Raw genomic sequence first — 49,692 nt, forward strand, 5'->3', positions numbered from 1 at the left:
GGGCTTCAACCCAACTAGGGTTCGTCTGTAACATCAACAGGTCGGTGCGTGACTGGAGCCACCGCGTGGCTTCAACCCAACTAGGGTTCGTCTGTAACGGTACGTGCGACAACTGCGATGCAATCTACTTCGAGTGGCAGGCTTCAACCCAACTAGGGTTCGTCTGTAACGGGCCGCGAAGGGTGGCATCGTCGGCGATTATCCGCTTCAACCCAACTAGGGTTCGTCTGTAACCGTTGCTATCCGGCACTCCGACCATACCGCCCGGCTTCAACCCAACTAGGGTTCGTCTGTAACCTCGTACTCGAGTGGCTCCTCTACCTCCGGGTCGAGGCTTCAACCCAACTAGGGTTCGTCTGTAACGATTAGGGATATCGTTGACTCGGCGGTTGTGCGAATCGCTTCAACCCAACTAGGGTTCGTCTGTAACGGTGTCGCTTTCACCGCCATATTAACATCAAGATTGGTGCTTCAACCCAACTAGGGTTCGTCTGTAACCCGCCTCGCCCGCCCGGGCCGCCTGCGGGACTTGGCTTCAACCCAACTAGGGTTCGTCTGTAACCATGGCCGATTTAAGTGCCACAAGTACTCTACAGGCGGTTCCCACTCAAGTGTTTCCGTCGACCTCCAATACCCCCCAAACCCCCGGGGGTCGACATAGATGACACTGGAAAATCCTGCACGCTGTTCTATCGTCCGAATCGTTATCACCCCCTGACGAAAAATCGACAGACATGATCCACGACCCCCGAGTACTCGATGACGAGGTCGTCCCCGACCACGAGCTCATCCTCCACCGCCGCGACGAGATGGATGCCCTCCTCTCGGCGCTCCGACCGAGGATGAACGCTCGTGACCACGTCTACGCCTTCGGGCCTACTGGCACAGGGAAATCGACGCTGGCGAAACTAGCCCTGACGCTCCTCGAGGACGACGGCGAGGAGTTCGACTCAACAGTCGTCAACTGCTGGAAGCACCCGACTCGCAGCGACGTCCTCCGAGTCATTGCAGAGGACCTCGTGGGAATCCCGGTCAATCGCCACTCGACGCCAACGGCGGAGCTCACGTCGCGGCTTACCGACGACCCCGACCGCCCGCGTATCGTCGTCCTGGACGAGGCCGACCAACTCGCCGATACGGACGTCCTCTACGACCTCCATCAAGCGCCAGCACTGTCGGTCCTCTATCTCGGAAACGACGAAGACGATCTCTTCGCCGGGATGGCCGACCGGGTTCGAAGCCGAGTGAGCACGGGTCGGCGTATCGACTTCGACTGCTACTCAACGCAGGAACTCGCCGAGATTCTTCAAGCACGAGCAGACCACGCCTTCCGACCGGGTGCAGTCTCGACGCGACAACTCGAGGCGATTGCGAGTGCAGCCGATGGAGACGCCCGGACGGCGATTCGGTCGCTTCGGCTCGCTTCGGAAGCGGCGACTGAGAACGGCTACCTTCGAATTTCGGATGCGAACGTTGAGGAGGCGATTCCCGACGCTAGAGAGGAGTTGCGGCAAAAGAGTCTCTCACAGTTGACGGCCGAACAGCGACTCGTCTACGATATCGTCCGTGACTATGGGCCAATTTCGCCTGCCGATCTGTACGAGCGGTACGAGGACCGCGTTGAGGATTCGAAGACGAAGCGGACTGTACGGTCGTACCTCTCGAAGATGCGCCACTACAACCTCGTCGAACATCACGGGTCGCGGAACGACCGGTCATACACGTCTATCAGTAGATAGTACTCCGAGTTCTTTATTCAAGGGTAGTGTGGATGATTACCACGAACAGAGAACTCACGTTTCGAAGCAGTTGGTGATCTACTCGTTTTCTGCAAAGACCGACTGTGGATAGAGAGAGTGGATGCAACAGAGCAATTCATCAAGGTGAAGTAGACCCCCGCACGCCGCATAAGAACGCACGAAGTATCAGGTATCACTGTAAGCTGCTTCGAGCTCTGTTTCCAGATTGATAAGAAGCACCCCAGCAGCGAATATGAAAACAAATACGAGCAGAGGACGGGCAAATTCACTATTTTCAAGATATCGCTCATAAACAACAGTATAGGGGATTGCGATAACTCCCGACCCGAGATGCCAATGAATTGATGTCGGTGATGTCCCCGTTGCTAGGATATCGTCGTACTCTTTGACTTCGAGTAGGGGCAATGCAACCCAAACTACAAACAAAATCATCGATGAAAGAAGTGCCAACCCGAGTGTATCACCAGAGAGTAGCAGGACTCCGAAGAGGATGAGTGTTGTATTCATTCCATGAATGAAATTGAACCGACCGAAACGAGGTATTATTTCCATGCCACCATCTAAAAATGAAAACAGAATTGGTGGATAATCACTGAGAACAGCTTTCTTTAGGTCGACATCACGAGCGACGCCACTCAACTCGACAATTACGAGTACAATAAGCGGGAGAACGAGTGAACCACTGTCTACGGCCATTGTAGGAAATGATTGTAAGATATGAATGTAATGTTTACTTACAATACCGGTTGTTGAGTACTTCCGTAGTTATCTCTGCACTTATAAGATGGATACGTGTATTATGTACAGCTCGGCTCTGAGGATGCACTCAACATCTGATATAAACCCGAGAAGCCAATGAACTCACCTGTTTGTCAAATCTATTGACTCATTTTCAGCACAGATCAAATGAAGAAATCGGATTGCCAACTACTGCTATCGGAAACTGAAATCCCCTATCGGAAATTCTGTCCTTCCTGAGGTGTAGAGTATTGCGAGCGGATTGAAATCAGCAAATCACGATTCCTATCGGAAGCATCGGAAACGCCTCCATTTGTCTTATCGGGACTGTCACTGATGATAGTCGTGTGCAGTCTCCGATACCCCAACCAAACTCCGATAAGCAGCCGTCCGCGTGGCTCACTAGAGCACCGGAACACGCCGGTCTGCACACTTCCGAGGTGTATTTAAAATGTCGTTAGTCGTTGGACTCATCGACCGGCTCAAGTGTCGAAGCGTCGAGGTCCTCGTCGAGGTAGGCCCGGCCGTTGTCGGTAATGCCGTAGAGACCGCGGTAAACCTGGTTGAGGAGCCCGTATTCGGCAAGCTTCGACATACGCCCACTTGCGTGCTGGCGAGAGGGTCCACCGAAATGGCTGACGGCAGAGGGTGTAAGATTCCCGTACTCGCGGATGAGTTCAAGAATCCGATCGTCGGACGGGACCATCCACCCTGCGGACTTGCGCATCTCTGTCGAAATTGTATCAAGGATGCTCATAGGCTCTCCGGTGTCAAATCATTGTTGACGTGTCTACTTGAAGATAAACTCTCTGTTAATCTTTAGATTAACAATCGTCAGCAAAATACTTATGCAGACAATCTGAAGGGCTAACTGGAAGCCGTGTACGCACCGCCTGCAAAAGGTGTAATGGGTGCACCAACACCCATCACGTGGCTTCCGATCTCACCGCTCCGCTGGCGATTCCAGCGAGCTACGAAAGCCATGTCTAAAGACAAGGACTCACCGGATAAACCAACCGGCACGAACCGTAGTACCGCACAAAACGTATACACCACAGACCTCACCGCGTTCCAGTGGGACATCCTCGTCACGCTCTCCCGCGAGCCGATGTACGGGCTGGCAATCAAGCGCCACCTCGAAGCCTACTACAACAGCGATGTCAACCACGGCCGATTATACCCGAACCTCGACACGCTCGTTGAACGGAACCTCATCACGAAGAGCGAACTCGACAAGCGGACGAACCAGTACGAACTGACCACCACTGGCGTTGCCACAGTCCGCGACCGCTTCGACTGGATGCTCTCGAAGTTCGTCACCGACGACGAGCGCGCAGAGAAAATCACCGACCTCGTCGAACAGAACAACGCCGTCCGCACTCCCGCGACCGACGGAGACAACGATGAAGTACGTTGAACTTCGAACCGGGTCGAGCGCCGAATCGGCCCGGACCGGCGACAGCCTGCGCGATGGCCTGCTCACCAAGAGCGGGCTCGGCCTCCGCGCGGGTGCCGCCGGTCATACACGTAAAAGTCCGAGAACGATTGACAAATTTTCCCCGTCCAATGTCCCGAATTCAACGACTTCAGCGACTGGTGAGGTGATAGCATGAGAATCGAAACCGACGCGGTGCCGTCTGGACTTCGTCACGGGCAACAGGTTCCATTCGCACTCCACAAGATAGGAAGACGGCACCCCGATGGTACTCCGATCTCTCTCGGTCCTTGGACCTTCGAGTGTCCACAGGTCCGTGAGGTCGTCGAGTCCTACCTCGAAGGAAACGTCCTCAACGCCTGTGCCGGCAAAACGAAGCTTCGGTACAGTGGGGAGGTCCACCGAAACGACATCGACGAAAGCCGTGACGCGGATACGCATCACGACGTCACAGAACTGGATGAGCACCTGACAACAGGGTACTTCGACGTCGTGGTTTTCGACCCGCCGTTCGATGCCGACCAGGCAGACGAACACTACGACGGAAATACGGTCGGTAGAGGCCCATCTGGTGGCATCTGGAAAGCGCGCGACGCGCTTGCTCAGTTAACTGCGCCGGGTGGTCGGGTCCTCTCTGTCGGTTGGAATAGCGTCGGTCTCCAGCATCTGGATGCATTCGAGCGTGAGGCCGTCCATCTGTTCCAGCGCGTTCAGAAACCGGACGTCATCCTCACGGTTGACCGTCGCGTCCAGATGACGATCCGCGTGAAGGGTCGTTCTCAGCCTGGAGGTGATGGGAGATGAATTCGGATGACGATGTTCGTCAAGAAACCGGTTCAACGCACGGGATGAGTGACCACACACTCGACGACGTCCTCGGCACGACCGTCAAGTCCGGGACGGACGCGTGGTACGAAGTCACCACGACCTCCCGCGAGGACACGGTCGAACTGATCGCCGTCGATGCCACAAACACCGACCGCTCAATCGAGACCGAGCGCCTCCTCGAACACCTCAACAACGGCGACTGGGAACCCGTGTACGAGGGGACGACCCAAGAACTCGTCACCGACGGCGGGCGGGTTCTGCCCCAGCAATACATCACAGACGCGGCCGAGGAGTTCCAAGACTACGACCTCGGTGGCATGACTATGAGCGGCCGGTGTGGATTTCACACGTTCTACGCGTGGGCCGACGAAGACTACGACGGCTGTGCGAACGCGTGGGAGACGGCGTTGTACATCACGCTCGCAGACCTCCTACAGGAGTTATGGGTTGATGACGACATCGTCCGCGATGCACGTGGAACTGCGGACCCAGAAGCGTACGCGAATGTTATCACCGACCAGATGGAAAACCACACGGGTCTCGACATGGACCACTGGACGCGAGACTACTTCATCGATGAACTTGCGGACACTCTCGAACACCTCACGAGTATCGACCGTGGCGATGGCATCGAGACCGACGGTGGCTACACCGTCGAGAGCGACACCCCCCTGAGTGGGCAAGTCCTGTGCCCGAACGGCCACATCTGCTCGGGGGCAGATAACTTCTGTCGAGAGTGCGGGAAGGCGGTGAGTGACGAATGATTCGCGCTATTCTCGGTCTTCTCGAGAACGAGGCGTCGAACACCGACATTCCCCGGCGACTTGGTGAGGGGTACCCAGCGTTTGCGACAGCGTCAACGAAATATCTCGACGGCAAGGAGATCTACCACGGAAGAGCTGCCGACCGTGTTGAGACAACGGCACAAGAAGTTCACGTCGAGGATAACGGAATTCACACCGAACGCGTCGAGAGCCGCAAGGTCTCGGTCACCGACTTCGTTGCCGACCTCGACGCTGGTTTCGTCGGCGTCGATTCATCGGATGGTGAGTGGCTCTTCGAGCGCCTGATCAGCGTTGCGGGGGCGGGGATCGCCCGGGCGCATATCGATGTGACAGCGTTCGCGAAGCACGTTGATGACCAGGACGGCCGCTGCTGGCAGGTCAGCTACAAGCACGCGCTTGATGACGACGAAGACGACGACGGGCAAGCGAAGTCCGGGACGATATTCCACCGGGACGCCCACTTCGGTGCCGGGTCAGGGACGTACAACCAGTACGGGTTTAGCTACCTCTGGGACGGCGACCTCATCTGTGGCACGATCTCTGCATCGGGCTATGTCGCCGTCTTCTCCACTGACCGCCCGGAAGTGTTCGGCCGGTGGCTCCTCGACGAAGTCCTCCCGTTCGCGTCGCTCATGGAAGACGACGTCCAGACGATGCTGTCGGAGGTGCGCTGATGTCGGTCGAGCACGTCACTCTCGGAGTGCGCCCTCGACGAGCGACAGGCTCACGCAAACACACCTCGACTGTTTGCGGTGTCCCGTGTGCTTCCGATCACCACGTACCTGGGGGTAACCTGGTGACGGGACCGAACACGAACGACACCAGCCGCGGTCCCGCGAGAAAATTTTTTTCTTTGCGGGACGCCCCGAGAGTGTCCGGCGGCGTGGCGGCCGAGACGCCGAACGGACTCGTTACCACCCTGAAACAGCCGAATCACCAACCAACCACGAGGGGGTCGGTTCCGATGGAACCACCGACCCCCTTCCCTGCCTCACACCAGACTGGTGTGAGTGGTGGGTGTGGAGACCACCGGTTCACACCAGACTGGTGGAACCGTGTTCGTGGAGGTGAGACCAATGCGTGACCGCATCCGTCTCGACTGGCGAGTCCCCAAAGCCGAGTGGGAACGCTTCGTCGAACACGTCGAAACCGAGTTCGGCAGTATCGAGGGCTATCTCGGACGAGAAGCGGAGGCCGCGATGCGAGAATACGCGGACACCGACGGCTACGCTGGTGTCGAAAAGCGAGTAGACCGACTCGTGAAGGCATCGGGTCGCTCGTCCGAGGGCGACGGCAAAGAAAAAAATTCTCAGTTCAACGGCGTGCCGACGACCCGAGTCACAGTCCGGGTAGACCCCGAAGTGAAAGACGACTTTCGAGCAGCGGCGAAGCAAAGCGACCAGTCGTACGGAGTCACATTCGCACGCGCGATCCAGACATACCGAGATGGCGGTCGTGCCGCACGGCTAGAGCGCCGTCTCGACCGCGTTCTCGAAGACGCCGAGAAGATGCTCGAGCACGTTTCCGAGGACAGCGAGGACGACGGCGTCTCGATGGGGAAACACGAGCGCTGTGTCATCGCAATCTGCAACGAACTCCCAGAGGACTCATTCGTCGATGACGAACTCGAACGTGCCATCCGCGACATCGCAAACGTCCACTCGAAGCCGTCGATTCGAGAGTATCGGCAGGACGTCATCGAACGGCTGGAAGTCGAGCCGCACCCGGAGGTACCACACCTGTGGGTCCCCCACGAGAAAGCAGCGAAGTGGCGTCCAGGCGTGCCCAAAGAGTGCCGCCAGCCACCCGAGCACCTCGACAGCGACCAGCGCGTGAAGCGCATTCAACTCGCAGTCGGCCGACGTGCCGGAGTGACTGACACCGGAAAGGTACGCGTGACAGCGACCGAACTCCGCGAACACGTCTTCGAGGGAGCGACCTCGACAAAGACCACGCGAGAACTCATGCGCTCGGCCGCCCAGGTTGTCGGCATCGACCTCGATACGTCAACGTCCCCAGCTGCGCTGCAAGTGAACCTCCGTGTACTGGGCGAAACGAATCCCGATCTCTTCGAGGAGATCATCGACTACCGCGACAACACCGACAGCGGCCTCCTGACATCGTCGGTGCCGACGACGATGACCGACTTCATGAACGCACCCAGTGACGCCAACTCCGGCGGTCACGCCGTCGCCTCGGACGGGGGTGCAGCCGGGCCATGGTAACCACCACGGACGACACACGGCCCACCACCAACGAGGTCGTGTGACAGGATGCCGACCGAATGGCAGTCAGCCCACCACGATGAGCGGCCGCGCTTCCCACGAATCGAAGCCGACGAAGGGGAAGACCCGGCGCGCTTCCTCGCCGAACCCCTGGAACCAGACACCGGGACCGGAACATCCGGCCAACTCGCCCTCGCCCGCATCCGCGGCTTGGAGACGCTCGGCCTCGTCCGAGCCTACCGAGCGGTCGAACGAACACTCCACGGGGGCGAACGCCAGGCGATCAAAGACGCACTCGACGAGCGCGAACAAGAGCTATCGAACGAGATTCAATGAACGCATGCCAACCATTACAAGACAAGAACGCACGGAACGCATTGCACGCGATGACGGCGATGAAGACGACACCGTCTGGATAGCCCAATCGTACCAACACCAGGGAGCGTACCACACCGACCGCGACTGCAGTTGTCTCCAAGCAACAACACCCACAGACACAACCCGAGGTCGAGCACAACAGCGCCTCCGGTACCCCTGCGGACGCTGTGTCCTCGACGAGTCCGAAGAGGGCGCGAGCAACGTCTCGGTCCGCGCCCCCGACACACTGGGCATCCCCGAGGAACTCGACGACGCGGAAGCCGCAACGAAACTCGTCTACCTCGAACTCGTGATCAACGGCCCGCTGTCAACGATTGAACTGATCGACCTTACCTCACTGTCACGGTCGTCTATCTCACGCGGTATCGACACACTCGACGAGCGAGGCCTCGTCGAAACGGAGTTCGACCCGCGGGACGCACGCCGCAAACGTCACTTCCCGACCACCTAAGCCGGCAACGCTGTGGAAATCCACAGAGTGTGATTGATGTGGTGTGCTGCATAGAAAGACTATATCGGGCACTGTCCTCTGGGTCTTGCTACTACCTGGGAGTCGGGAGAACTAGAATACGAAAGCATTACCCGCGAGGGTAGCGGAATAGGCGACCTTTTCCTCCTCAGGGGTCAATGAGCTTCCACCGCAAATCGTACCGGATGAAGTAGTAGATATTTAATATAGGGTAGATTGAAATGAAGTAGTACATCATCTTAAAGATGTTCTTGGGGACACGTTCTCGAACCAATCGGTATTCGTTCCCGTCTATCTTCACCTTCCGTTTCCGTTTGCTCGCTATTTGCCAATCGTCTTCTAACCGTCTTATCACGTACTCTTCTCCCGTTTGATGCACCTCCAAAACGATTTTTTCTACGTTCGAAGGAATGAGATAAGGAGGAGTGCGCCGGAGACGTTCTGGTTTTAGTTTTCCTCTGCACTGTCGCCGAAGGTCCTCAACGTCTTCGAACGTTTCAATTGTTTTATACAGGTGTATCTCTGTCTGGCTATATTCACACCGTTGAGGTTGATCTAGAGTGGTAGATTGCCTCACCGGAACTCCCGGAATAACTGTACGAAAGCGTGTGAAGTCCAACGGGCCAAGCTCAACCCGATAGGCTAGATTGGGTGTTTTTGATGTGCCAGACCGCTCTGGATACAGATAGTTGAGATTCGATTCTTCAGGGCTCATCAGCGAGAAATCCCCAAGATCACGCGGTTCTGATTCTCCGGGCAGTTGAGCCCGGAGCTTGATTCTCAATACAACGTGAGAGGTGTGGGACCTGTTTTTCACAAGGAATTCCATCACTCCATCCGACAAAGACACGTCCAAGATGTTCGTGGAAAGGTGTTGTGTCCTGTAGGTATAATAGGAAATGATGAGAGTTAGCGTGATAAGGCCCAGATTGATTAGATTGAGGTCTACTGAAGGGGCTGACGGAGTGGGGGCTGACGGAGTGGGGGCTGGGGTGGTGTGGGGAAGAGCAGTCCTCCCAATCTGAAGGAGCATTAACAGTCAGGTTCGAGATGAAATGTCAAAGAATCTGGCTAACTGAATCCGATATACACTATCATCGTCCCGCGACGACACCATCTGAATCATTTACTTTAGGCTGCTATCATAGGAAGACCAAACTTTCTACGTAGTTCCAGAATTCTATCCGCAATGCCTGGTTCCCACGTGATTGTACCAGGAGACCTCTTCACAGCCAGTCTACCAATCAGTTACTAAGTTGAGGACTGACTGGCACTCACCCTCCATGCAGCAACAACTCCACCAAACGGCCAGCACCTGAGGGGTTCGAGCCCCAGTTATGCGTCAATCTGACGGGTATCTATTCCCCTTAAGTTCGTGGCACAAGCTCTACAAACCAAATAGGGGCACCCGGCCGACCGAGACGCGTTGCGGGAGGCGTCGATGACGGAGTCCGACACAGCCTCGCGTCCATCCTATGAAAGGCACTTGTAAGTTCGACCCGAGCAGCGGCGCTGCACTCGGCGACAAACAGTACCTCCCAGACGGGACAACCGGCCACGAAGTCGTCGCCGACCCGTGGGGCGTCCACTGGACGGCAGCGCGTGAGGGCGCGCTCACCCACGGTGAACATCGTTCGTCAACCACCGCACTCACCAGCTACTTCCGACGCGTCCAACGCGAGGTTCGCGACGGAACCGAACACAGCCCACTCACCCGAGCGGCGTCCCTCGCCATCCGCCGGCTCAAACAGGCCTCGACCGACGAACTCGACACGTTCGTGTGGCTTGCCGTCGCCGAGCGCCTCGCCGACAAGGGCTTCTGGAGTGCGTGGATGCTCAACCACTACGTACCACGATGTCCGCACTGCCACTCGGAGACGAAGTTCCGCCCCGGAGTTGGGATGCACGAAGCCGTCTGCGCATCGTCGCCGAAGCAACACGGCGCCGTCGACGCCGCAATCGAGCGCCGTGTCCGGTCGCTCCTCGAGGCCGCGTTCGACGACGTCGCCTTCGACGAAGACGACCCAGCACCGCTCGCGCTCTTCTGAAGTCACGTGTATTCATGGCCGTCGAAGCTCCTCCAGCCGAGTTTGCGGCATATTCGCCGACACGCCACGTCATCCAGCACGCCAAAGGCCTCTCGAAAGGGCCGAACCGGCACGTCTCGGGAGACCTCATCCGCGAGTGTATCGAAGACGGCGTCCCAAAGAAGGTCAACCGTCACAAGTGGCGCTTCCAGAAGCGCATCGGCGGCGTCGACTTCGTCACAGTCGTCGCGACCGACGCTCACGAAATCCTGACTGCACATCCTATCGCCGTCGACCGTCCCAAAGCCGAGCGCCGCGGCTACTGGTCGGCCACCGAACTCGACGACCTCGAAGCCGTAATCGAATACCATGAGCAAAAACAACCCCGACCGTTCTGAGGACCTCAACGCGTACTGCGTCACCGATGCCGACTTCGACGCGGTCGCCAACGAGATCTCCCGCTACGTCGCCAGTATCGAAGACACGCCCAACGGTCAAGCGTACGCCACGGGGATGCTCAAAGCCGCAGTCATCTTCGAACATCGACTTCGAGAGCGCAGTCGAGAGCCCAGATAAGATTCCCGGCCGAACGAACCTCACCATCGATGCCTCGCCTCTAGCGCGGTATCGGAGGCATCGACGTACCGTATTTAAAGTATAATTACACCCCGGACGTTACAGGACCTTTTCCAACTCATGTCTACCCGCGAACGCAGAGTTACGCTTGCCCTCAAATGGCACCACCTCGACAATCTCTCGCCCGCAGAGATTCGGGACCGCTTCGAGGAAGAGGGCATCGGCGACTACGCAAAGTCAACCATCCGCAACTACCTGAACGAGAAGCCAAAAGACGAGATCATCCGGCAGATCGAGAAGAAACACGCCGACGTCCGTCTGCAATCGGCTGAGCGCTACGAGCGACTCTACCAGGACGCCCGCCGTGACCTCGAAACACTTGCTGTCGGCGACGACCCCGTCATTGCGATGGTCCCAAAGATGGAGTCGCACCAAGGCGAGGGAGACAAACGCGTCTCAAACTGGACGTTCCTTGCCGAAGACGATCCACGCCGACCCGAGTGGGCAACCGAGCACGACCGACCGATTGCGTTCGTTGACGGTGTCAAACACATCCAGTCTGGCGACGAGTATCCAGCGGGTGCCGAACGTGGTGGGCCACCGGAGTACCGGGAAGCGGTCGTCGGCCTCCGTCGCGACCAACCAGATCTACAGAAACGACAGTTTGCCCGGCGCGAGATGGCTGGCTACCAAGACCAGAAGGTCGAGGTCCTCGGCGGGCCGGACGAACTCAACGTCAACGTCGACGGCGAGGTTGACCACACCCACGGCCTCGACGAGGGCACACAGGAGATCATCGAAGACCTCGCCGACGACCTCAAAGCGTAGCCCGTTCCCGATGTCTCCTCTCGCCTTTCACATCGCCGCACATCTCACAAGCGACAGTGCCGGCGTTGATCACAAAGCGAAGTTCGGACGCTACGTCAACGAACAGCCGGACTTCGCCCGGTCGCGGTACATGCCCGACCTCGTCCGCGACAACATCACCGATGTTGCCCGCCACGAGTTCACCCTCTCACCGCCGGCGACGCCGGCTGACCAGGACCCCATCCCACGAGGCAACTACCGGGAGTTCTGGCTCGACGCCCTCGAAAGCGAGCCGTGGGACATCTACTCCATCGCCGAAGCGATGGCCGACCGCTTCGACATCAACACCGGCTGGGCGTTCAAGACCGCCCGCCAACACCTCAACCAACTCGTCCTCCAGGCACGGATGCGTGGCTACCGTGAACAGCCATTGGCCGGCCGTCGATTTCGATGGAGCGGCCCCGAAGCCGACCACCCGGCGTGCGCGTGGATACAAGAGCAGGTCCCTTCAGAGGGGCTTCCGTACCACAAACTCGTTGACCTGATGCAAGAGGCGAAGCAACGGTTCGTCGAGAACCCACCAGCGTCAACTCATGTCGTCCACGACTGGTGCCGCCACGAAATCCGGGAGGTGCGATAGGATGTCCACGACGTCCGACTCGACGCCGAGGGCCACACAGTCGCTGGCGAAACTCGTCCGCGACCGGCCGACAGCTCATCCGCTTAGCTTCTCGATCAAGCACTTGGGAACCGACGGCATCCTCGCGCCGCCGTCACACCTCCAGGACTGGTACCAGCACATCTGGGAGGCCGTCTACGACGAGCGCGCGCCGAAGAATCTCGCGCTCTTTGCGCCGCGGAACTACGCGAAGACCGTCTCAACGATTGAGGTCATCCCGGCGTGGCTCGCGGTCAACTTCCCAAGCATCCGGATGGCAATCGTCTCGCACAAGAAAGACCACGCCAACAAGCGGGCGAAGACGGCGGTCGCATCCATCGAGTCAGCGTGCGAGCGCTACAACGTCCCGGTCTACGACGACTCGAAAACGACAATCCAACTCGAAGCCGGCCGGACGAACATTGAGCCGACGCTCGAACCCGTGTCAATCCGGACGTCGGACACCGGGTCGCACTACGACATCATCATCTACGACGACATCGCAACGCTTGCGAATCAGACGACAGCGCTTCGAGAAACCATCTCGGAGAACTTCGAGGAGTTCAGCGACAACGTCGCCGCCAAAGAGGGGGCGACGGTCCTCCCGCACAAGTCGATCAACATCGTCATCGGGACGCGCAAGACGCCCGAAGACGTCTACCGCGAGCACATCCTCTCGACGAACAACCCCGAGTGGGACGACTTCATCGCTCGGAACGTCTCACGCCCGGGGTGGGCCGCTCGCGTCTGGCGGGCGACGCCCGACTGGCAGGTCATCGAGAACGAAGCGTTCGAGGTCCACGGGACCGACGGCAACGTCTACGACACCATCCGGGACGTCCCCGCCGAAGTCGAGATCATCGACGACGGCATCCAGCCCGCTGGCGACACGGAGTTCCGGACGCTATGGCCCGAGTTCGAGCGCCCTGAGACGGTTCTGACGAAGGTCGTCTCGAAGGCCGGGAGCGCAGGGCTATGGCGTGCGGAGAACCAACAGAACCCCGAAGCCGCGGTCGGCCGCGTCCTCGACCTCGACTGGCTCCGCTTTGTCGATCCTATTCCACGCGACGACTACGACGCCTTGGAGTGGTATGCTGGGCTTGACTTTGCGAACCCCAACAACCTCGCTGTCGAACAGCGCGGCGAGACTGACTACTGGGCGCTGGGCGTCGTCGCCTACGACCGCGAGAACGACCAGCAGTACGCCATCGATGTCTGGCGCGACCGCGGATTCATGTGGAAGGAGGCGGCGACCGACTTCATCGCCGCGAACCTCTCTGGACTGCCCATTGGTGAGTTGTTCGTCGAGAGCAACTTCGCCGGCGAGGAAATCGCGGAGGTCATCGCGGACCCGGCGACGTACGAGGACGCCGACGTCGCAGAGCCGTCATACCAAGTAACGCCGACGTCGTCGAAGGGAGAGAAGGAAGACCGACTCACGCGCCTTGCGAACCGATTCCAGCAGGGCAAAATCAAGGTCGCGTCTACAGAGAACGAGCGCTGGGAATCGTTCATCCGCGAGGAGTGGCTTCCGTTCCCCGACGCTGCTCACGACGACCGCTTCGACGCACTTGAGATTGCGTCGCGCGGTCCGGAAGGCACGGTCAACCGCGTCTCTGGCGATGACTTCGAGCACCTCAACTGGTGATACAACACATGCCTCCACGAGTAACAACACTCGGCGAAGATGACGGCGGCGAGCTGGTCGCTATCGACTGGCCCGACGGCGATGTCGAACAGATGCTCCAAGGACAGATAGCCGGGACGCCACAGTCTACCGGTGGTCGCTCTCGGGGTACAAACGAGATTGGCCCCGTCCAGCGTGTCTCGAACCAGGGCGGGCTCTGGAGTTCGATTGACCTGCAGACGTTCACACTCAACTCGACGGAACTTGCGACAACAGTCAAACGGTTCCGCGACGAGATGTACCGCAACCAGTTCCCGGTACTCGTCCCGGCGTTCACCCACCGCTGTACCTCTTGCGGGACGTCCTACAGCGAGGAGCGAGAGGCGTGCGAGGTTTGTGGTGGGACGGAGTTCGAGACGCCGTCGCGCGAGCAGAAAGAATGCTACGAGCGTCGCTTCGACACCATCAATGACGACGACCAGTCGCTGGCGTCGCTCATGAAGTACGAGGAGGACTACCAGTCGTTCTACGGTGTCTCGACGATCCTCGCCCGTCTCCGCTACCAGCACGTCACCAGCGAGACGCGCGTTGCTGGCCGGTCGGTCTCCGCGTCCGGGCGCTGGGTGGCGGTGGAGATCGAAGAACTCGTTCATGCCGACCCACTTCGCGTCCGACCGGTACTCGACGAGCACAACCGTCATGGCGGCTGGTGGACGTGCCCCGCGCACCGCGACCAGTATTGGGAGCGTACGGACCTCACGTTCGACGCCGTCGATGCCGACTCACCGACCGAGGTCTGTCCCGAATGCCATGCCGAACTCGCCGAAGTCGGCTACGCGGAGGTCGGCGGTCGCAACAACGACATCCAGCGACTGTTCCTCAAACACGAGGTCATCGACTGGGCGCGGCACTTCCCCGTCCTGAACGGCCTTGACGGTCGGTCACCGGTCTTGCCTCTCATCAAGCTCCAGGCTATCCTCCAGTGGTCGCGCAACTACGAACTCCAGTATCTCAACCCGCAGAACGACCAGCAACTCCCCGACAAGTTCCTCGTCGCGTACGGGAAGAATGTCCGGTCGTCGCTTCGAGCGTCGCTCCAAGAAGAGGAGGCGAAGAATCCGTGGGAAGAGGGCCGGCTCATCTACGAGGGGAATCCCGACAACGTCGAAATCGAAATGCTCGACCTGTCGAGTGACGCCGGGATCAACGGGCGCGAACCCATGGTCGAGCGCCTCATGTCGCAAGTCCGGGCGATGTTCGGCATCTCCGACGCTATCGAGAACGAACTCTCTGACACAGGCGGGCTCAACGCTGAGGGTGAGCAACTCGAAATCACAAACGCGGCCGTCGCAAGTGCGCACCAGGACACCGTCGAGAAAGCACTGAACACGCTCTGCCGGCTCATCGAGCGCGTGGAGGGCCACTTCGACTGGGAACTCAAGTTCGTCGATCCGGAGCGCGACGACATGTCGCTGTCGGCGCTTGACGTCCTCGAAGGTATCAACCTCGCTCAACAGACTGGGACGAAAGTCTCTGTCGAGGACGGTCAGCTCATTATCCCTGACCAGCAGATCGACCCCGCCGAGCCGGAAAGCAACTCCACGCCGGCGGACGCCCCGCCCACAGATGGTAGCACGGCGGTGACACCGTCGGATAGACCACCGGAACAGTCATGGCCGCCCGACAACAGTCAACCTCAGCTCGGACAGTCTGAACAGCCGACACAACCGCAGAACCCGAACCAGTAACCCATGCCATCTGACCTTCCATCCAACATCAAGCGCGCGCTCGCAACCGAAGGCCCAACTGAAGACCCCACTGAGTTCGGCGTTGACCTCTACCGCATCCTCGCACCTCCAGACGATGACGACTTCGTTCACCCTATCCTCGCTATCGTCTGCGAGTTGGAGTGCGGGATGACCGTCGCCGACTGGAACATTGACGCCTGGCCCGACGACAAGCAACTCATGCACCCACATCAGAGTATCTACGGCTCTCTCGGAGACCTCGAACAGGTGGCTGAAGGCCCAATCGAACACCTTACGCGGGTGACCGGCCGGTGAGCATCCAAGTACTCAACCATCCAGACGCCGGCGTCGATGCAAAGGCCGCAGTCGGCCAGTCCATCACGGACACGTCGGGGCAGGTCCGCGACCGCCGGCTCACACGAGAGGACGTCCCCAACGAGTGGCACCATCCTGTCTTCGAGGCTGACGACTTCATCATCGAAGGGCCGGCGTCGGTCGAGATCGTCGATCGGTCGGGTCAGCAAATCCAGATGGAAGCTGTCCGGGAGGCCCTCGACCGCTTCATGCTGTCCGAGCGTGAGCCCGGAATCATCTCCGACAAGCACGACGACGTCCCAGTCGGCGTCCCGCTGTGGGACTGGACGACTGACGACGGACAGCGCTATGAGACCGTCGTCGAGGGCGACCGCTTCCAGCTTGTTTCGAACCTCGGCAACGAGACGACGATGAGTAAGCTTGCTCGACTCCGCTGTCTCAACGGCGACTACGGCGGCTACTCCATCACAGTCTACTCGAATGAGGAGGTTGCTAAGCCAGACGGGACGTGTGTCACGACCAACTGCGACCTCCACGCGGTGACGATTGGCCACGAGGACCTCGTGATGAATCCGGCAGCAGACTTCGACGTCGTTGACTTCAAGCACGGGGGAATCCTCGAAGCGTCGATTCGGCGGCGGCTTCGGCGGCGTGACTCGATGACTGGACGCGTCGAACAGAAGCTCCGTGATTCCAGTTCCAGTTCCAGTCAAGGAGACGACTCTCTCGCCGCTTCGCTTCTCGACCGGCTCCGCGACTGACGTCTGCCGAACAGGCAGGTCGCAACAAACGACTACATAGCGCCCCCGATGACGGAGATTTGGCCAGTCTTTCGAGGGGTTGTGGCCACATTTGACGATGCGAATTTTCAGCAACAGTAGTAGCTCGGCCGACAAAGCCCGAGCCGTTTTGGACGACCTTCCAGAGGGTTCCTCGCCGTTCGAGATCCTCCAGGCAGTCGATCAAAAAGCAGGCGACGGCGACGTTGACCCTGATGAAGTTGTACAGGAACTGCGCGCGATGAGCGACGAGGTTGACCAGAAACTCGCCAACATCGACGGCGCTGGTGTTGACCAAAAAGAGATGCGCGACGCGGCTGGCGCGGTCGCCTCTCGGACGTCGCTATCGACCGAGGATGCGATGACTGTCTTGTCTGCGACGGTCAACGCCAGTGAACAGAAGGATGCGTCGGCGCTCGTCGATGCGTTCGACTCCGTCCACGGGAGCGATACCGATCAAAAAGCCGGTGACGGCAACGCGCAGGAAACAGATGCAGATGCAGACACGACTACGGACACGACTCAGATGAGTGACAACCCGACTGACGATGGTACCGAAATCGATCAAAAGCAAACTGACGGTGACATGAACCCACTCGACCTCGTCGAACAGGTCGGCGACTCCGACGCCCGAAGCCTCGTTGAAGACTATGCAGAATCGATGAACAAAGACGTCGAAGAGGTCGCAGCCGAGTGGATTGCCGAGAACGTCCCCGGTGTGACTGTCGAGGGCTACGGCTCTGACGGCGGAGACGGCGCTGGAGCAGATGCGCCCGCCGCTGACCAGAACGGAGGTCAGGCACAGCCTCCTGCCGCAACGCAGAACGTTGACCAGATGCTCCAGAGCGCAGAGTTCAACGAGCATGTGGCGGCCGCCATCACGAACGACAAAGTCCTCGACGAGATGGCCGGCGCACTCGGCCAGAAGATGGCTGAGGACGACGAGTTCGCTGATCAATTGGTCCAGAAGATGACCGAGAGTGACGACCTCTCGGACAAGCTCGTCCAGACGGTCGATCAGAAGGGAGACTTCATTTCGACCGGCCAGACCACGGCCACCGCCCCTAGCGGCGAGGCAGAGACCGTCGGGGCGTCGGGCGCGCTCACTGGGGGTGATGGCGAATGAGTGCGCACCCGATGATGAGCTACGCCGGGGGCAACACCCCTGAGCGGTTCATAGAATCGCACGTGCTTAGCGACGTCCCGATGGACTGGAACGAGGGTCTCCTCCAGCGGGCACAGTACGATACGACGACTGAGGCGCACGTCAACGCGATTTTCAATGCGACGCTGTACGCCCAGTACAACGACGAACACGAGTGGTACAACGCACTCTCCCAGGTAGACCGGTTCAACGCCTCACTCGAAGGCCCGGTCACCGCAAAGGCATTCCGGGCCGCCACCACACCCGTTGACCTCCAGACGCACTCTGAGGGTGGGGTCATCTCGTCCGGCCAGACGATGGGTATCGAACCCGTCGAGTACGACCCGAAGCGTTCGGAGACCGTCATCGAGGTGTCGGACCTCCAGGAGATCCGTGCGGCCATCGAGGACGCGGTCGGCTTCGAGGAGTTCTGGGAGCTACAGGAGCAACAACTCGACCTCGCAATCGACCGCGACGGCATCGCTTCGGCGGTCTTCCAAGGTGACACAGCGTACGCGGACGTTGACCAGATCACGACGCTCGACCGCGTCATCGCGTCCAGTGACGAGGAAGCCAACGCGACGGACCCCAACGGTAACGCCTACAATGACGGGGACCTCGACTACGGCAGCATTGACCGGTCGGCAGACTCGTGGGCCGACTCGTTCGTCGATCACAACGGCGCGTCGGGCACTCGCCAACTGACGGCTGGCCTGTTCAGCTCGTTTCTCAACTCGATGAACGAGTTCGCGGGCGTCGATGTGTTCAACGACACCGCCATCCTCACCGGCCACGACACCGCGGGTGTGCTGTCGGACCTTGCGGCCGACCGGAACAACGTCCGAAACGTGGCTGCGATGGCTGACTACGCGCGTGAGAGTGTCGGCGACGCAGAGACCATCCGTGGTCTTTCTGGGACTGCCCGCTACCGCGACTTCGACGGCATCCCGATCATAGGCAACCAGCACGCAATCAAGCACGGTGACCTCTCGTCTATCTTCATCGTCCCCACGGACACGATCCGCGGTCAGCCGCGACTGTCAATCGAGAACTTCGCCGAACCGTACGTCGAGACTGCCGGTCGTGGCCAGTCGCAGGGCTACCTCGCCACCGGCAACTACCGCGACGAGGCGCTCATGCTCCTCAACCACGAAGTCGTCAACCGCGACTTCGCTTCCTGCGGCCTTCTGCGCGACCTCGCAGAGTAACAAACGTGACCGACACAACTACCGCTACCACCACTACTACGGAGCGACACTAATGCCAGTCACGACTCTCAAGAGCGCACAGAAATTCGAAGACAAAGGTCACGCCGAAGTCGAATTTGTCGGCTTCCGCTACACCGGCGACGCGTCGATGAAAGCCGACCTTGACATCCGCGAACGTGCGGGATACAACGGCCCCGCAAAATTCCAACAGGGGCAGGTCTACCTTGCGTTACTACCGACGTATCTCGACCCTAATCATGTCGAGAACGCCAACATGGGAGTTCACGCCCTCGAAGCCCGCAACGACTTCGAGGTCATCTACGACGCCAAGCGCCTTGCTGAGGCACTTCTCGAACGCAACTATCTCCCACCAGAGGTCTTCTACGAGGGGTTCGACCGTTACAAGCGAAAGAAGCTCTTCGAGAAGCTCAGCCTTGACGACCACGGCCGCGTCTTCGGCAAGGACGATGAAGAGCCCTACCGCGACGGACTCCGGGCTATCGCCGGCATCGAGCGCGACGAGGCCGCAGAGGTCTCCCAACAGCGGACCGACGAGTATATCCAGCGGTTCTCTCGGTCGCAGGCCGCCGACATCGTCCGCACGTTGCAAGCCCCTGCGACCGACCCTCCCTTCGAACCCAGCGACCACACCATCGACGAACTCGAAGCCAAACTTGAGACCGATGACGACGAGAAGTGGGACGACGAGACACTCGAAGTGCTGTACGTCGCCGAACAGAACGGCGATGATCGCGCCGGCGCTCGCAACGCTATCGAAGACGTACTGGGAGACAGCGTTGAGACCGACAGCGTCATCGACCTTGAAACGGCTGGCCTCACCGACATGGCCGAGTTCCTCACGCGTTTCGAACCTGATGTCGTCGAGACGACTGTCGCCGAAGTCACCGGCGAGGAGTAAGCGTTCATGTCGTCTGCGACCGACGATGTCCGCTATGCGAGCGCCGACGCTGTCCTTACGGCCGCGAGTGACACAGACCCGTCTACAGCACCGCAATGGGAGCGCGACCGGGCAAAACGCCGAGCGGTTGCGGTCACCAAAACGTGGGTCACCGAGACTGGCAAAGCGTTCCATCCTGTTCGAGTCGGCGACCCCAGCGAACCGCGCACGTGGCCCGTCTTCGACGTCCAAGACGCCGTCTCGTGGTCGCCGGCGACGGTTCTCCTCGACGAACAACCGCTCCCCATAGACCCCGCCGAAGGCGACGCTCTCGAAGTGCGCGACGGCCGAAACTCGTGGGACGACGTCACCAGCGAGGAGGGCGACACGTGGACGCTGGACTACCGCCGCAAGCGCTTGCGAATCTATCGCCGACGCTTCGTCCGCAAGCCCTGGGACAACCCAAACACGCGCTTCTGCCGGCTAACATATCGCTATGGTCCACTCGACGACACCGTGTCGATGACGGACGACGGCCTCGTCGAAAGCGTCCCCGAAGACGTCGTTGAGGCGGTCGCGGCGAAGGCGGCGATGCGTCTCACCCTCGACGATGATGCCACAACGGGCGTCCCCGACGACGGCCAACTGACGAGTCGCGGGTCGAAACGAGCCGCGCTCAAAGAGGAGTGGGAAGAAACGGTTGCCAACTACACCGGCTTTTCAACACTCTGACGATGGGATTAGAACTCGAAAACGAATTCGAGGCGCTCGCAGAGCAAGCGCTCCTCTCAAACGTCGCCTCGACGCTTCGCGACGACTATGGGCCGCTTCTAAAAGACGCCGTCGAGAAGAACTTCAAGGCGTACGCTGCCGCGAACGACTACGATATCTCCTTCATCTGGGACGCCGCTGAGGACCCCGTCGTCAAGCGCTCCCAGCAGTCGGTCCAGCTCCGCATCGAGTGGCCAGGGCTGACCGCACTCTTCGAACTGGGTGTCGAACCCCACACGATCACCGGTGATCTGCACTTCTACTGGGAGGCGAAGGACATGTGGATTCAAACCGACTCCGTCAACTGGGGAAGTGAGACCGGCGGTATTCCCGAATCCCGGGCAATCCGAAACGGGCTCGAGGACCTCCGTCAGGAGATCCAGCGATGACGCTCGTCGAAGACGTCCTCGGCTGGATTCAGGCCGACTTCGCGGGCGGTCTTCCCGACGACCTGGAGCGTGTCAATCGGGACGACTCGAACAAGCTCGACGGCGGGATTCGGTCCCGGAAGCAGGACCTCGCACGTTCGAACCTCGTCGGCGTCGGCTCGGTTCGGACGGACCCCACCGCCGTCGGGACCGAGTACGAACACAAGCAAGACGCGATACTCTCTTGCCGCATCGAAGCACTCCACGAAGGCCAGCGCGGCCATATCGCGGACGGCGACGCGTTCGAGGCCCTCGTCCGAAACGTCAGGCTCGCCATCCTCGCCCACCGCTCGTTCCCACCGACGTCGACGCCGGCGACCTACCACACGCTCTTCATCGAGAACGAGCGCAACGACTCGAAGATCTACCGCGATTTCTACCAGTACTCGTTTGACATCCGCTTCCGCGGATACGACGACTTCAGCTAACAACCATGCTACCCATACACAGCGGAGGTAAGCGATGAGCGCCGGCGCTGGCAGTTCGACCGTCGCGTTCACGCCCGAGCCGTCGTTTGGGGCCGACCCGGACATGGAGACGGCGACGTTCAACCTCCCGTTCAAGAATCCGACTATCGGTGAAGCATCGCTCTCAAACGAACTACGACGTATCCGTGACCCGGACTCGGTCGTTTCAGTTGCCTCTTTGGCACAGAATTTCCAGGGTGCGCTCAACATCTCAGGAGAACTTTCGACGAACAACTGGCACCAGTTGGTCTTCAACAACGATGCAAACGACGGCTTCGAACCTGGCCGAATGCCCTCCTCACGATGGTATCTGGGTGTTGATTATCTAACTGACCAAGCGATTGCAACCTCTGAGCGGGAGCTCGCAATGTGCATCGTCACAGACGCCCAAATCACCTACCAACAGGGAGGGGCCGTGACGCTTGACCTGACGATGATTTACGGTGACGAGAAGCTGTCGTCATCAATCACACCGTCGAACATTCAGAAACCGACAGACAGCGAAATCGTCGCATTCCACGGTTTCGACGTCCAGATTGACGGCGTCTCCATCGATAAGCTCCAGAACGCGACGCTATCGCTGTCACCGAGTGCTCGATTCCACCGTGGGACAAGCCGCCACCCTGTCGATGCTGTTATCGGGGATGTGACGCCGACGCTTTCGACCACAGGCATCTACTCCGGCCCCGGAGCAGTTGAGCGCGCGTTCGGAGACACAGGTGCAACTACGCCAGCCGACCGTCTCACTGCAGTCAATGGAACCGTCTCGACGACCAATGGCTCGGGAACGACGACCTCGTACAACCTGACCGGCCTAAAGCCGCAGTCGTACAATTGGCAAGACCTCGTTGCACCCGACACCGACCTCACCGACCCCGTGACGTATAATGTAAGCAACGTTACGGTATCCTAACCATGCCACTCCGAACACAACGCTACGACCTCTCCGACGAGATCGACCGTATCGACAACGAAATTGCCGAGCTCAAAGCGACGAAACAAGACCTCACCGACGCCGACGAAGACAAGGCAGATGCCATCAAGAAGGTCAAACAGCGGATAACTCAACTTGAATCTCAACAGCGTGGCGCTCGATGGGCACGTGATGAAGCTCACTACTCTCCGAGTGAGGGTGGTATCGAATCCTGGAACCATGCAGTCGATAGCATCGAACTTGCGGGTCTAACCGCCGGAGACATGGCTCAGGTCTCGGCTGAGATGACCGTCACACACCACGCAGTCCAACGCATACACATGGTCGCCCAAGGAACTGAAGACGCACCCTACCACGACGCATCGGCGTCCTACGGCGACCGCGTCGAGGCGGTTGGGAAACTTCCCGTCGCATATATCAGGTGGGCATACAGCCGGGTAGATAGTCTCTCGACAGTGGGAAACACAGAGCGGACCGCCTCCGAGCCTACGCCCAAGGCGACGCGGTCCCAGACGCCGACAAGCGACTGACTACCGACTATCTTGTCGGGTTGGCGATGATGCACGGTCATCCACCCGAGCAAGTACGTGAGTACTCGATTCGAGACCTCGAACTGATGCAGATCGTGAGTAATGCAACGGGAAGTGTGTTGAATGTCTGAGAGCGAGTTCACGGCTGGTGCAGCCCTGCGGGTAGATGTTGACCGGGACAGCCTGCGGCACACCAGAGATGTCATCCAAGAGGCCGTTGGTGACCCCGAGGTTGCCGTCCGCCCGGGCGGGTCAACAACCGCCCGCGTTGATGGCGGTTCCAGTAGTGGGATCGGCGGCGACGTCACGCTCTCGGCCGTTATCGACGGTCTCGAACGCCACGGCGAGCGCCGGTCGAAAGAGGCGGCTCTCAGTCGGCAATTGCAGACGAAGCAAGTCGATTTACTCAACAAAGTCTGGGAGACAGCAGATGATATTGCCGGCGACGTTGGACAGGGTGATGACCTCCTCGGTGGTGCTGTCAGTGACGTCCTCGTCGAAGCGGGCGGCGGGGCGGCCGGTGAGGCCGCTGGGTCGCTCCCGAGTATACTCTCCGACATGCTCGGTCCTGCACTCGGGAACGTTCTCGGCAACGTCGTGTCGGACCTCTTCCCGACTGGCGGTCAGAATGTCCAGATTCAGAAACCAAACTGGGTCCCGCTGTCGGTCACCCGTCCATCGTGGCAGGTCGGCGTAGACAAGCCCGACTGGAAAGTTAGTATCAAAGACCTCGGCGACCTCAACGTGGAAGCACCGACACTCGACGTTGAGGAACCAACGCTTGGTGTTGATGATCCGTCGCCACTCAGCGTCGAGGAGGTCGGCCCACTCGAAGTCGAGGACGTCGACCCTATCGCAGTGTCTACCGTCGGAGGTGGTCGAACAAACCCCCCGAAAAAGCCCGAATGGGAATACGACCTCGGCTTCATTCCAGAAACAGCGAACGAGTTTGGGGAAGAGGTCCCTGGCGTCGGCCACGCAGTTGGTAGTCTGTTTGGTCTCGGCGGATTCATCGGAGCGAATCTTCCTGGTTCGTCTAAAAGGAAACAGTACCGAAAAAAACTGGACCAGTACCGAACCGAACAGGCTGTATACGAGGCCACCGGCGGCGATGGTGGTGACGGATCATCCACTGTCAACATCACAGTCAACCAGGGCGACGTCGTCATCAAAGACGTCGATTTCCAACGTCTTCGGCGCGAAATGGAACGGAAGAGCCAGAATCAGATCGACAAAGCCATCAGCGACATCAAACGAAAGATCTCCGGGTTGTGATTCTGGTTGCGGGCCGGTTACTTCTTGATATTCACGCTCACGTGCGTCCCTGCGATGTACCGCTTGAACAGATAGTACGCTACTGCAAGGGCGACGGCGAACAACACCACCCCGGCCAGACTCTGAAAGTACGCAAACAACACGCCCAGGACCACGACCGCTACTGAAAATCCAACAAGTACCCGGACCACCGCCTTCCCAGTCCGGACCCAGTCCACTTCTACCATTTTCTGATACTTTCGCCTGACGCTCAATAAGCGTAGCCCTGCAACCACACCAAAAAAATGAATCCAGACAGCTACTCGCCGCGACCAATTCCGCTGTCAGGATTGCGGAGTCACCCAACCAGAACACATCAAAAAGCACGAACGCAAACTCGACGTACACCACATCGTCCCTGCCCGCCAGTTCGACGACCCCGGGAAGCGCAACGCAATGGATAATCTTGTCACGTTGTGTCGTGTTTGCCACGCGAAGTGGGAGCGGATGTCCGGCCTTCGCCCCAACACCCGCGAACAGCCCGCTGACTGACTACTGCCACACCGATGACGCCAACTGGCCGAGGACATTCTCAACTTGTTGAGCATGCAGTGGCCCTTTGGGCCACTGCATAGAGACGAACGGCACCTTCTACGGGCGGCTTCGTAGCCAATCCAGTCCAGTTCCGGGGCGATATCGTGGCGATTTAGGGTAAAACTTTAACTCTGTGCCTTCATCCCTAGGATAGAGATGGCTACAGACGGCGACTCAGCCCACCCACCGAACGAAGACGACATGCTTCCTGACGAGCGTGCCGCAATCGCGGAACGCCTCAACGAGTTGGAAGACGATGAGTCGCACCTCACGCTCGACGAGGTCGCGTCGGACCTCGGTATCGAACTCGACTAAGCGTGCCGCGCGCGCCGTCAAAACTGCGATTTCTCCCAAGTGCGCGAGACGACCTCACTGATATTCAAACCCACAACCCCGACCACGCAGGGCGGATTTTCCGCAAAATCGCAGACTGGAAGGAGAAAATTGGTTGGGGCCGCGTCCCCCAACAGCGACTGACGTATCTCTCGGGGTCGGGGGGATACAACTTCTACCGAGAGCGAGTTGGGAATAGCGGCTACCGCGTCATCTACGAGATTAGCGGCGATTCGATGACGGTCGTTGCGGTCCTCCCGAAAGGCGACCACACCTACGATTTAGACGAGTTCCGCCGCCGGATGGACCGCGCCTAAGCCCAAATTTTCTAAAACCTGAACTGATTTCGAATCACCCTTGAGCGCCGGGTAAGTGCGCCGATTTTTCATACTCACCATGGTCACAAGACTCACGGGTGCCGTCCTTGAGGTCGAAGCGAACCTTGACGGCCAGCAATGCACTGGAATATTCCATCTGTCAAAAGACTATAACGTCGTCGGCGATATCGTCCGCCAATATCTCATTGGGCCAACGGGCGAACTCGGTGCGCGACTCATTGACGTCCTCGAAGGCGATTCCGATGAGAGTGTCCTCGGTGACTCAACAAGAAATCGCCAGGGCTTCGTCATTGACGCTGGCGGGGGAACGCGCTCGTACGAGATCACCGCGTCACTGTCGGAGACGCCGTTCGGTGAACACGGCTACCTCCAGATGGGCGACACTGGTGACGAAACCAATCTGACTGCGACTGACGCGACTGGCGCCGATGCTCGTACGCAAGCGGATGTGTTCTCGCGGTTCGTTTCTGAGGCAACAACAGACTCGATCAATAGCGCTACGCTCCACATTGGACACTATCACGACGGTACGTACACACTCGATGGCCAGCCAGGGCTCTTTGGCTCGCCTCGTGCAGTCCACATCCCTGAAGGACCACGAGTGACTGAGAGCGCTGAGGACGCGTCAGCGGTCGAGATTACGATAACGTGCAACGTGGTCGGGTCGTTCGACCGCGCACTCGACATCGACGAACAGGTCCCATACCTATGAGACGGCGTTTGTACACACTCACGACGAGAGACAGCGTGACGCTGTCGCTGGGTCGCGATTCACAACGCAACACGGCGGCTCTGGCAACTCTGTCACAAGGGACGTCCGTCTCAAAGTCGGTTTCTCTTGAGCCAGGCGAGATTCCCTTTGAGTTCTTCCTCGCTGGCGAGAGAGCAGGCCGTCTCGCTGCATCGTTTTCAGAACTACTCAACTCCGACGAATATAGTGCAATTCCATTCTACGGCGTGGACGGACAGACTGCGTTCGATGGCTACTACGTTCCCAAACGTGGGTCATCGCGGCCACTCGACGCACAAGTAAGCGGGCAAGTACATCGCGTCAACGCGACCCTCTCTGAGGCAGGGACTCGGCGGACACATCTCAAGGCCGTCACGATGGAGGTCTCAGACGCGAACAACGACCACGGCAACAACCTTACGTCTGAAATTGCCATCCCGTCAGCGGCTGACACCTCACTCACGCGATGGCTCTCCGACGACGGGATGACGACGGTGGCCACGCCAACCACGACACGGACGACGCAGTTCGGCGCCGTAGATATATACAACACTGCCGCGGCCCCGACGGCGACGAGCACGCTCATCTATGGCTTGCCGTACACAGAAACGGGGAAAACCGACTGCCGGGTGTGGGACGACCGAGGGGTTTCGAAACTCGACGCTAACGACAACGTACAGTGGCAACGCGTCTTTGCGACCGCCCACGAGTTTGTCGGCAGGATCGTCGTCGAAAACGGTCTCGTCAGATTGACGATGGATGACCGCACTCAAACTCTCACAGCGGAGACGTGGGACGACGTGAACCAGACGTGGTCGAACGTGTCGCTCGGTACCTCGGACTGGGTGCTCGTAGACGTTGATCTGGTCCATCTCGGTCCAGTGGCTGTCGAGGCGCAACTCTTGTTCGAAGATCCGACCGGGGGTCAGCACGCCCAAGACATGCGACTCACCAGAGGTTCGACTGCCGTACTGTTCGAAAATCCGATGAACGAGACGGACGCAACGCCAGTCGGGTTGCAGGACTTACTCGAGCCGGTTGCCTCGACGAGCGCCCAGTCAGCTAACGAGTCGCTCGACCTCGTTGACCGCAAGGTGGTGCGGAAATAGATGGTCGTCTTTGAGGACTTCGAGGACGTCACTGACTGGTCGTCGGTTACGAGAGACGCTTCACATGCCGTCGTCGGAAGTTATGCGGGAAAACTGGTCCACGAGGGCCAAGCAACCACAACCGACTCACGGACTATCCCAACACCACGGTCAAGTATTGCGTTCTACTGTGGTGCGAACCCCAATTCTGCTGGGTCGCAAAACCCAGGGATGGCAGAGATCCGATTTTCGAATAACGCTGTCGAACTAGAAGAGGGCCAACCTGTCATCCTGTCTGTCGGCGGGAACAAGCACACGCTTGCTCCATCGTTTGTCGAAGGAGAGATGTACAAATTCCGGGCCGAACAGCGCGACAACGGCAATACAGACATTTACTGGGATGGATCACTCGTTGTCTCTGATATCAACATCAGCGACGAAATTGGCAAACTCGAACTCTACGGGTACGCCGGTAACAACTCGGCGGCGACGACAACGGTATGGGTGGACCATGTTGAACTGCCACCGCTCCCACCAGGGAACCCGTCGGCAACAGCCCAAAGCACCGACCAGATAGACATCACGTATGAGTCTGTCACATCGGACGGCACGCCAACATATGACCTCTATCGGGCGACGTCATCGGGAACAACACTGGCGGACTATACGACGGCTCTGAGCGGGACGACAACGACGTTTACTGATACGGGGCGGACGGAATCAACGCGGTACCACTATCGACTGACTGCGACCGACGATTCTGGACTCCGGTCACGCCCATCGGTCGAGGTTGACGAAGCGACTGTCGTCCCCGCGCCATCAGATCTCAACACCACGCCGGGAACACGAGAACTCGCCAACACCTGGACAAACAACGCGTCCAATGCAGACGGCTTTCGTGTCCGTGTCTCGACCGATGACGGCTCGACGTGGACGCAAGTCGGTGAGGACCTCCCTCCCGATACGACAAACTACACCGCGACTGATCTTCTTGACGGCACTGACTACCTCATTGAAGTTGTCGCGTTCGGTGACGGCCGCGAATCGACTCCAGTAAGTGCGAGCGAAACGACGGAGTTCGCGGTTATCACAGGACTCAACGCAGACGCCTCGGTCGAGGACGCTCTCACAGCACTTTGGGATGATACCGCAAACGTTGGAGAGTACCGCGTCCAACACCGCGTCACGAACTCGGGTGACCAATTTACTGACGACGGGACGGTCAGTCACAAGACGACACAACTCACAATTACACACTTACTGGACGGCGAGGAATACGACATCAGACTTAGGCACGAGACAGACGATGGGACGGGGTCGTGGACTGAAATTTCACCAGTCACGCTCTTGCCGACGCCAGGAGCGTCGGTCGTGTCAGTTTCGAAGACGAGCGTCGATATCGATATCAGCGACAACGCCGACAACGAAGACAACTACACCATCGAACGGGCTGAAAAGCGTCTCGGGCAGTTCTCCAACTACCAGTACCTCTCGACGGAATCTGCCGGTCTGGCGATCTTCACTGACGAGACTCCGCGGCCGGGAACGGAGTACCGCTATCGTATTTCTGCAGTCACCGAGCATGTCACCGCTTCGACAACAGTGGAGACAGCAACCACGGCAACGGCATTTCCCGACCGCGTTCCACAACGGGGCTGGTACGTCGAAATTGACCACCCAAGCGGGGCGACTCTCCGACCGCGAATCATCGAACAGGGGTCAGTTCAACCGCGCCGTCTTCCGACGCTTAATGGACTTCCACGAGTCGAGATTCCCGTCCCACGAGATGGAAAATGGGACGCAAAGCAACTCGAACTCGCGCCATGCCGTGTCTGGAAGGATGGCATCCGCCAACCCATCGAAGAGATGACGAAGCCTCGGCAGACGCCCGAGGCGACTATCCTTACCGCACGAGGTGGGCGCGAACTCCTCGACCGCGTCGAAGAGAGCGTCACCGAGCAGGAGGCACACAACTTCATCGAGGGGCTCATCGACACGACTGGTCTTCAGGCCAACGTCGATGCACCTGATGCGGATATCACGACCGACACGCCGATGCTGTCGGCTGATACCGACCAGGATATAATATCTGCTCTCATGGGTGCACCGTTCGAGGATACAAGCCCGCTCGACATCTCATCTGGGACGCTCCGGACCCACGATGTTGCGTACTTTCGGTCAGCCCCGGACTTCGATAGGCTCCTTGGGTCGTCGAGTAACCATGCGGTCATCGAGTCGGGTATCTTCGGGAGTGGGGAAGCAATTCGAATCGACTCGATTGGTAACCAGTTCTACTATGACTTCGACGTTGAATACGAGCTCTCGAACGCCGTCGTAGCCGTCCGAGTCTTCATCCCGGATGAGACGCACTCTGGCTTCGATATCGCACTCGATGGAACTGTTATCCAGACTGTTAACCCCGATACGCCCCCGACGCCGCTCGGGGAGGTCTGGTGGATCGATGACGAAGTCGTCGGGTCTGTCTCTCCTGGTTCGCACACACTTTCAGTCTATTTCAACGACGGGTCGTCCGGGGATGGGTCGCTGTCATTCGGGAGTGTTGCTCTTTTCGACGAGTCGTATACGACGGTTGCGAACGAGTCGTTCAACGACGGGCGGCCACTTTCGACACCGCATCGAAAACCACCAAGTATCGACGTTGAGACGAACGACGTCACAACGGTCAAGCAGGTTGTCGGTGGCCGGCTTGAGGCGAGCGTCAACTCGACAGCACGGAATCAAGCGCTCGCCGTCTCGAACGACCAAGGCCAGAATTGGGTCGAGGCATCGAATGGAACCGTTGTTGATGGGGCGTTCGACAGTGGCTCGCCACGGCTTCGTGGTCGCTTCACCCTCTCGTCGTTCGATTCAGGAAGTGGCGACCTCGCGTACGATGCGGGAACCGAAGTCGATCTCTTCGACTTGTTTGCGGACCTCGACGATACACCGCTCATCGTCAATCGTGTATTCGACGAAGGCAGGATGATCGACGTCTTCAACGAAGTCGCCGAACGCGGAGACTTCATCTGGTGTGTGACGACCGACCAGCACGGAACGCTCTCGGTTGAGTGGACACAACCCGGCCAACGCGAGGCATCAGGTGACCCAACTGTCGTCGATTACTCTGTCGAGACCGATGCAGGACAAATCACCGAGAAAGCCGTCGTCTATGGTACCAGTCAGCCTGTACGTGGTGAAGAAATCACTGCAGATGTTGGTGTCGCAGTCTCACTTCCAGACGACCACCTGCAATCGACCGGTGAGATTGTTCGGGCAACCGATGGCACGCGGTATGAGCGTGGGAGTGACTACGAGTTCGACCCGCTCGAAGGGACTGTAACCGTCCGTGCTGGTGGCGATATCGACAACGGTGACACGTTGGTCGTCGATTACCAAGCGAGGACACGCGGGACGTACGAACTCCCGAGCTTCGACGGCGACGAAACAAAGACTGTCGTTGAGACGATTCCGGGAGTTACCACGGGGCGGTCGGCTGATCAAGCGGCGCTCACGATTGTCCAGCAGACTTCAACGCCGCTGAAGACAGCAACCATCACTATTGACCGCTTCGATGCGGGTTGGGACCTCGTTGACCAGCTCTCGATTCCCGGCGTTCCCGGGCCGGCAATGGAGCCGTGGTCGATCACTGACGAAAACGGCCAAATTAAGACACAACTCGGGAGCCGTGACCGCGTCGAAGAAGTCGTCTCGCGGCTTAAGACACGATTATCGGCCGTTACACGCGAAATCTGAAGGCGGCGTGCAAGAGAGAAAGAACGCACGCCGGGGTGCCTACCCAAGGCGACCAGGATTTTCGAGAGTGCGCTTTAGTGTTTATCGAACCCCAGGCGATGACCCGCACCGGCACTCCGACGGCGTGGCGAGCATGACCGGAGTCTAACGATGAGTGAAAATCAAACGTCCATTGCACCGCTGAGCAACGGCGATATCCCGCTCTCGACAATAGTGCGGACAATGGCCGACGACGTCGAGATTGTATCGAACACGAACGAACTGCAGCAACACGCGCCAACGGAGGGGCGTGTCGCGGAGGTTTCACAAGGTGGACTCGTGGACGACCAGCGAATCTATCTCGGTGATGGAAACCAGTGGAACCTCGTTGACGAAGCGATCGGTGTGTCACTCCCGTCGACCACCGTCAACGGCGTGGTACAGCTCGGAAAGTTCGCCACGAAAGGTGACCTCCCTGACGAATCGACACTCGACTCGTATCCCGCGACCGCGTTCGTCGAGGATGAAGGTCGATGGGTGTGGTTCGACGGCGAAGCGCCGCTCTACACAGGAGGTAACTAAGATGGAGACAATGACGATCGACAGCGAGGCGAACAGCGCTCCGACGACGGAGGGTGATAACTAATGCTACAACCCACAGCGAACCGGAAGGACGTTCTGAAAAATTCGGGTGTTCAGGGATTCAACCACTTCTTAGCGGCGCCCATCACGCTTCCCGAAGACTTAGAGGCAACATCCTCTGGGAACGCTGGCGTGTCGCCACAGGGTAACCGCGGGATGCTTGTCTCCGGGGGGCAGACTGCGGGTGACAAAGCCTATGTCTCGTCTTGGGACACCGTCTACGGTCGGACAAACGCCGTAATAAAGGGCGAAATCTCGTTCATGTACCAGAATACGAGCACAGCGCCCGCTGACGCAAACCAGTATTATGTCGGATTGACCAACTCAGCAGACCCGACATCCGGTGTCGTCTTTGATCTCACGAACGGGTCGTTGATCATTAACGGAGCAACAAAAGACATCTCTGTCTTTGACGAGACGGACGTAAGCGCCGCTCGTGAGACGATTACTGTCGAATTTGTTGTAGACAGTATCCAAAATGAGACGAAGATAAAAGTCCATCGTGCGGACCTCTCAGAAGAGTTTGTTGCGAATGGGATTCCAGTCACACGTAGTACACTGGTCTACGCCGAATCGTTAGGGAACCCCGACTTAGAACTGAAAATCGAAAACATTCGATTAGCGTTCGAAACGGAGAGTGACTACTGATGATGGAAATCAAACTCCTCCCCGACGGGTTGTCGTCGTTGCCCCGCGAGGCGAGAGACCACAACGCGCTGTCAGTCTACTTAGACGGGTCGATCCCGGACTGGGATACGGTCGAGCGAGTCGTTAGCGGTACGGGATTGTTGAAACTCCGAGTCCCTGACAACATGAGCCAAGCAGACCGCGACACCGTCGTCGCGACGCTCACATCGAATATCAGCGGTATCAAAGCCCATCCAGACGGGTGGGACACAGTCGAAGAGCTTTGAGTTCTCTATCGGTAGTTCTGTTTCTTAGTCTGCAGTAAGCGGCTGTCGCAGCACCAACAGGCGTGAAAGAAACGAAATTTAAAGTCGTTTGTGCCCTCGGGCTGGGACCCGAGTCGGCACATTGTGCGTGAGTTCTGATAGTCTCTTCTTGTACAGCAATTCGCCGTCAGAGAGGTCGACAAACTATTGTCACTTGATTACTGATTTCCACATATTGTGGATATCTGGGACTGGTGGAAGAGCTCGTGGTTCGGTACGACAACTAAGAACTCATTGCCCCCGACAGCGGTGGACGCATCCCGTACGGTAGTTGGTGGTGTATTTGGTGGGGCTACATTTCATATATTGTGGAACACAAATCCGCTAGTCCTACCACCACTCACTGTACCTGGAGTAGTAGTCTTCCTGCTACGGGTTCTGATAAGCGTGGGTCTTGTGGTGTTTGCAGTTACGTTAACAGCCTTCCTGTTCAAACAATTTGACCATGCTGAACAGACGTATGCTCACAAGTCTGTTGGGCGACAGCAATCGAAGCAAGAATCGAAACAGCGGATTCCTCCTCCGGCGCGGCGTCGTCGATGAGTAGAAGGTCTTAGTTGAGCAGCCACGCTGCACGGCTTTAATTAGAGTGCCAGTGCAGCTAATTGGAAGGCAACAGAAAGAAACAGTGCAATCGCACCATATGTCATCCATCTACTAACATGGTTCTGTATAAAAGCTTGAGCAGTATGCTCAATCGCCGAAACTGGCGCAAACCATTGCCAATCGCTCCCACGAGAGTCGGTATTAAATTTCACGAAACCAAGATTTTCGGTTTTCTTTGGTTCTCCTTGTGGACCGTCACTGTCCTCGTCAAAACACAGTAAAATCCATTCGCTGAAATTCCTCGGTTTAGTCAGTATCCGAATTTCTTCAATAACAGAGGCTACGCCTTCGGATTCGAGTTTTTGAGAGTCCACAGCCGGATGGTCGGAAATACTCTCGACGAATGAATCGTCGCCGATAGGGTGGTTACTAGCAAATTCTACGACAGCATCAAATCCGTCGTCCTCGTGATTCAGCTGCCTTCTAACAAGGAGAGAAAACCAGCCGTCTTCAAATTCTGCCGGTCGCGCAACGCATTTTAGGTACGGAAGGCGGGGTAATGCGAACATCAGTGGAGTAAGCCCGCTGAAAATCACCCCCAGTATCTGCAAGATGGATTGTGGATCGAAGCTCAAAACGATATTTCCGACTTTTCGTCCAGAAATTTAACCTTTCCTGCGATGACCCCCGCTAGGGCGAGCACCTTTCCAACAATCCGGACCCGCGACGACGAGAGGGACCGTCGCGGCAACCGAAAACCCTCAAAGACTCATGAATGCGACTGAAACAAGCCCGGGCGTTGGGGGGCGTGTTGTTCGTGGCGGCGTTCGCCGCAGCACTCCTCGCCGACGTCCTTCTCCCAACTGCACAGCTCACACAGACACATCTGATGGCGTTCGCGGCGGTGACCTCGGCTCTCTTGGGCGTCGATATCGCCGTCGGACGGACCGACCAACTCTCCGCCGCTCTTTCCGGCGCGATCTCCGGGTGGGCCGACGCCTCGGGTTCGACGGACTCGACCACGAACAGCAATGCAACCCAACAGGAGGACAGCGATGACTAACGCTGTCGTCCTGGACGTCGTCAACTACGTGATGCTCTTTTGCGGCCTCGGCGGGTTCGTCGCCTATCTCGTCCTTGAGCACGTCTACAACCGGCACGTCTCGGGATGGATGCTCGTCGCGCTTGTCGGCGTCTCACTTGCGCTCGTGCTCTTCGGTGCGGGCGTCTGGACCGGCGTCGATCTCGTTCCCGTCCGGGCCCTCGCTGCCGTGTGCCTCGTCCTCGCCGAAATCGGCCTAGTCCGAGAGACCGTGACGGCCGCCGGGTGACTTTCGTTTTTAATGGGTTTTTTCCTTACAACGGTACCGTTTCTGACATTCAATAACCCCGGACCCTGTAGAACGTTGTGTGGACACAGTCGTGGCGTGTCGTCACACTCATAGAGGGCGAATTAGTGGCTTTCAGTTATCATCTGATATTTTATAGTAGTAATACCACAAGTGGTCAAGAGAGCTTGTAGGAACGAAATTCGGACGTTTTGGTAGTGTAAAATTTAGGAAGACTTAAACGATCTAGCGAGAAAAAAGGTGGTAGGAGGTGAAGATCATGAATAGAAGAAAAGCTCGTAATCAAACGGAGATCGACTTTCTACCCCCATTCGGGAAGCCGGAAGTCATAACGACAGGAGATGGTGCTACCGATGTAGCTCTCCTAGCGGTGGCATTGATAATTTTTCTTCGGCTTCGCAGCGATGACTGACATAACCCTTGTCGGTCATAAACTGCGTTATACTGTTCTGCTGGTACATTAGATTTGAAATCAAACCCTTCCAGGCTCTCGGCGCTGAGATCGGGCTGGTACGGGAGACGGTAAAATATGGGGTCAGTTCTCGCGGGCGCTGTCACGACGGTTGTACCACTGCCAGACTTCGTGTGCGCTCACGAGGACCGCAACGAACGCCAACACCGCCAGCACGACACCAGCGGTACTTGCAGTCGCTTCTGATGTCCGCTCGACGAGCCACTGCTCGCCACCGCCGAGGACGTACACGATCCAGGCGATCACGATTGGCGTGCTAGCCCACCGTAGGACGTCACGAGCGATCCGCCGTTCGACGGGGCCGGTTCGTTCAGGTTCGGTCATATCTCTCACAGCCGCTTTCGCCCGACTGTTGGCTTGCTCCCGGCGAAACCCCTTTCGGGGTAGTTCGGGGCTTATGCCCCAAGCGTCCTGAGAAGCCAGACGCCGAACGCGACCAGCGCCCCGGCGATTTTGATGATGTTCCAAATCGCCCCGAGTGCCGGATTCCAGCGTTCGAGCGTTGTTCTCAGTTTCTCAATCCGGGATGTGTTCTCATTGGAGGTCATTCACTGCCTCCACTTCAGTGTAATAGACACACCCACTTAATACCTACTATATTTAGTATGTACCATATTGAGTAAGTTTTTCAGTGTAGAGATTGTAGCTGGGAATATGAGTGAAGGACGAGCGTTGATGACCGAGAGAGAACGCGAGATTTTGAGCGGTGAGGCCGATGTAAAGGACAACTACCGGTACAAGGTTGAGTCGCAAGTCAGAAGCCGAATTACGAAGCGACTGGAAGCCGATGTTGAAGTCCTCAGCGAACACTATCCTGAGATGTTTCAGAGCCTTCAGGGACTCATCTGCGAAGACAGCGAGTAGCGGAGCGCGATAATTTTTTATTGGGTGAAGGACAACATCAGACTGTTCTCATTGGAGGTCACCGGCCCACGCCGGTAACCATCCTTAGAATACTTTCGTAGTTGCACGTTTACTCGGAGCAAGGCCGCTCCACGAGGAAGGAGACGAAAGACAGCGTGCAAGCTGAGTACGTCACCCTTGTGCAGCGACTTCGTTGTCGTCAGTCCCAACGCCGAGGTCATACTCAACGTGGATGTCGCTGTACCAGACGACTGGCCGCTTCGACCGGCCGTCCTGCTCAAACTCGATGAGTCCGAGTTCGGCGAGGTCGTTAACGGCGTTCGAGACGTTCTTGATATCGCGGCCGACGAGACGCGCGAGTTCGCGGAGGCTTTGTGGCTCTTCGCGGGCGGTGGTACGGATGAGTTCGAGGTTCTTCTCACTCAGGACGCGTGCAAGTGCAGCCTCGTCTGGGAGTGAGACACCGTAGTGGTCATCAGTCAACTCGCCAGCGTCAGCTTTCGCTGCGGCTTCAAGTGCGCGGTCGAAGAACTCGTCGTTCGATTCGACACGGACAGTGAGCGTGTTTTCGGGCATGGTTGGTTGTTGTAGATCGCACCCAATCGGTCACCGATGAGTTTCGACTTCGTCCCGGAAGCGTCGGAGTAGTGTTTCTACCCCGGGGAACGGAATTTCTTCGACGGTATCGCCCTCGTGTCGTTCGTGTACTCCGTGGTGGTTATCGTAGCGAACGATAGGGTCGTCGCCTCCCTTCCGACCGTAGTGAAGTCCATATTTGACACCCTCTGGGAACTTTTCCGATTCGGGAACGCTGAGGATGCGAATGTGGATGGTTTTGTTATCAAACTCGCGGGTGTCTTGATACAGGACTTCAACATCGTCGGAGGGTGCCATCTACACATGTTGGTACGGATACCAACATGATAAGGGTGTTGGTCTATTCACCAACAAAGAGCTAGTAGTACTTGTATATTTCAGGATAAGTCATCGTATCCTGACCAGTGCCCCCAGTGGCGACGCTGGACCGTCGTTCTCGGGCATCTCACCCTTGATTCGACGCTCAAAGATACGACTCCAGACGTTGATAATACGGGAAACTGTACACAAACCACATACCGCTATACGGAACGCCGACTTCTCGTCACTCCCTAACCCAATTTGATAATCCTAAATTATTGTGTCGATTTGCAAACACTCGTTCGCACAGAAACGGCCAAACTACTTCTGATTATCCGAGTAATCATAAGTAGTGTCTTTCACCCCCGAATCAGCTGATTTCACCTCTCTCAACCCGTGTGAGTTAACAAACACCCGTGATAAACGTATAATGGCATAATAATTTCGGAGGCAATTCCAAAAGATCGAATAGAATGCCTTGTTGGCGAAGACCCTGAGAAGATCCGAACGGTCAGTTTCCGCGACGACAAGAAGCGGGAGGCCGCTGAACGAATCAGCGGCGTCGTGGACGTCAAGGATCCGGTGATCGACCGAGTGGCGTTTTCGACGAGTCGGACGGACATAGAGGCCGAGAACGTCATTGAGTTGCTCCGTGGCTCGGTTCAGAGGTCGTTCAGCAACCCGGTGCGGAAGCGGAAGGCGAACCACGAGCGCGGCTACACAAATCGGTGGCTGATCGAAATCGGCTTCAAGAAGACGAAGGACTTTTCGTGTTCACGAAGAGCGGTCACGGCGGAGTGCGACTGTTTTACGTCCCCTATGCGTCGCTTCTGTTCGACGTATGGATGACTGTAGACCGAGTCACCAAGCACGAAGAGTACGAACTGGGCTTCGACGTTGAGACCCATGACGAGGATAACTCGGTCGTGTACGCGATTTCACCGAGGATCTTGGCTAACGTTCTCTCCACGGTTTCGAGGGCGACGACGCCAATGTTGTTGAGCTCGGTGAGATTCTGATGCACCTGCTTGTAGTCTCGATCTACAAGCCTGCGGTCTCTCAAATATTCTCAGGCGTGTGTACGCCGGTCAAAGAGATTATTAACTAGTTAGCTCAATGAAAAATATTATATTTTGACACTATCAATGAAGAGTTGCATGCCTAACCAACGACGAAGGCAAATGTTGAAGAGCATTGCAACGACGGGTGTCAGTCTCTCGATCATGGGGACGGCTTCCGCAGACGGTGATGTTGCTGCGCGAGAAGGTACAGGTGGATTCACTATGGACCTCTCGGGGTCGGAGATGAAACGTCCCGAGGAGATGCGGGAGATCGCGGAAAATACAGCAGGCAAACATAATACTGATGCCTCCAGTATCGTGCCGGGTACTGGCGACAGTGGACTCGGCCCGATGAATCAGAATCCTGATCTAACCGGTTGCGACGAAATCGGTGGATGGAACGAAACGTACCACATTACCGACGACGTTAGCGGTGTTAAGTATGCAAAGGTAGACAACTTGGTCATGCTGTACCGATCGTACGAGCCTGAATCTAACGGTCGTTGGACGTACATGATGTGGCTCTGGTCCGGTGGAACGCCTCTCGATACGTCGTATTCTCCTGGCGGGATTGATTGGATGACGAACAAGATCGACGTACTCAGCCAGTTCGACGTACTGAAATTCGAACCTTCAGTTAGGCAGAAAAAACACGGGAAAAACGTCTCCTTCGGTGTTTCGGTCAGTGGCGGCAATCAAGGCCCGTCTGTCGGAATTAGCGGTTCGTCAGACGTGTATGAGGGGTACGTCACGACAGTTGACGCTGACGTTGACGACGCAGGTCACGTAAAGACGAAATTCAAAGGCAGCGCCTTCGACGGAGCGCAAAAGGCGACGAACCTGAACGCTGCTATTGCACTGCGTGGTGACAGGAAGCTCGGTTTCGACACAGAACTTCCGAGTTCGGACTTCAACTGGAAAGTTCGTGGCTATTACGGTGTCTGATATCTAAAAGTAAATCAATGAGTAGCGAAACCAGCGTCGACCAACGAACGAGGCGGAATTTTCTTTTAAGTACAGCGACTGGTGCCCTCGGCTGTCTCGCCGGTTGTAATTCGATTAATGGATCTTCCACAGGTTCCGCGACGGACTCTCAAGAGAGTATCCCACGCGCTATTGGACAGCGGGGCTGGCTCCAGCTCGGCGGCGGTTCCGAAAACCTCGCCTATCGGCCAGAGGGGAGTGCGCCGAGAGCTGAAGTTGAGACTGTATGGACTGCTGACACGAGCCAGCGAGTTGCAACGAATCCTGCTGTTGCGAGAGAAACTGTGTTCGTCGCGAGTTACGATGGGAAACTCAGAGCGTTGGACGAAAAGGACGGCGACACGAAGTGGTCTTCTGCGCTATCGAGTCAGCGAACTTACGTCCGTTCTTCACCGGCCGTCGTCGGTGACCTTGTCTGTGCAGGTTCACAGGATGGTGGAGTACGTGCGTACTCCACACAAGATGGGGAGCACAAGTGGACCGCACTGCCATCGCAACGCTTCGTGGGGGGAATAACTGTCAGCGAGAACCGTCTCTACGTAGGGAGTATTGGAGAGGGCGCAGCCCTCTATGCGATAGACTCGGACGATGGTTCGGTCCAGTGGCAGGAACCGCTTGAAGGTGGGACGAGTACTGCACCAGCAGTAACCGAGGAAACTGTGTTCGTCGGTGGAATCGGATCTCCACTCCGCGCGCTAAATACAGATACCGGGAAACAACGATGGCAGTACACATCGGCCGACCGAGCGAGTTTCGAAGGTGCACCCGCCGTAGATGAAGCCTTGGTCTACGTAACGAGTACCGATGGGAAATTGCACGCGATTAGTCGGGACACTGGTGACCGCTCGTGGATGGTCGATGTTCCCCAGCAGACAGGCTCGAGTGTAGCTGTCGCAGATGGAAGCGCGTTCGTTCTCGATTATGCGGGTACAATACGAGCGTTCGCCACAGAAGACGGAAGCCAGCAGTGGTCGGTTGAGACTAAGTCACCGTTCGCTAGAGATGACCCTGCGGTCGTCCGCGACACGGTCTATGTCGGTGCATTCGACGGTGTTGTTTACGGACTGAACGTAGAGGATGGGTCAGTTCGCTGGCAGTACGATACTGGTTCACCGGCAATCTGGGGCTCCCCAGTTCCAGTTAACGGGACGGTGTACGTCGGAGACGCTGATGGAACGGTGTACGCACTCGCCGAGGCTTAGCGATCGGCCCTATCCTGATGGGTGAGCCCAATTTCTGAACAGTTGGGATTCTGCAGGGCAGGGGTACCCGCTACTCAGGGACTCATTTCTGTACTTGATTGCCCAGCCTCGGTGGACTCGATTTCGACGGAACGAACAGTCGCTTTCGAACACACCCATCTAGACCCTTGGGCGCGCTCTGTGAGACGTTGGTATAGCCGTAGACAACGAACCCTTCGTTTTACTCTCTGGGAGTCCCTCTCGCTTGCGCGTTCTAACCGGGAACTCACGGAGGTACTTGAGACCTGAGGGGTCTTGCTTCCAGACAACCTCCGTTTCGTGTTTATGCGTCGTTTGTGGCGACATATATCTCACAATCGACTGCGCCACGAAATGCGTATCGGCAATCAGATAAACCGAACAGCACTCGCTCACCAATATGGCGACTGTATAATGCTGGTTCTGGCTAATTCTGGCGGATATTTAAGATGCGACATGCCAGAGTGGTGGCATGGAATACGAAACCCCGAACGGCGTTGAACTCGAAGTGGATGCAGATGAAGGCCGTCTCAAACCAAACCCCGACGAGCAACTCCCGTTAGAGGTGACATCCTCGGAGGGAGGCTGTTTCATTATTCACAAGTCAGGTACGGAGCGAGCAGGTGCTACTTATTTACCGTTTGTTCCTCAGTTGAGTACCACCGTTCGAGGTCGGCAATGGCCTTCTGGACGTCGTCTGGTTCCATCTCCGCGACCGCGTCGAGTCCGTACTCGATGACGAGTGGCTTCAGGTGCCGGTCTTTCAGTATCTCAAAGTCGCACTCGTAGTTGAGCCGCTGGTACTGCTTGTCGAGGCGCTTTTTCATCGGGTCCGGGAGATAGACAGTCACGCCATTCCATGCGCTCTTGACACTCTCTGCATCCCATGGGTTCGTGACGCGCACTTGCTTCTCTGCGTTCATTGCGCACTCTGAATCCTCTGCGTTCTCTGCCTTCGTGTCGTTCGTGTCATGCTGGTCGTTCTGGGAATTATCCTCGCCACCAAACCGGCGGTTCAAGCGGCTATCAATCTCGTCGTCACTCATTGTCTACCTCCGCGGCGATTGCGGCGTACACATCGGTCATGTCGGTTCCTTCAGCCTCGGCTCCGAAAATCGAGCAGTGAGAGTTCACCGTCCGCTCGATTGCGGCACGGTGTCGAACAACCCACACGGGGACGCGGCCCTCGAAGCGCTCTTCGTACCACTCCAGCATCCGCTTTTGTTCGTTGTCGAGTGGGTAGTGGACGTCGGAGACGACGATGCCCGAGATATCGACGCGCGTGTCGTAGTTCGACTCAAGCGTGTCGAGCTGTCGCAACAAGTGCTGGACGGCGAGCTTCGACGACTCGTCGGCGCGGACCGGGACGAGTAAGTTCTCGGTCGCAAGGACGACGTTGTCGTTGATCGGGCCGAGCGACGGCGGTGCGTCGAAGATGATTACGTCCCAATTATCGACGTCGTCGAACAGCATCTGGAGTCGCTGGCGAGGGCGCATCCCGCTAGCGATGAGGTCCTGCTCGAGGGCGAACATATCGATGCTCCCCGGGAGGAGGTCGAACTCCCCGTGGGCGACGACAAGGTCGCTGACATCGTGGTCGTTGGGGTTCGCAAACGCATCGTAGAAGGTCGGCGGGTCGGACGTGTAGAGGTTCTCAAACCCGAGCCGGTGGGTGAGATAGCCCTGTGGGTCGGCATCGACGGCGAGGACGTCGAGGCCACGGTCGGCGAGCGCACCCGCGATGTTGATCGTGTTCGTCGTCTTTGCGACGCCACCTTTCTGGTTGGTAATTCCGATCCTGACAGTCATGTCGTTCTTGTCGCGCACGACGTTCCATGCGTTCAAATAACTTCGTCAGACGAGCCGCAGTAGTTGTCACAAACACTCACTTGTCGGACACAGGTCCGTCATCAGTCGCGTCTTCGTCGAGAATCAGCACCGAGTGGAGTCAGTATCAGTTCCGGTTTTGGTGCGTGCTTTCAACTACCGTGACAACCCGAATACTCGACACCAGAGCCACCTCACGACAAGCGGTTGTTCGACCGGGGACACCCGAAGAACGTCGGAAACGAGGGGTGTGACCGCCAAGAACGTTGGAAACGCGGTCGAAGGGAGTTTTCTGACGAGTCGCCGGGTTCGAAGGGTACAGCCACTCTCGCCCGGGATAAACGTCGGAAATGAGGGGGTGGATTTAACACGTGCCAGTGAGGAAGTCACAGCCATGGACGACAAAACCGGGAACGCTGCCGCCGAGGTGTTCGGCAAGCCCGACCCGATTTTCGAGCAAAAATCGCTCGTTGACGTCGATCACGTCCCCCAACCCGACCGGATCGTCGGGCGCGACGATGAGATTCGCGCCCTGTCGATGCAACTTCGGTCGGCAATCGACGGTGAGTCGCCGGAAAACGTGGTTATCTACGGCGAGACCGGGACGGGGAAAAGTCTCGTCGCAAAGCACGTCTCAAAGGTCGCCGAGACCATGGCCGACGGTGTCCGTATTGGCACCGCGTATATCGACTGTTCTGACGACGATACGGAGACGCAGGCGGTCTCGCATATCGCGCGAAAGCTCAACAAAGAGCACCAGACCGGGGTTTCAGTCCCCGAGATGGGCTTGTCGAAGAGTGTCTACTACACGCGACTCTATGCGATTCTCGACGAACTCTATGACGTCGTACTCATCATCCTCGACGAGGCGGACATGCAAGCGGACGATGGGTTATTGATGTCGCTCTCGCGGTCGCGCGAGACGGGGAAGACTGACTGTCGGGTCGGCATCATCGCAATTTCGAACAAAGTGCGGTGGGCGGAGAACCTCAACGACCGCGTGAAGTCGTCGCTCCAGCCGCGCGAACTCAACTTTCACTCCTACGACGCGAACCAACTCCGCTCGATTCTCGAGCATCGGCGCGATGCGTTCCGCAACGGCGTCCTCGAGGATGGCGTCATCCAGTTGAGTGCCGCACTCGCCGCACAGGACCACGGCGACGCCCGGCAAGCCATTGATATCCTGCGGAACGCCGGGATGCTCGCACAACAGCAGGGTTCCGAGACGGTTACCGAAGACCACGTCCGGGATGCACGGCGGGAAGCCGAGAAAGACCGGTTCCACGACCTCATTGGGGGGTTGACGGTCCAGAAGAAGACGACGCTCGCGGCGGTCACCTCACTCCACAAGCAGACCGGTCGTGAAGAGTTCCCGACCAGTGATATCTACACAGCGTACACGAACCTCTGCGACATGATCGGTGTCGAGCCACGAACCGAGCGTCGCGTACGCGACTTCGTCCGTAATCTCGCGTTTCTCGACGTGCTCGATGCGCGGAAGGAAAACCAAGGACGCGCGGGCGGCATCACCATCTACGCGAGTCTTCAACCGGCCCACGATCTCGACATCGTCCACGAGATTGCGTTGACCGACGACCGTTTCGCCGATGTTGACGGTGAGTCGGCGGCCCAGCTCTCGGAGTAGTACTCACCCACCCCTCGTTTCCGACGTTCTTCGAACACCTCGACTGGGCCGACCATGATGGCCACACACGCACCCCTCGTTTCCGTCGTTCTTTGCATACATCCGTCCCAGCGAGACTTTTCGGAGCTATTTCGACAGCAAACATTATTATAGGTTAGCTGTGAATAGTCCAGTAGCCGCGTTCTAATTTTAGATTGGGCGGGAGTTTGTTCCCGCCCAATCAGGGGTTCTATTCACGTTTTTACCAGAACGTCGGAAATGTGGGGTGGGGGTGTTGGAGGAAATCGGGGTAGGTTCTGACTCTTGTCTCGGTCTCTGGACAGCCATTGCGATCATGTAGTTCTTTACGTTCATGGAGCGGAATGCGTGAATGGATGTGATGCTGATTCCAATGAAGTAGACGCTCTGTCGCTTGTTAAGCGCCGATTCTCCGACCGAGGCCGCGAAAACGCCCGCCACAAACTATCCGCTATCTGGTACTGACACAGAACCAAGAGGAAACAGCCGCGAGACGAATCGTCGAAAAGAGCCGCCGCTCACGATTTAGCAAACCGAAGGAGGTGCGGCCTCAGTCGGGCGGTGGCTTCGACCCGAGGCCGAACATTCCCTCCGCGACTGCAAGGAAGCGAGAGGCGGTTCACACGAGATAGACATCCACAGCGAGGCGTTGCAGGCATTCTTCAGTCGTTCTAACTGAGCCTTGATGCGGACATATTTTAGAACGAAGAAACAACCGCTCAGGACTTCTTGAAAGCAAGGGCGTCACGGTGACACCCCGACAGGTAACACACGTAGATTCTGGTCTGAGAGTCATAAGTTCTATGAAATCAGTCAGATTTGCAGAAATAACATAATTCAGCCAGGTTTGAGACCCTTTAATGCATAACAATATATGTCGAGGCGGTTCACTCATTTACACTGAAGCAGCCGCTCTCCAGCGGACTATTGTACGACGTCTTTTTCGGGGAGATATCCGCTATTCTCAATACAATATCTCGAGAGTAACTGTGAATTCAGCTTTGACGATGAGTCCCGACAAGAGTGGGCTGGCGGTAGGTGAAACGCCGCTCACCAATTGGCATAAAATACGAAGAGCACAGTGAGAACCAGAAAGAACCCAGAAGAACTCGCATTTCTGCTCATCAGTTTCAGGAGATAACGTCGGAGGCCGTCGATACTGTCGTTCGTAATGAACAGCGGTGTCTCGTCGGTGCCACGGATCACGGGCGTTCCGCCGGTTGAATGGACTTCACCATACACTGTCAGTGTGTCACCCGCTTCGAGCGGTCTCGACTGGAGCCACATGTCGGCGAGCGATGTCTCGGCGTCGTACTTCTCGACAACTCCCTCAAGTTGGTCAAGCGGTACTTCCGCTTCGTCTCCGCTCAGGCGCACGTATGGTGTCCGCCAGAGGTACAGGCGGAAATTCCGATAGCCCATGCCGGGAACGACGGTGAAGTCTGTCAGTTTCGGTGCACCGTGGGCTTCACGGACCCAAGTTGGATCGACGCGTACTGTTGTGCCATCACTGGAAACCGCCAGTGTACCGGCCTCGATGCCGGATCCGACCGTTTTCTTATTGGCTTTCACCTTCAGATTTCTGAAGTCGATCTTGTTGCTTCCAGGCTTATTTTTTGCGACTCGCCAGACGTACATCCCGATTCGCCGACTCGGGTGAGGGATCACCTCCTTGCTCGCGGGAGCGGGGTCGTCGATGGTGACGGTCCCCTTGACGGCGATCCGCTCCCCATCGACAACTGTCCCGATGGAGGTAGGCTCGACGCCGGATAACGAGTGGTACAGCAGTCCGTTTTTGAGCAGGTGGTACCCGCTCCACGCCGAATAAATGAATAAAAGGCCTCCAAAGACGTATTTGAACATACGTTTGTATCTTAAGATTACATGTCCCGGATCATATATCGTCCGACATCTCGATGTCGACGGTATCTGAGCCCAAACTGGTGAGCACTGCGAACGCAAAAATCCGTCTCGGGACTGAGGGGCGGAGTCAACTGACTAGTGTGTCCGTCCCCACCCAAGCGGAGGACGTTCCCGTCGTGCAGTGATGAGCGATTGGTTAGATCTGAATCTCTGGTGACGTCCACTTCGTTTCGACTCCGACTTTCTGACAGTAACCGCAGCTCCAGCTACCTCCGCACGGGTCCGCACACGCCGATGCTTTAAATCCAATAGGGATCTTGTACCTGCCGTCGGAGAGGTCTTGAAGCCCGGCGGTCACGCACACCCCGATGTCGAGTTTCCGTAGCACCGAGTGGCTGAACTTGAGATCATCCATACAGAGTCCTTTGTCTTTGACCTCGTAACCGACGCCGAACTGGGAGATCGGTATACTGACTTCACCGGCACCATCGATTTCAATAAAGACATCCACGGAGAGGAGCGCCGACACCTCTGTAAGCCCACTCGCTTTGAACCTGACTCCCGTACCGAAAGCGAATGTTAACTCGGTACCGATCTCCTTGATACCCACCGAACCCACGTCTCTTTTGAAGTAGAAGGTGTCCGAGTCAAGCCCGGCGGCCCTAACATCCTTCGACGTGAACCCCACTGGGACCTCGCGCTGACGGAACTCCTCGTAGCTCTCAAGTGCGTATGGTTTGCCAGACGGCACTTCGGCATTTTTGTCCTCCCCGTAGTACACTTTGAGGTCGTCTGGGAGTTTCGCCGACCGAGCGGTTACGTCGGCGTTGGACCCCACGGGGTGGACTTCTGCATGGGAGAGAGCCTCTTTAACGTCCTCCGCGGTGAGTTTCTTACTCTTGCCCCGTTGCCTCCGAGTTTCATCGCCTGAGGCAGCTGTTGCGACGCCTGAGGCACCCAGCGTCGCGCTTCCCGCTCCAATGGTCGACAACAACACTTCCCGCCTTGTCAACTGATTGTTATCAGACATCAGCCAAATTTAATCAAACAGACTACATATTGTTTTCGAAATTTCAGTATGAATGCCACTAGATAACTTCGTTCCGAAATTTGGGCATTGTCCTCCAGAGACCCTCCTGTCGGAGATGGTCATATTCAGCGAGTTCCGCTGGACAGCGAAACCAGAAGTCAGACGGCGGCAGGACAGCGTCGCTCTGAAGGTAGGGACGAAGAGGGAAGGGTTGTTTATGTGTGGTTGCGACCGAATTTTTGACGGGTGCTGCCGCAAGTGTTTCCATATCAGTTGTTGTGGACGGCGAGTCCACGCCTCGGGCAGACTAGGACGTCTTTGGTGGGTACAACGCCACTCGCCGTCGGCCACGGCAACACACCTCTGTCGAGTTTCACAGAACGGGCAAAAGCGCGCGTACGACGCATCGATTCGTTCGTGTCCTGCCCCGCTGACCTTCTTGAATCGGTGGCCTTCCGGACACTCGAATCGCATGCTCGTCAGTAACTCAGCCCCGCGTCACACCGCCGACAGCGCACGCGGTGTTTGGTTTGTTCCCGCGCAGTCGATAAGCGAAACTCCGTGGCGTCGAAGTCCTTCGCCGACCACATTCCGGTCACCTTCCCCGCCCTAAAGGGTGGGGTTTCCCGCTTGTCAGTTGATGACCAACCGGCCGGTCGTGAGTTGTTCCTCGACGACTGTTGTTTCGAGCACGGTCACGCTCGTCAGTACGGCGGAAGCCCGCGGGCCACTGGACGCTACTCGTCGGACTCCCCCTCACAAACGACCTCTCGGAGTTCGTCGAGAAGATCTGGATGGTGTTCTGCGAGGACTTCGATATCCTTCGTCATCTCGTCCTTGATGCGTCGTCGGATACGCGACGTCGCCTGATACTTTCGGTCGTTACCATGCTCGCCAGCGACTTGTTCGCGTTCGGTCTGGGTGAGAAGTGCCCGGGTTTTTGCCATACGCCGGGATTCAACCGTCGCCATTGTATTATTTGCTAACCTCTACATGTAGTACTCAGCGCATTTACTAATAATTAGTGAAAATGATTACGTTAGCAAAAACACTAACTTATAAGTGGTTAGCAAATATACTAACTACTGTAAAGTGCGGTTCGTCGCAGAAAGCGACCGGCGCTGCAACGCCGACCGCGCTTCCAGGAAAGAAGCAATGTCAACCACAATCTCAACCGATTTCAACGGCACGAAAGACCGCGTGTTGAACCAACCGGATGTCGAGACGATAGACCTCGAGGGAAACCCACTGCGGACACTCGTCCACTTCCGCGGCAAGCTACAGGTCGCAACACTCTCACGGTCATCCTGGCTTATGGGTCCCGACGATGACCGCACCCTCGTCCAGACCGACCGCGGCTACTCCGGCGCGTGCTGGGTCGGACGGCCAACGCACGTCTTCGACGAGGACTACCTCGAACTCGGCGTCGATAGCGAGGGCGCGACCCACGTCTGGAACGTCTGGGATAACGTTGTCCACGTCGTCGCCGGTGGCGACCGCAAGCGCACCGAGGACCTCGACGCAACGCGCGCCGGTGACGCGCTCAACTGGGTTGCGTTCGTCGCCGACCGGCGTGGCTGGGCCGACCTCCACCCCATCTTCACGGAGGTGCGTGAGTAATGGCGGTTCCCGAATCCATGAGTGACCCCGTCGCACGACTCGAACAGCGCGCTCGGGAGTGCGATATCGACTACTCAGGCCGTGGTCACACGCTCGTCGAGCGTGAATGGACTGGGTGCAAGTGGCGATATCTCGGCGACGAGCGGCTTCAGGGTGTTGCACTTGACGTCGAGAGGTTCGAGCATGCTTGAAGACGTCCGCACGCGGTTCCGTCGTGGCACGCTTGGGGTTGGCGCACTCGCGGTCGTCGTCTGGGTCGCAGGTAAGACCGACGTCAGTGGCGTGCTCGTCGCCGTCGCGGCGCTTGCGCTCGTTGTTGATGCGAAGCTGACTGAGACTGATCTGCTCCCGTGGGGTGAGGAGTGATGGGTCGGTCGTTCTCCGCCTCAGATACGCACTTCGAGATCGTCCGCTCGGAGACGTCGATCTCGAACGATGGATTGCGGAAGGGCGAGCCTGCCGCGCTCGTTTGTGGTGAGTGTGGGGCCTCACTTCCGTTGACCCGCCAGCGCTCGCCTGGGATCGACGAACTGTCCCATGAGCCGACGTGTGACCAGCGGTACGTTCGGTCGCGGTTCTGGCAAGTGCAGTTCAAGCAGGACTGAGCCGACTCAGGTTCTCTGTAACCAGGAGATGTGTGGGGGGCATAACGCCTTAGCTTGTTATGCCCCCTTGCTCGTCCTTGGGTTTTGACTACGTGCTTCAACCCAACTAGGGTTCGTCTGTAACCCGCAATCAGTGACTCGCCGGCAACATCCTCTGCTTCAACCCAACTAGGGTTCGTCTGTAACATTCATCAGGTTCGACAACCTCACCCTCGACGTACTCGCTTCAACCCAACTAGGGTTCGTCTGTAACGGACCGGCTGGAGGACTGGACGCACGGACTCGCAGAGACGCTTCAACCCAACTAGGGTTCGTCTGTAACCGGTCGTTCGTCCCTTCTATCGCCGTCGTCATCTCGGGCTTCAACCCAACTAGGGTTCGTCTGTAACGTACACGTCTCAAGAGGCTCACACCGTCCAACGCCGAGCTTCAACCCAACTAGGGTTCGTCTGTAACACCGTGTGGATTCGACCGCCGCCAGAGCCGGTGGAC

At 57.6% G+C, this 49,692-nt stretch carries 59 protein-coding genes and 2 CRISPR repeat arrays; of the genes, 44 read left to right on the forward strand and 15 right to left on the reverse strand.

The window, feature by feature from the left end; genetic code table 11:
• Positions 1-2 precede the first annotated feature (2 nt).
• A CRISPR array of direct repeats spans positions 3-562; the repeat unit is 30 nt; unit sequence GCTTCAACCCAACTAGGGTTCGTCTGTAAC.
• A gap of 172 nt (positions 563-734) precedes the next feature.
• Entirely contained in the window at positions 735-1,739 is a 1,005-nt protein-coding gene (locus tag C440_RS05450) for a Cdc6/Cdc18 family protein (RefSeq protein WP_008319052.1), read from the forward strand.
• Between the two features lie 186 nt (positions 1,740-1,925).
• Here C440_RS05450 and C440_RS05455 read toward each other — a convergent pair whose 3' ends face one another.
• Together C440_RS05455 and C440_RS05460 are read right to left on the reverse strand one after the other, a co-directional pair.
• Entirely contained in the window at positions 1,926-2,456 is a 531-nt protein-coding gene (locus C440_RS05455; protein ID WP_008319054.1) for a hypothetical protein, read from the reverse strand.
• A gap of 499 nt (positions 2,457-2,955) precedes the next feature.
• A complete protein-coding gene (locus tag C440_RS05460) occupies positions 2,956-3,225 on the reverse strand; it encodes a PhiH1 repressor-like protein (RefSeq protein WP_008319056.1) in 270 nt (89 codons plus the stop codon).
• A 255-nt stretch (positions 3,226-3,480) separates the two neighbouring features.
• On the opposite strand from C440_RS05460, the gene C440_RS05465 reads away from it, so the two are divergent.
• The 7 genes from C440_RS05465 (at position 3,481) to C440_RS05495 (ending at position 8,600) form a co-directional block, all read left to right on the forward strand.
• Complete coding sequence (locus tag C440_RS05465) at positions 3,481-3,915, forward strand: PadR family transcriptional regulator (protein ID WP_008319058.1); 435 nt, start codon at positions 3,481-3,483, stop codon at positions 3,913-3,915.
• A gap of 192 nt (positions 3,916-4,107) precedes the next feature.
• Positions 4,108-4,737 carry a hypothetical protein gene (locus C440_RS05470; protein ID WP_008319060.1) on the forward strand — a complete coding sequence of 210 codons (630 nt, stop codon included), beginning with the start codon at positions 4,108-4,110 and terminating at the stop codon, positions 4,735-4,737.
• 44 nt (positions 4,738-4,781) lie between these two features.
• On the forward strand, positions 4,782-5,525 hold the full coding sequence (locus C440_RS05475) for a hypothetical protein (protein ID WP_008319061.1): 744 nt from the start codon (positions 4,782-4,784) through the stop codon (positions 5,523-5,525).
• Positions 5,522-6,220 (forward strand): hypothetical protein, encoded by a 699-nt coding sequence (locus C440_RS05480; RefSeq protein WP_008319063.1) that lies wholly within the window; start codon positions 5,522-5,524, stop codon positions 6,218-6,220. The genes C440_RS05475 and C440_RS05480 overlap by 4 nt, the downstream gene beginning before the upstream one ends.
• A gap of 402 nt (positions 6,221-6,622) precedes the next feature.
• On the forward strand, positions 6,623-7,771 hold the full coding sequence (locus C440_RS05485) for a hypothetical protein (RefSeq protein WP_049915388.1): 1,149 nt from the start codon (positions 6,623-6,625) through the stop codon (positions 7,769-7,771).
• Between the two features lie 48 nt (positions 7,772-7,819).
• Positions 7,820-8,107 carry a hypothetical protein gene (locus C440_RS05490; protein ID WP_008319066.1) on the forward strand — a complete coding sequence of 96 codons (288 nt, stop codon included), beginning with the start codon at positions 7,820-7,822 and terminating at the stop codon, positions 8,105-8,107.
• 4 nt (positions 8,108-8,111) lie between these two features.
• Positions 8,112-8,600 carry a MarR family transcriptional regulator gene (locus C440_RS05495; protein WP_008319068.1) on the forward strand — a complete coding sequence of 163 codons (489 nt, stop codon included), beginning with the start codon at positions 8,112-8,114 and terminating at the stop codon, positions 8,598-8,600.
• 166 nt (positions 8,601-8,766) lie between these two features.
• Here C440_RS05495 and C440_RS17280 read toward each other — a convergent pair whose 3' ends face one another.
• Positions 8,767-9,447, reverse strand: coding sequence for a hypothetical protein (locus C440_RS17280; protein WP_152417832.1), 681 nt, complete (start codon positions 9,445-9,447; stop codon positions 8,767-8,769).
• Between the two features lie 646 nt (positions 9,448-10,093).
• Here C440_RS17280 and C440_RS05505 point away from each other — a divergent pair.
• From C440_RS05505 to C440_RS05590, 18 genes are all read left to right on the forward strand, one after another.
• Positions 10,094-10,666, forward strand: a complete 573-nt coding sequence (locus tag C440_RS05505; protein WP_008319072.1) for a hypothetical protein — start codon at positions 10,094-10,096, stop codon at positions 10,664-10,666.
• Positions 10,667-10,680: 14 nt separating this feature from the next.
• The gene (locus tag C440_RS05510; RefSeq protein ID WP_008319075.1) at positions 10,681-11,043 is read left to right on the forward strand and encodes a hypothetical protein; all 363 of its coding nucleotides are present in this window, start codon (positions 10,681-10,683) and stop codon (positions 11,041-11,043) included.
• Positions 11,015-11,221 carry a hypothetical protein gene (locus C440_RS05515; RefSeq protein WP_008319077.1) on the forward strand — a complete coding sequence of 69 codons (207 nt, stop codon included), beginning with the start codon at positions 11,015-11,017 and terminating at the stop codon, positions 11,219-11,221. Before C440_RS05510 ends, C440_RS05515 begins: the two co-directional genes overlap by 29 nt.
• Positions 11,222-11,341: 120 nt before the next feature.
• Positions 11,342-12,049, forward strand: coding sequence for a hypothetical protein (locus tag C440_RS05520; RefSeq protein WP_008319080.1), 708 nt, complete (start codon positions 11,342-11,344; stop codon positions 12,047-12,049).
• Positions 12,050-12,059: 10 nt separating this feature from the next.
• Positions 12,060-12,668: a hypothetical protein gene (locus tag C440_RS05525; RefSeq protein ID WP_008319082.1), complete on the forward strand. Its 609-nt coding sequence runs from the start codon at positions 12,060-12,062 to the stop codon at positions 12,666-12,668.
• 1 nt (position 12,669) lies between these two features.
• Positions 12,670-14,334: a hypothetical protein gene (locus C440_RS05530; RefSeq protein WP_008319084.1), complete on the forward strand. Its 1,665-nt coding sequence runs from the start codon at positions 12,670-12,672 to the stop codon at positions 14,332-14,334.
• Positions 14,335-14,342: 8 nt separating this feature from the next.
• Complete coding sequence (locus tag C440_RS05535; RefSeq protein ID WP_008319086.1) at positions 14,343-16,061, forward strand: hypothetical protein; 1,719 nt, start codon at positions 14,343-14,345, stop codon at positions 16,059-16,061.
• A 3-nt stretch (positions 16,062-16,064) separates the two neighbouring features.
• On the forward strand, positions 16,065-16,376 hold the full coding sequence (locus C440_RS05540; protein ID WP_008319088.1) for a hypothetical protein: 312 nt from the start codon (positions 16,065-16,067) through the stop codon (positions 16,374-16,376).
• Positions 16,373-17,137, forward strand: coding sequence for a hypothetical protein (locus C440_RS05545; protein WP_008319090.1), 765 nt, complete (start codon positions 16,373-16,375; stop codon positions 17,135-17,137). Before C440_RS05540 ends, C440_RS05545 begins: the two co-directional genes overlap by 4 nt.
• Before the next feature lie 97 nt (positions 17,138-17,234).
• Positions 17,235-18,281, forward strand: a complete 1,047-nt coding sequence (locus C440_RS05550) for a hypothetical protein (protein WP_008319092.1) — start codon at positions 17,235-17,237, stop codon at positions 18,279-18,281.
• On the forward strand, positions 18,278-19,507 hold the full coding sequence (locus C440_RS05555; RefSeq protein WP_241431998.1) for a hypothetical protein: 1,230 nt from the start codon (positions 18,278-18,280) through the stop codon (positions 19,505-19,507). Before C440_RS05550 ends, C440_RS05555 begins: the two co-directional genes overlap by 4 nt.
• A gap of 52 nt (positions 19,508-19,559) precedes the next feature.
• Positions 19,560-20,426 carry a hypothetical protein gene (locus C440_RS05560; protein WP_008319097.1) on the forward strand — a complete coding sequence of 289 codons (867 nt, stop codon included), beginning with the start codon at positions 19,560-19,562 and terminating at the stop codon, positions 20,424-20,426.
• A gap of 6 nt (positions 20,427-20,432) precedes the next feature.
• Positions 20,433-21,137 carry a hypothetical protein gene (locus C440_RS05565; RefSeq protein WP_008319099.1) on the forward strand — a complete coding sequence of 235 codons (705 nt, stop codon included), beginning with the start codon at positions 20,433-20,435 and terminating at the stop codon, positions 21,135-21,137.
• Between the two features lie 2 nt (positions 21,138-21,139).
• Positions 21,140-21,565, forward strand: coding sequence for a hypothetical protein (locus tag C440_RS05570; protein WP_008319100.1), 426 nt, complete (start codon positions 21,140-21,142; stop codon positions 21,563-21,565).
• Positions 21,562-22,032, forward strand: a complete 471-nt coding sequence (locus C440_RS05575; RefSeq protein WP_008319101.1) for a hypothetical protein — start codon at positions 21,562-21,564, stop codon at positions 22,030-22,032. Before C440_RS05570 ends, C440_RS05575 begins: the two co-directional genes overlap by 4 nt.
• A gap of 34 nt (positions 22,033-22,066) precedes the next feature.
• The gene (locus tag C440_RS05580) at positions 22,067-22,984 is read left to right on the forward strand and encodes a phage tail tube protein (protein WP_008319103.1); all 918 of its coding nucleotides are present in this window, start codon (positions 22,067-22,069) and stop codon (positions 22,982-22,984) included.
• Between the two features lie 2 nt (positions 22,985-22,986).
• On the forward strand, positions 22,987-23,535 hold the full coding sequence (locus C440_RS05585; protein ID WP_008319105.1) for a hypothetical protein: 549 nt from the start codon (positions 22,987-22,989) through the stop codon (positions 23,533-23,535).
• Between the two features lie 123 nt (positions 23,536-23,658).
• Positions 23,659-24,810: a hypothetical protein gene (locus C440_RS05590; protein ID WP_008319107.1), complete on the forward strand. Its 1,152-nt coding sequence runs from the start codon at positions 23,659-23,661 to the stop codon at positions 24,808-24,810.
• 17 nt (positions 24,811-24,827) lie between these two features.
• Here C440_RS05590 and C440_RS05595 read toward each other — a convergent pair whose 3' ends face one another.
• Positions 24,828-25,037, reverse strand: coding sequence for a hypothetical protein (locus tag C440_RS05595; protein WP_008319110.1), 210 nt, complete (start codon positions 25,035-25,037; stop codon positions 24,828-24,830).
• 61 nt (positions 25,038-25,098) lie between these two features.
• Here C440_RS05595 and C440_RS18225 point away from each other — a divergent pair, with 61 nt between their 5' ends.
• The 9 genes from C440_RS18225 (at position 25,099) to C440_RS05630 (ending at position 33,160) form a co-directional block, all read left to right on the forward strand.
• Positions 25,099-25,341, forward strand: coding sequence for an HNH endonuclease (locus tag C440_RS18225; RefSeq protein ID WP_083893991.1), 243 nt, complete (start codon positions 25,099-25,101; stop codon positions 25,339-25,341).
• 198 nt (positions 25,342-25,539) lie between these two features.
• Complete coding sequence (locus C440_RS17480) at positions 25,540-25,698, forward strand: hypothetical protein (RefSeq protein ID WP_161605913.1); 159 nt, start codon at positions 25,540-25,542, stop codon at positions 25,696-25,698.
• Positions 25,699-25,700: 2 nt separating this feature from the next.
• Entirely contained in the window at positions 25,701-26,033 is a 333-nt protein-coding gene (locus tag C440_RS05600; protein ID WP_008319111.1) for a type II toxin-antitoxin system RelE family toxin, read from the forward strand.
• A gap of 79 nt (positions 26,034-26,112) precedes the next feature.
• Entirely contained in the window at positions 26,113-26,766 is a 654-nt protein-coding gene (locus C440_RS05605; protein ID WP_049915395.1) for a hypothetical protein, read from the forward strand.
• Between the two features lie 245 nt (positions 26,767-27,011).
• The gene (locus C440_RS05610) at positions 27,012-27,893 is read left to right on the forward strand and encodes a hypothetical protein (RefSeq protein ID WP_241431999.1); all 882 of its coding nucleotides are present in this window, start codon (positions 27,012-27,014) and stop codon (positions 27,891-27,893) included.
• 210 nt (positions 27,894-28,103) lie between these two features.
• A complete protein-coding gene (locus C440_RS05615) occupies positions 28,104-31,625 on the forward strand; it encodes a fibronectin type III domain-containing protein (protein ID WP_008319118.1) in 3,522 nt (1,173 codons plus the stop codon).
• A gap of 150 nt (positions 31,626-31,775) precedes the next feature.
• The gene (locus tag C440_RS05620; RefSeq protein WP_152417833.1) at positions 31,776-32,186 is read left to right on the forward strand and encodes a hypothetical protein; all 411 of its coding nucleotides are present in this window, start codon (positions 31,776-31,778) and stop codon (positions 32,184-32,186) included.
• Positions 32,187-32,249: 63 nt separating this feature from the next.
• A complete protein-coding gene (locus tag C440_RS05625) occupies positions 32,250-32,894 on the forward strand; it encodes a hypothetical protein (protein ID WP_008319122.1) in 645 nt (214 codons plus the stop codon).
• Positions 32,894-33,160, forward strand: a complete 267-nt coding sequence (locus C440_RS05630) for a hypothetical protein (protein WP_008319124.1) — start codon at positions 32,894-32,896, stop codon at positions 33,158-33,160. Before C440_RS05625 ends, C440_RS05630 begins: the two co-directional genes overlap by 1 nt.
• 623 nt (positions 33,161-33,783) lie before the next feature.
• Here C440_RS05630 and C440_RS17285 read toward each other — a convergent pair.
• Entirely contained in the window at positions 33,784-34,380 is a 597-nt protein-coding gene (locus C440_RS17285; protein ID WP_008319126.1) for a hypothetical protein, read from the reverse strand.
• Positions 34,381-34,520: 140 nt separating this feature from the next.
• Between C440_RS17285 and C440_RS17665 the strand changes: the two genes are divergently transcribed.
• Positions 34,521-34,808 (forward strand): hypothetical protein, encoded by a 288-nt coding sequence (locus tag C440_RS17665; RefSeq protein ID WP_008319128.1) that lies wholly within the window; start codon positions 34,521-34,523, stop codon positions 34,806-34,808.
• A complete protein-coding gene (locus C440_RS05640) occupies positions 34,801-35,076 on the forward strand; it encodes a hypothetical protein (RefSeq protein WP_008319130.1) in 276 nt (91 codons plus the stop codon). The genes C440_RS17665 and C440_RS05640 overlap by 8 nt, the downstream gene beginning before the upstream one ends.
• Positions 35,077-35,629: 553 nt before the next feature.
• On the opposite strand, the gene C440_RS05645 is transcribed toward C440_RS05640, so the two are convergent.
• On the reverse strand, positions 35,630-35,812 hold the full coding sequence (locus C440_RS05645) for a hypothetical protein (RefSeq protein WP_161605914.1): 183 nt from the start codon (positions 35,810-35,812) through the stop codon (positions 35,630-35,632).
• A gap of 149 nt (positions 35,813-35,961) precedes the next feature.
• Positions 35,962-36,114, reverse strand: coding sequence for a hypothetical protein (locus tag C440_RS17485; RefSeq protein ID WP_161605915.1), 153 nt, complete (start codon positions 36,112-36,114; stop codon positions 35,962-35,964).
• A gap of 106 nt (positions 36,115-36,220) precedes the next feature.
• Here C440_RS17485 and C440_RS05650 point away from each other — a divergent pair, with 106 nt between their 5' ends.
• Entirely contained in the window at positions 36,221-36,430 is a 210-nt protein-coding gene (locus C440_RS05650) for a hypothetical protein (RefSeq protein WP_152417834.1), read from the forward strand.
• Between the two features lie 171 nt (positions 36,431-36,601).
• Here the strand turns inward: C440_RS05650 and C440_RS05655 are convergent, their stop codons facing one another.
• From C440_RS05655 to C440_RS18255, 3 genes are all read right to left on the reverse strand, one after another.
• Complete coding sequence (locus C440_RS05655; protein WP_008319136.1) at positions 36,602-37,006, reverse strand: HVO_A0114 family putative DNA-binding protein; 405 nt, start codon at positions 37,004-37,006, stop codon at positions 36,602-36,604.
• Between the two features lie 30 nt (positions 37,007-37,036).
• Positions 37,037-37,324 (reverse strand): toxin-antitoxin system TumE family protein, encoded by a 288-nt coding sequence (locus C440_RS05660; RefSeq protein ID WP_008319138.1) that lies wholly within the window; start codon positions 37,322-37,324, stop codon positions 37,037-37,039.
• Positions 37,325-38,144: 820 nt separating this feature from the next.
• Complete coding sequence (locus C440_RS18255; protein ID WP_449404591.1) at positions 38,145-38,351, reverse strand: hypothetical protein; 207 nt, start codon at positions 38,349-38,351, stop codon at positions 38,145-38,147.
• A 157-nt stretch (positions 38,352-38,508) separates the two neighbouring features.
• Here C440_RS18255 and C440_RS05670 point away from each other — a divergent pair, with 157 nt between their 5' ends.
• Together C440_RS05670 and C440_RS05675 are read left to right on the forward strand one after the other, a co-directional pair.
• Complete coding sequence (locus tag C440_RS05670) at positions 38,509-39,333, forward strand: hypothetical protein (protein ID WP_008319140.1); 825 nt, start codon at positions 38,509-38,511, stop codon at positions 39,331-39,333.
• Between the two features lie 17 nt (positions 39,334-39,350).
• Positions 39,351-40,574: an outer membrane protein assembly factor BamB family protein gene (locus tag C440_RS05675; RefSeq protein ID WP_241432000.1), complete on the forward strand. Its 1,224-nt coding sequence runs from the start codon at positions 39,351-39,353 to the stop codon at positions 40,572-40,574.
• A 644-nt stretch (positions 40,575-41,218) separates the two neighbouring features.
• Here C440_RS05675 and C440_RS05680 read toward each other — a convergent pair.
• Together C440_RS05680 and C440_RS05685 are read right to left on the reverse strand one after the other, a co-directional pair.
• Positions 41,219-41,638 (reverse strand): hypothetical protein, encoded by a 420-nt coding sequence (locus tag C440_RS05680; RefSeq protein WP_008319142.1) that lies wholly within the window; start codon positions 41,636-41,638, stop codon positions 41,219-41,221.
• Positions 41,631-42,401, reverse strand: a complete 771-nt coding sequence (locus C440_RS05685; protein ID WP_049915406.1) for a ParA family protein — start codon at positions 42,399-42,401, stop codon at positions 41,631-41,633. Before C440_RS05685 ends, C440_RS05680 begins: the two co-directional genes overlap by 8 nt.
• Before the next feature lie 412 nt (positions 42,402-42,813).
• Here C440_RS05685 and C440_RS05690 point away from each other — a divergent pair, with 412 nt between their 5' ends.
• On the forward strand, positions 42,814-44,064 hold the full coding sequence (locus C440_RS05690; RefSeq protein WP_008319144.1) for a Cdc6/Cdc18 family protein: 1,251 nt from the start codon (positions 42,814-42,816) through the stop codon (positions 44,062-44,064).
• 1,068 nt (positions 44,065-45,132) lie between these two features.
• Here C440_RS05690 and C440_RS05695 read toward each other — a convergent pair.
• The 3 genes from C440_RS05695 to C440_RS05705 form a co-directional block, all read right to left on the reverse strand.
• Positions 45,133-45,945 (reverse strand): hypothetical protein, encoded by an 813-nt coding sequence (locus C440_RS05695; RefSeq protein WP_008319145.1) that lies wholly within the window; start codon positions 45,943-45,945, stop codon positions 45,133-45,135.
• 196 nt (positions 45,946-46,141) lie between these two features.
• Positions 46,142-46,975 carry a hypothetical protein gene (locus C440_RS05700; RefSeq protein ID WP_008319146.1) on the reverse strand — a complete coding sequence of 278 codons (834 nt, stop codon included), beginning with the start codon at positions 46,973-46,975 and terminating at the stop codon, positions 46,142-46,144.
• A 737-nt stretch (positions 46,976-47,712) separates the two neighbouring features.
• On the reverse strand, positions 47,713-47,922 hold the full coding sequence (locus C440_RS05705; protein WP_008319148.1) for a hypothetical protein: 210 nt from the start codon (positions 47,920-47,922) through the stop codon (positions 47,713-47,715).
• A 208-nt stretch (positions 47,923-48,130) separates the two neighbouring features.
• On the opposite strand from C440_RS05705, the gene C440_RS05710 reads away from it, so the two are divergent.
• The 3 genes from C440_RS05710 to C440_RS05720 are packed head-to-tail and all read left to right on the forward strand — an operon-like array spanning position 48,131 to position 48,961.
• Positions 48,131-48,595, forward strand: coding sequence for a hypothetical protein (locus C440_RS05710; RefSeq protein WP_008319150.1), 465 nt, complete (start codon positions 48,131-48,133; stop codon positions 48,593-48,595).
• A complete protein-coding gene (locus C440_RS05715) occupies positions 48,595-48,786 on the forward strand; it encodes a hypothetical protein (RefSeq protein ID WP_008319152.1) in 192 nt (63 codons plus the stop codon). Before C440_RS05710 ends, C440_RS05715 begins: the two co-directional genes overlap by 1 nt.
• The gene (locus C440_RS05720) at positions 48,779-48,961 is read left to right on the forward strand and encodes a hypothetical protein (protein ID WP_008319154.1); all 183 of its coding nucleotides are present in this window, start codon (positions 48,779-48,781) and stop codon (positions 48,959-48,961) included. The genes C440_RS05715 and C440_RS05720 overlap by 8 nt, the downstream gene beginning before the upstream one ends.
• 333 nt (positions 48,962-49,294) lie before the next feature.
• Positions 49,295-49,656: direct repeats of the CRISPR family, unit length 30 nt; unit sequence GCTTCAACCCAACTAGGGTTCGTCTGTAAC.
• Positions 49,657-49,692: the final 36 nt, after the last annotated feature.

Origin of the sequence: Haloferax mucosum ATCC BAA-1512, from assembly GCF_000337815.1 — an archaeon.
Classification (GTDB): domain Archaea; phylum Halobacteriota; class Halobacteria; order Halobacteriales; family Haloferacaceae; genus Haloferax; species Haloferax mucosum.

Coding starts and splice junctions, on each gene's coding strand:
- C440_RS05450 (WP_008319052.1), top strand. CDS start 735: ATGATCCACGACCCCCGAGTACTCGATGACGAGGTCGTCCCCGACCAC.
- C440_RS05455 (WP_008319054.1), bottom strand. CDS start 2,456: ATGGCCGTAGACAGTGGTTCACTCGTTCTCCCGCTTATTGTACTCGTA.
- C440_RS05460 (WP_008319056.1), bottom strand. CDS start 3,225: ATGCGCAAGTCCGCAGGGTGGATGGTCCCGTCCGACGATCGGATTCTT.
- C440_RS05465 (WP_008319058.1), top strand. CDS start 3,481: ATGTCTAAAGACAAGGACTCACCGGATAAACCAACCGGCACGAACCGT.
- C440_RS05470 (WP_008319060.1), top strand. CDS start 4,108: ATGAGAATCGAAACCGACGCGGTGCCGTCTGGACTTCGTCACGGGCAA.
- C440_RS05475 (WP_008319061.1), top strand. CDS start 4,782: ATGAGTGACCACACACTCGACGACGTCCTCGGCACGACCGTCAAGTCC.
- C440_RS05480 (WP_008319063.1), top strand. CDS start 5,522: ATGATTCGCGCTATTCTCGGTCTTCTCGAGAACGAGGCGTCGAACACC.
- C440_RS05485 (WP_049915388.1), top strand. CDS start 6,623: ATGCGTGACCGCATCCGTCTCGACTGGCGAGTCCCCAAAGCCGAGTGG.
- C440_RS05490 (WP_008319066.1), top strand. CDS start 7,820: ATGCCGACCGAATGGCAGTCAGCCCACCACGATGAGCGGCCGCGCTTC.
- C440_RS05495 (WP_008319068.1), top strand. CDS start 8,112: ATGCCAACCATTACAAGACAAGAACGCACGGAACGCATTGCACGCGAT.
- C440_RS17280 (WP_152417832.1), bottom strand. CDS start 9,447: ATGGAATTCCTTGTGAAAAACAGGTCCCACACCTCTCACGTTGTATTG.
- C440_RS05505 (WP_008319072.1), top strand. CDS start 10,094: ATGAAAGGCACTTGTAAGTTCGACCCGAGCAGCGGCGCTGCACTCGGC.
- C440_RS05510 (WP_008319075.1), top strand. CDS start 10,681: ATGGCCGTCGAAGCTCCTCCAGCCGAGTTTGCGGCATATTCGCCGACA.
- C440_RS05515 (WP_008319077.1), top strand. CDS start 11,015: ATGAGCAAAAACAACCCCGACCGTTCTGAGGACCTCAACGCGTACTGC.
- C440_RS05520 (WP_008319080.1), top strand. CDS start 11,342: ATGTCTACCCGCGAACGCAGAGTTACGCTTGCCCTCAAATGGCACCAC.
- C440_RS05525 (WP_008319082.1), top strand. CDS start 12,060: ATGTCTCCTCTCGCCTTTCACATCGCCGCACATCTCACAAGCGACAGT.
- C440_RS05530 (WP_008319084.1), top strand. CDS start 12,670: ATGTCCACGACGTCCGACTCGACGCCGAGGGCCACACAGTCGCTGGCG.
- C440_RS05535 (WP_008319086.1), top strand. CDS start 14,343: ATGCCTCCACGAGTAACAACACTCGGCGAAGATGACGGCGGCGAGCTG.
- C440_RS05540 (WP_008319088.1), top strand. CDS start 16,065: ATGCCATCTGACCTTCCATCCAACATCAAGCGCGCGCTCGCAACCGAA.
- C440_RS05550 (WP_008319092.1), top strand. CDS start 17,235: ATGCGAATTTTCAGCAACAGTAGTAGCTCGGCCGACAAAGCCCGAGCC.
- C440_RS05555 (WP_241431998.1), top strand. CDS start 18,278: ATGAGTGCGCACCCGATGATGAGCTACGCCGGGGGCAACACCCCTGAG.
- C440_RS05560 (WP_008319097.1), top strand. CDS start 19,560: ATGCCAGTCACGACTCTCAAGAGCGCACAGAAATTCGAAGACAAAGGT.
- C440_RS05565 (WP_008319099.1), top strand. CDS start 20,433: ATGTCGTCTGCGACCGACGATGTCCGCTATGCGAGCGCCGACGCTGTC.
- C440_RS05570 (WP_008319100.1), top strand. CDS start 21,140: ATGGGATTAGAACTCGAAAACGAATTCGAGGCGCTCGCAGAGCAAGCG.
- C440_RS05575 (WP_008319101.1), top strand. CDS start 21,562: ATGACGCTCGTCGAAGACGTCCTCGGCTGGATTCAGGCCGACTTCGCG.
- C440_RS05580 (WP_008319103.1), top strand. CDS start 22,067: ATGAGCGCCGGCGCTGGCAGTTCGACCGTCGCGTTCACGCCCGAGCCG.
- C440_RS05585 (WP_008319105.1), top strand. CDS start 22,987: ATGCCACTCCGAACACAACGCTACGACCTCTCCGACGAGATCGACCGT.
- C440_RS05590 (WP_008319107.1), top strand. CDS start 23,659: ATGTCTGAGAGCGAGTTCACGGCTGGTGCAGCCCTGCGGGTAGATGTT.
- C440_RS05595 (WP_008319110.1), bottom strand. CDS start 25,037: ATGGTAGAAGTGGACTGGGTCCGGACTGGGAAGGCGGTGGTCCGGGTA.
- C440_RS17480 (WP_161605913.1), top strand. CDS start 25,540: ATGGCTACAGACGGCGACTCAGCCCACCCACCGAACGAAGACGACATG.
- C440_RS05605 (WP_049915395.1), top strand. CDS start 26,113: ATGGTCACAAGACTCACGGGTGCCGTCCTTGAGGTCGAAGCGAACCTT.
- C440_RS05615 (WP_008319118.1), top strand. CDS start 28,104: ATGGCAGAGATCCGATTTTCGAATAACGCTGTCGAACTAGAAGAGGGC.
- C440_RS05620 (WP_152417833.1), top strand. CDS start 31,776: ATGAGTGAAAATCAAACGTCCATTGCACCGCTGAGCAACGGCGATATC.
- C440_RS05625 (WP_008319122.1), top strand. CDS start 32,250: ATGCTACAACCCACAGCGAACCGGAAGGACGTTCTGAAAAATTCGGGT.
- C440_RS05630 (WP_008319124.1), top strand. CDS start 32,894: ATGATGGAAATCAAACTCCTCCCCGACGGGTTGTCGTCGTTGCCCCGC.
- C440_RS17665 (WP_008319128.1), top strand. CDS start 34,521: ATGCGACTGAAACAAGCCCGGGCGTTGGGGGGCGTGTTGTTCGTGGCG.
- C440_RS05640 (WP_008319130.1), top strand. CDS start 34,801: ATGACTAACGCTGTCGTCCTGGACGTCGTCAACTACGTGATGCTCTTT.
- C440_RS17485 (WP_161605915.1), bottom strand. CDS start 36,114: ATGACCTCCAATGAGAACACATCCCGGATTGAGAAACTGAGAACAACG.
- C440_RS05650 (WP_152417834.1), top strand. CDS start 36,221: ATGAGTGAAGGACGAGCGTTGATGACCGAGAGAGAACGCGAGATTTTG.
- C440_RS05655 (WP_008319136.1), bottom strand. CDS start 37,006: ATGCCCGAAAACACGCTCACTGTCCGTGTCGAATCGAACGACGAGTTC.
- C440_RS05660 (WP_008319138.1), bottom strand. CDS start 37,324: ATGGCACCCTCCGACGATGTTGAAGTCCTGTATCAAGACACCCGCGAG.
- C440_RS05670 (WP_008319140.1), top strand. CDS start 38,509: ATGTTGAAGAGCATTGCAACGACGGGTGTCAGTCTCTCGATCATGGGG.
- C440_RS05675 (WP_241432000.1), top strand. CDS start 39,351: ATGAGTAGCGAAACCAGCGTCGACCAACGAACGAGGCGGAATTTTCTT.
- C440_RS05680 (WP_008319142.1), bottom strand. CDS start 41,638: ATGAGTGACGACGAGATTGATAGCCGCTTGAACCGCCGGTTTGGTGGC.
- C440_RS05685 (WP_049915406.1), bottom strand. CDS start 42,401: ATGACTGTCAGGATCGGAATTACCAACCAGAAAGGTGGCGTCGCAAAG.
- C440_RS05690 (WP_008319144.1), top strand. CDS start 42,814: ATGGACGACAAAACCGGGAACGCTGCCGCCGAGGTGTTCGGCAAGCCC.
- C440_RS05695 (WP_008319145.1), bottom strand. CDS start 45,945: ATGTTCAAATACGTCTTTGGAGGCCTTTTATTCATTTATTCGGCGTGG.
- C440_RS05700 (WP_008319146.1), bottom strand. CDS start 46,975: ATGTCTGATAACAATCAGTTGACAAGGCGGGAAGTGTTGTTGTCGACC.
- C440_RS05705 (WP_008319148.1), bottom strand. CDS start 47,922: ATGGCAAAAACCCGGGCACTTCTCACCCAGACCGAACGCGAACAAGTC.
- C440_RS05710 (WP_008319150.1), top strand. CDS start 48,131: ATGTCAACCACAATCTCAACCGATTTCAACGGCACGAAAGACCGCGTG.
- C440_RS05715 (WP_008319152.1), top strand. CDS start 48,595: ATGGCGGTTCCCGAATCCATGAGTGACCCCGTCGCACGACTCGAACAG.
- C440_RS05720 (WP_008319154.1), top strand. CDS start 48,779: ATGCTTGAAGACGTCCGCACGCGGTTCCGTCGTGGCACGCTTGGGGTT.